Raw genomic sequence first — 57,671 nt, 5'->3', positions numbered from 1 at the left:
GACGCAGATGCAAACCTACGTCATCAAAATCAAAAGCTAAAGCAGTTTGACACACCTCCAAATCCACCCGCTTTCGGCCTTTTTGAAGAGACTTGAAGATAGTTTAGAGAGGACATGAAAAGAGTTTAGGGATTGGTCACAACCGAACTTAGCCTTACATCGTGTCAACAAGTCCTCCCGCTCCATGTGACACCTGTCGGTGTTCCTAGGACTTCTAAAACTTCGTACTTCTGAGGGTGAGATACCTGTTCCCGACATCATCTTTTATAATTTCAGCAGCGCAAATAAGAAAGAAAAACAGGGTAAATACGAAACTAATTGTTCTAAACTTATTCCTCTCCTCTGCGCTTGAAGATATTTTTTAATTTATACAAAACAGCCGCTATACCTGCGAAAATGAAGGCTCCTAGTATTTTTAAAATACCAGTTGCACCTGTAGCATTAGCCATTTCCCCTACGACACTTGCGGCAACAAGACTTGCTACCCCATAACTTGCGATCCTATCCCCTGTTCTATAGTCTTGATGCCTATAGCCAGGATCAAAACTATGAGATCGAAGCATAGCATCGAAATGCCCGTCACCGGACGCATAGGATTCTTTGCTTGCTATACAAATCAGTTTTACAAAACTCTCTCGCCCCAGTCTAATAGCGACCGAGAGGACAACAGCTCCTTCCTCAGAACTTTCAAATTCGATTGACCAATAAACTGTATTTGTGTGCTTATCAAATACAGGTTCTTGCATCCATCCAATAACATGTAACTCCCTACCAACTCTTGTTCTTCCGAGCTCTCTATTTGCCGCTTCAGCTCGCTCGCTTAAACTTTCCAGAAGATTTTTTGCATCAAGATCGCCCCAATCATCTAAAGATATGTAGCCCTCATTCCAAATTTCAAATAACATTACCTTTTTAAAATCGATATCACGAACAACAGCTTCTAATTTTTCATTATCCCGATCACCACACCCAAGCCTCCAAACCTTATTGACATCTTCGCCGATCACCATTTTATATCCTTCAGGCAAAGATAGCGTTGAATTCGATCGGGTAAGCTTGTAAATTCCAGGATTTTTCCACTCTACTGACAAATAAACAAGTGTCCTCCCACTTTCTTCATCAGGAAAATCTTCAAGAATTTCTGGCAAACTTTGAAATGCCTCCCCCCCTTCTCCGAACATATCTACAGGTTCACTTACCACCCCTGGTGATTCCGATGACAACCTTTGGAATGAAGAGAGTACTATTACCAGCGCAGCTAAAAACTTAAACACGTTATATCCCCTTAAAAACAAAGAATAAAAATACAACCATAATTATAATACGTCAATATATTAAAATACTTAATTCACACAACTTTAGCCCTTAACCTACATTTACACATCCTCAAACAAATTACTTAGTCGACGATAACACAAGAAGGTGTAACAAATAAAAACTCAAAGGCAGCATTCTAGTACCCGAAGAAAGCGAAGTTTTTAACTTCAACGAAGCAAACACAAAATCCGACTAAAAACAGATAACTAACCGCTAATCTGTACGAAGATTTGTAAAGAACATATATTGGTTAATCACCTTAATTTTATTTCAAAGGTTGCGATTACAGAAGCCAATCATCATGATCAAAATAGCTTAAGAGTCCTTGTCAATGCTCTTTTAGATGGGAAAGAAGAGTGACACTTGAAATTGTTGAGAGACACCAAGGTTGGTGTAAAACTTAAATACCTGAAAATATTTAGTCTTTTACCTAAGCGATGACTGCTCGACCGAACTTTTGTACGGATTAACAAACAGCAAAGAGAGCAAGGATAATGAATATTATACCGAAAGTGTCGTAAAATTTGGGATTTTTAGACAGTCTCTAAGGCATGGCATTAATTGATAAAGTTCCTATAGGGCGATAGCAAAGAGCAACTTTTCTTGACAGGTGCTGGGTGACCGTCATACCATCTTGCTAAACTATTTGATTCCAGCTAGTATATAAATCTCTTTACGAGCCGATGACCCCAGAGGTCTGCAAGTAATGTTTCTGTATTTTTGAGTGAGAAAAAACGTAGCGCTCAAGCAAGTGTAAATACAAAATTTTACTTATAGACAAAAAAAAAGGGGCGAATCGAATTACATAAAATTCTCTTAAGCATTGAACACTTAGCTACATTGCTTTACAAGAACAATCGGGTGCATACATGAAATTTGTCATTTCCACACAAGAATTTAACTATCTGATCAGCCGCGTACTCAATGTGGTCTCCTCCAAATCCACAATCCCGATCCTGTCCAATATCCTCATCGAGGCCAAAAAAGGGCAGCTTTACCTAACTGCTACAGACCTCACCGTAGGTGTACGCTGCTTCACAGAGGCTAAAATCATCGAAGAAGGGGCAACCACACTCCCGGCAAGACGCCTCGGCCAACTCATACGCGAGCTAACTGCCGTCAACATCGAGTTCGTCACCAACGACAACGATATGACAGAAATCATCGCCGACTCCTCCCGCTTCAAACTCTACGGCATGAACAAGAATGAATACCCCCAGCTCCCCGACCTGCAAGAAGCACATAAGTTCAAAATCAACCAGTCCGACCTGAAAGAGGCTCTCTACATGACCTCCTTTGCGGTATCAAGAGAAGACAATCGATATGTTTTGACAGGCGTCAACCTCTCCATCAAAAACGGCTGGGCAACTCTCGTCGGAACGGACGGCAAAAGACTTGCCAAGACAACTCTCAAGGTACAAGCCGAGCCGCAGGTGGAAGGCAACTACATCGTCCCGCTAAAAGCCGTCGAAGAGATCCAAAAAAACCTAAAAGATGAAGGCGAGGCCATCGTTTTCTTGATGAAAGACAAAATCGCGCTGCAGCTCGAAGAGGCGATCATCATCACAAAGCTTTTGACAGGCGAATATCCGGACGTAGACCGCGTCATCCCACAAAACCCCGAGCTTAAAATCACACTTCACCGTGAAGAGCTCTCCCAACTTCTTAAGCAGGTATCGCTCTTTACCCAGGAAGGGAGCCACTCGGTGAAATTCACCTTTACTCCGGGCGAGCTTAAGCTGGTCGCCAATACATCCGATATCGGAGAGGGCGTCGTCAAAATGCCAGTGAACTACCAGGGAAATAAACTAGACATCGCTTTCAACCCGAACTACTTCATGGACATCTTACGCCATAGCAAGAGCGAAACGGTCGACCTAGGGCTTTCCGATCCGTTCAACCCCGGCATCATCACCGAATCAGCAGAGAAGAAACAGAAAGAAGACAGAGGCGCTATTTTCGTTCTGATGCCTATGAGACTCGGCGAAGAATAATCACTTAAAGGGTTCTTTATCGGTTAAAGCTGATGACCTTGCCAAAGCCTCTGATCGTGTTATACCGAAGCAACTTGAAAAATTGGAATTTGGCCAGGAGGGCCTTAAGAATTTTTGTCCAGAGCGAGCGACCATTGCCGAGAGGCAAGGCGCGAGTGAGGACGAAAATTCTTAAGTAAACCCGACGAAGCCAAAGACCAATTTTTCAAGTTGTTTCGGTATATACTGAAACGGGCTCTAAATTTGGGATTGAGGCCTTAAGAAAGCCTCAGGATACAACGATCGCACGTGACCTGGTTTACAAATATAAGGGCGACCGCGACCACTCGGCAAACCAAATCTGGAATACTTTCGGTATAAAACAGTCTCTAAGATAAAGGCTAAAAAAGCAATGAAGCGACCAGCAACGGCCATATCAAATGCAAGAGGGTTCTTGTTGACTCTTGCTCTGATGCTGGCGCTTCTTACTCCCCTCGTATCATACGCCGCCATTCCCTACGAAGTTAGCTTAACCGGCATCGAATCGGAATGTGTCGAAAGCCTTGTTCGCTCCTCTTCACAACTCGTCAACCTGATTAACACCCCCCCGGCGACGCGGCTGGCTCTTAAAAAAAGGGCCGAATCCGATGTACCCAACATCATAAACGCCCTCCATAGCCAAGGCTACTGGGGATCGGCGGTCGAGCTGGACTATGATTTCGATACGACCCCTGCAAATGTCATCGTGAAGGTCAATCCGGGGCCTCTCTTTCCTCTCGGGGCGCTAGAGGTCATCGATGCAGACACCGACGAGAGACTGGAAGTCAACCCGGCAGACCTAACCCTCTGTCTTGAAGAGCCGCTGCTCCCGATCAAAATCAGGGCAGCCGAAGAGTTTCTTTTAAACCTCTTCGACACCTGGGGGTACCCCTACGCCTCGATCACCGATACAGAGGTAATTGCCTGCCTTAAGACCGAGACCATTGTGCTGCGGCTAAGGATCAAAAGAGGCTCCCTGATGTACTTCGGAGATGTGCGGGTCGTCGGCAACGAAAAGGTGTGCACCGCTTACTTCTTCAAGAAGCTGGCCTGGTCGAGAGGCGAACTCTACTGCCCGCGCAGGATCAAAGCGACTAGGCGAGAACTTGAAGGAAGTGGTCTCTTTACCTTGGTCGACATCTATTACCCGGAAGGTCCGGCCGAAGGACAGGATCTCCCCATCACCATTGAAGTCAAAGAAGGAAAAAACAGAACCATCGGCATAGGCGCTAACTTTGCCACCCAAAGGGGGCTTGGATTTTCCGGAGAGTGGGAGCATCGCAACTTCAAGGGCATGGGAGAAGTGCTGACCGTGAAGACCAATCTGTGGTGGGACACCCAAATGGCCCGGCTCTCCTACCTGCAACCCGATCTCTACTGCAAGGGTGAGGACCTGATCTGGCTCTATGAGTTCAACCGGGAGGTCACCGAAGGTTATACCGCAAAATCGTTAAGCGCCTTCGCCCGCATTGAAAAAGAGATGAACAGCAAGCTGAAGATCTCGTACGGTATCGGATACAAGCACCTTCGTGACACCCATATTCACGAAAAGAAGCGTCACCAAACCCAAAAGGACCGTGACGAGGAATTTAACCTGATCAAGACTCCCTTTTCGGCATTCTACAACGGGACTGACGACCTTCTCGATCCCTCTAAGGGAATGACCTTCCGCTTTTCGACGACCCCGACGGTTTCCATCACCGACCCCGTGATTTTCTACTCTATCAACACGATGACCTACACTTTCTACAAACCCATCTGGAATGATAAAACCATCTTCGCCTTCCGGACTACCCTGGGTTCAATCTTCGGGGCGAGAAAAACGACCATTCCCCGTTCCGAACTATTTGATGCCGGCGGCGACACCCTCCTGCGCGGCTATAAGTATAAAACGGTCTCTCCCCTCGACGATGATTACGATCCTACGGGGGGGCGATCCATGCTGATCTCCTCACTGGAGATACGGCAGCGCTGGTCAAAAGACTTTGGCGGAGTTGTTTTTTTTGATATCGGCAACGTCTACGCTTCTCCTTTACCCAACCTGCAAAACGAGATGCTGAGGTCCGCCGGTTTTGGCATCCGCTATTACACCTTAGTCGCGCCAATCCGCTTAGATGTCGCCTTTCCGCTAACGCCGCGTAAACACGTTGATAAACAACATTACCAAATTTATTTCAGCGTAGGGCAAGCGTTTTAAACAAACTTTCACTATAATAGTTAAAAACGTCATAAATCAAATATGTATCTCAAGAGCGTTCGTATATTTTTCCTGATCGTCATACTGGCGATATTGGCCGCTCTTGCTGCCATGCAGATGCCGCAGGTCAAAGAGCTGGCTATAAGGAAAGGGGTCGAATGGCTCTCAAATAGGATCGGCTACGACCTGCAGGTCGGCGATGTTGAGCTGATGCTGCCCTTTGAAGTGATTATCAAAAAACCTGTGATTCTCACCCCGAAAAAAAAGGCTGTATTTGAATCAGAGAGCGTAACGATACGCGTCAACCCCTATTCCTTCATCACCCGGGAGGTGCACCTCCACTCTCTGGTTATTGAAAAACCCCGCTTCAAAACGGGGGGAGCAGGAGCTCGTATCGGCATCAGGGAATTCGAAAAATACCTTCCTCCCCTCGCTATCAGCATCAATCATTTGCAGTTGACCAATTTTGAGCCTGATAAGGAGCTGAAGAACTACCTTGATGCGGGATTGTACTCTATCGATGCCAAATTTGAATATGAACCCGAAGAGGGTTACGCATTTATCAATGTCAAGGTCTGGAATGAAGAGAGCCCCGATGATTCACTGAACGCAAGTGCAGCCCTCTTTGCCGATGACGAAATCGGATTTGTCGGTTTCGAGGCGTTTAAAACGAGAGGCGTGTTGAAGGGGCCTGCCGGCAATACCATCGCGCGTGTCACAGGCAACTTATCGGGAACCGAAGCAGAGTGGCTTCGCTTCGTCGCCGATCCGGCAGGTTTTGACAACTACACCCTCGATGGTCAAATACGGGCTTCATGGAACTACTTCGGCAAAGATGAGGAAGGAAAGCTGAGCACGATTAAAGGCGGAACCTCGTCTTCGATGCGCATTGGAGGCAAGAAATGGGCGGAGTTTACTGACTTAGAAATCACCACTCCCTTTTTGCACCTGCAATCCAACCTTAGCATTGGACAAGATCTTGCTCTGGAAGGCACTCATGGCACGATCACTTTCAATGACGCAGGAGAGATCCTTCAGCTTTTGGGCGTTCAAAACGATTTAGAAGCCAAAGGGGCGGCAGTAGCCCAGTTTTCGATCGGCGGCTCAAAAGAGGCTCCAAGCGCCAAAGTACGTATCCAGGCAGAGGCATTTGAGATCTTGGCAAAAAAGATCGAGAAGATAGAATCTACGCTGGAATTCGTCACGTCGGATGCTCTATTCACAGGCGACCTTGAAATTAACATTAGCGACCAAAATGAGAAATATTACAGCACCGTCCATTTCAAAACTGATCTGGATACCGTTTTAGAGCTGGAAAAAGCGGCGATCGAGCTTCCCTGGGGCCAGGGCGAGCTGGACTTGCTTGTCGGGAAGAAGGGAGTCATAAGATCCCGGGCGAAAGCGGACATCGCCGACCTGGCGTTTTTGACCACAATTCTGAACAAGAAGGTGGAGGGAAGCGCGAAAGCAGACCTCTTTTTCTTTGTAGATGAGTCGGGCCTTGCGACAATAGCCCTCAAAGTTTCTTCCGACAAAATCACCATGGATAATTTCAACGCCTCCGCGCTAGAGATTATGCTTGATGCCGACGAGTGCCCCGACCGCATATTTTGCGGAGGCGAGGCCAAAATCGGCTCTCTCGACCTATTCAATGAAAAGCTGACAGAGCTCCAGCTTGTGTTCGAGCGCAAGGATATCGGAGACGCAATCCCCTATCTGCTCTCTCTTGAATACAACGACCAGCCCGTCAAAGCCTCCGGATTCCTCTCGGTCGAAAAACTGCAGAAGATGAAGATCGGAGTCAATCAACTAGACACATCTCTTAAAGCGCTTGAGGTTCATTTGAAAGAGCCTTTCGTCGTCTCGGCGGAGTGGGGATCGTTCGAGACGACACCTCTCTTTTTAAATATCGGCAAAGGTTCCCTCTTTGCCTCAGCCGATATGCATGAAGACTCCTGGCACTTTTCACTGAGGTTTAAAGAGATCCCCTGCGGCCTCTTCCCTTTTGAAGAGATTTTCGATCAACACCTTGAAGGAGATGCGGAAGGCGAAGCCTTCCTCTACGGTACATTTGACCAACTTGAAGGGCAGGTCAAACTGGATGTCCATGACCTGTTCGCCACTGAGGATGCTCACAAAAAAATCCCTCTGCTCAAGGGGTCTCTTGCAGCTTCCTTCATAGAAAACCGGATGGAAATGCGTGGTGAGGTCTCCGGTATCGGTGATGCCCCTCTTCACGTGGAGGCAGCCCTTCCCCTTTCACTGGGATTAAAAGCGCCCTATTACCGCCTTGACATGGACGCGCCCATGAAAGCCAGGATAGAAGCGGAGGGAGCCCTGACACCCCTGCTTGAGCTCTTCATTGTCGATGCGGCCTCATTTTCGGGAAACGGTAAGATTGAGATGGAGGCGGAAGGGAGTATCAACTCACCTAAGATACACGGTGCGTTTATCCTCTCCAGCGGACTCTTTGAGATCGCAGAGCTCGGCACCCATCTGACCGGCATCCGCGCGGAGATTAAGGGGGAGGGTGATATGCTCTACTTAAACTCTCTGGAAGCTGGCGATGGAGGCAGCGGAACCATCACCGGATCAGGAAAAATGCGCCTTTCCCTGAAAGACAATTTCCCCTTCCAAGTCGACTTGGCGCTCAGCCGCGCAAAGCCTGTACACGTCAACCTTTTCGACGGAGAGGCCAATGGATTTCTAACCTGTACAGGAACCATCGACAAAGCCCATCTGCAAGGGGCCCTCAGCATTCAAAATGGCCGGCTCCTCCTGCCCAGAAAGATCCCAGAAACCTCAGTCTCGTATCCTGTGCGTTATGTAAATCAGGCAGATGCAAAAATTAAACCTACCGAATTGGCCGCCGATTCCGGAATCGACTTTCCGCTGGATGTCGACATAGAGCTCTCCATACAAGATTCCTTCGCCATCGTGGATGAGGATCTGCAATCGACATGGAGAGGAAAAGTCAACGTCACCGGCCCCGCTTTAAAGCCCAATTTCATCGGAGAGGTAAAACTCATCGGCGGCGACTATCTTCTCAACGGCAAGCAGTTCAGTCTGTCCCAGGGAAGAATCGCCTTCAATGGAGATTTTGAGAAAAAATCGAGTCTATATGTCAGTCTCTCAAGAGATATCCAGAATTACCAAGTCGAAATCATCCTGAAGGGCCCTCTGAAAGATCCGGAGATACTTCTCAGATCGAGGCCGTCTCTGCCCACACAACAGGTGCTGTCGCTGATCCTCTTTGGACGCACAGCTTCCGACATCAACGAGCTGCAAGAGGAGCAACTTGAACAGTCACTGTCCAATTTGACCAACTCCGACAAAAAAGACGATACTTTGACCAAATTCCAAAAAACTCTAGGAATCGATCACATCGAGTTCATGCGCTCAAACGACTCATCGCAGCAGGTTTGCATAAAGGTTGGCAAATACATCTCCCGCAACGTCTATCTCTCCGTCTCGAGAGATTCGGCCGAAGAGGTCAACGCCATTTCGCTAGAGGCGCAAATACAGAAAAACATCAAAGCCCAGATCGAGGCGCAAGATAACGCCCAGGGACAGTTCTCCATCTTCTGGAAGAAGAACTACTGACTCTGAAAAAGGGGCAACACGCTTCCGTAGCTTACACCACAACATTAAGGTTGAAAACGTTAGGAGCCTGCGGCTTTAGAAATTGACCGATGTGGTATGATGAGTGCGTAGTCAAAGCGATGTTTTGACAAAGGAGTATTCATGACTTTTGGAATCATCATTCTTATCGTGGCTGCGGTCGTCCTATTCTGGTTGATCAGCATCTACAACAATCTGGTAAAGCTTAAAAACCAGGTTAAAAATGCCTGGGGGCAAATCGATGTGCAGCTACAGCGCCGCTACGACTTGATACCTAACCTGGTTGAAACAGTGAAGGGATACATGTCCTATGAGAAGAGCACTCTCGAGGCCGTGATTGAAGCGAGAAGCAAAGCCATGGGCGCGATGGAGGCTATCCACAAGCAGGAGATTCCCTCCGGACAGGCTATGAAGGAGCTGATGAGTGCTGAGACTGTTCTCCAAGGTGCGCTACCCAAAATATTTGCGCTGGCGGAAAATTATCCCCAGCTGCGGGCATCGGAAAACATGGCTCAGCTGCAAGAAGAGCTGAGGACAACAGAAAACCAGGTGGCATTTTCAAGGCAGTCCTACAACGATCAGGCGATGCAGTACAACATCACCCAAGAGCAGTTTCCGACGCTCATCTTCGCCAAGATGTTCGGCCATGTGCCCGCCGATATCTACAAAGTCGAGCAGGAAGAAGCAAAAAAAGCGGTAAAAGTTTCATTTAACTAGCGTAATCCAATGGACTTCTGGAAAGCACAGCACAACGCACGAACCAAGACAAAATACTATCTGGCTGCATTTGTCTTGATTACGCTCTTCACAGCCATCGTGGCAGAAGGCGCCATGCGCTATTTTGCGCCCGATGTCTACGATGCGCCCTATCCGCTCATATCCATCCTATTTCTTGCCATCACCTTCATCGTCGCCGGATACAACTACACGATGTACCAGTCGTTTGGAGGAGCCTATGTCGCGCGTTCGGTGGGAGCCGTTGAAGTCCACCCCCTGACGACCGATCCGCAAGAGAAGGTTTTACTCAATATTGTCAAAGAGATGGCGCTGGCATCGAGTCTGCCCATGCCGCGCGTCTTTATCATCCCAGCCAAGCAGATCAACGCTTTCGCGGCAGGTTTAAATCCCGACTCCGCGGCGATCGCGGTTACAGAAGGCGCTATCGAGCGTTTGAGCCGTGATGAACTGCAAGGCGTTGTCGCCCATGAGTTCGGCCACATATACAATGGCGACATGCAGATCAGCTTAAGGCTCGCAGCCATGGTCATGGGCTTTTTCTTTGTGATGTATCTAGGCTTCAGAACTCTGCAGCTGGCCTCCTATCGCCGACGCGACTCAAGGGAAAAAGGGGGGAACCCCGTTCTGATTGCCGCTCTCGTGCTGCTTGTAGCAGGTGTTTTTACCTGGTTTGCGGGCACACTGCTCAAATGTGTTGTGAGCCGTGAGAGGGAATACCTTGCCGATGCCTGCAGCGTCCAGTTTACCAGAAACCCGCGCGGTATTGCGTCTGCCCTAAGAAAAATTGCCGGAGAATCTGTAAATGACATGCCGAAGGCCGGTATGGCATTTTCCCATATGTACTTCGACGAACATCTAGGCTTCAGCAGTCTGTTTGCCACACACCCGCCCCTTGCAAAACGAATCCAGGCCATCGAGGGGAACCTCTATGCTCCTGATCATCCTTTGCCCTAGTCCTCTCAAATCCATTAGCTCCGTCTGTTAATTTATAAAAGCTAAGAGATTTTAATCGGCTCCTCTGGAAACAAGTTTTCAAACAGAGCAATTCGCCCGACAAGTAAAGGCGAATTGCCGTATACCCGCTTTGGTTTTTCGAGAAAGAGTAAACTCCCACGCCAAATTTTGAGATACTTTCTGTATAATTGTCAGGATTTTCACTCTCTGTACAGATCGTTTGCCTTTTAAAATATAAAACAGTAAAAGAAATTTATATTTTAACTCTCACAAAGAGGACCTCATGACTATGCTTCAGAAAACAAAAACCTTCTTCTCGGCGCTCGCATGCACCGGAGATTTTTTCCAGCATTTTGTGCTGCTGGCATTCCGCCTCTACTTTGGCTACAACTTCTTCCTAGCCGGATATCAGAAATTTCATAATATCAAAGAGACGGCCGCCTTCTTTGGCCAGCTTGGGATCCCGCTGGCTGACGCCCAGGCCTACCTGGTCGCTTCGGTCGAAATGGCCTGTGGTATCTTGCTGATCGTGGGACTAGCTTCCCGCCTGGCTGCGATTCCTCTGATCATCACGATGATCGTTGCCTTGCTTACTGCGCACAGCAAAGGCGCGTTTCAAATTTTCAGCAATCCATCCGCCTTTTTATCGGAAATGCCAGTCAGCTACCTGATCGTCTCACTGGTTATCTTTGTCTTTGGCGCCGGGTGGTTTTCGCTCGACTATCTCTTCGGCCGCTTCTGCTGCAAATCCTGCAAAGGGTAAAAAAAATCCCTTGGGAACTGCATTTTGTGCATTCCCCAAGGGATCAATCCTCAAAAGATATCGTTTTGAGCGCTTAGCCTTTCAGTTTGTAGGCGACAGCGCCTTTTTTAGTCTTCACGGGAACACCTTTTTTGGTTGTCAAGGCGACCTCTTTGGACTTCTTTTCTTTTTTGCCACTTAACATCTTAGGCATCAACTCATCGACAGTGGAAGCTAGATTGGGTTTTATAGACAGAGCAGTTTTGACATCTTCCTTTCCTCTGGCTTCATCGCCCATTGCGATATAGGCCAAACCCCTATAGAGGTAGCCTTTGGCGCTTCCGGGTCTTGCGCTTAAATAAGCAGTGAAATCTTCAGCGGCGCTCTGGTAGTCCCCTTGCATAAAATAGACAAAACCTCTTCTGCGGATAGTGTCGACATCCTCAGGATTGTTCTGTATCTCTCTATCGGCAAGCGATCTCGCCTCATCAAGCTTATTCTCAATAATTAACGTTTTGATTTGGCTGCTTGTTGCGGAGGTTTCCGCCGCAAAGCCACATCCTGCGGTAACGGCTAATATGAAGCTAAAAAATGCTATTTTTTTCATTGCAAGTGCCTTATGTGAAGATTCGAATAATAATTATGCACAAATTCCTATTATTTTGCAAGGTTAATAACCATTTTTTTAACTGAAAAGAACTCAGGTAATTGGAAAACCAGCTATACCGAAACAACTTGAAGAATTGGAAATTTGGCCAGGAGGGCCTTAAGAATTTTTGTCCGGAGCGAGCGACCATTGCCGAGAGGCAAGGCGCGAGTGAGAACGAAAATTCTTAAGTATACCGAAATTGTCTCAAAATTTGGATTTGGCTTTGATACCCCCTTTTAAAGACACTTTCTGGATAAACGCCCGTCCGTCAGGAATAAATTTAGAATTTTTGAGACACATACGATATAAAAGAGGTAAATAAAGGAGATCATTCATGACTGAGGGCATAAAAAAAGAGAGCACGGCAAAAGACATCGCCATGGAATACGTTCAGCGGATCTGGGATGAAAAAGATATGACCGCGATCGATACACTTATGGCAGAGGAGATCGTCATTCACAGTTCCTTTGGCTATTATCAGGGAAGAGCCAAAATGCGCGAGGTAGTCTCGGCTTACTACAGCGCCTTTCCGGATCTGAAAGTCAGTAATGATTTTATAATTTCAGAGGGTGATAAGACCATGATCCACTGGCAGGCAAGTGGAACACACCTCGGCAACTTCAAAGAGCTGCCGCCGCGCGGAAAGAAAATCTCGTACACGGGGGTCACCATCTACCGGACTGCTCATGAGAAAATAGTCGAGTATTGGGCTTATGTTGATCTTCACTACCTGATGCAGCAGTTGAAATGAGTACTTTTAATCTGCCAGAAGAAAAAATCCGTAATCGCTCAAGCGCTCAAATCCGAGAGAAAGAAAGGGAAGACTCTCCCTTTCATCATGGGTGATGGCCAGGGAACGAATGCCCATCCGCTTGCAGTGAAGGGCAAGCGCGGCGACAAAACGGGTAGCCAAAGCGGCGTCCTTCTCTTTTTGTCCTAGGCTTAAATGGTGAATTGACGCCCTGTCTCCCTCATAAAGAATAGAAGCGGCAGCCACGATCTCCCCTTCTTGAGAACCGAGAAAATGCCTGACGGAAAAATTTTTGACAGCCCCCTGCATGAAGAGCAGATCGCGCTTTCCTCTTTTTGTCAGAGCCATCCTGCTTGCCAGTACATCGGAAATCCCTCGCAAATCAGAAGGAAATCGGAGCGTCAGAGGGTTTTTCCCCTCCAGCAAAGACTCCGGAGTGGAATTAAGTTCCGCGTGAAGCCCGAGAAGAGTTGTCTCTTTAACAAAACCCTGACTGAGAAGCGCTTCCTGCAAATGCAGGCAGCCTGCTTCATCTTTGACGCGCCAAAAAAAGGGAACCCCTTCGCGGTCAAATCTCTTCTTCATCATCTCGATTCCGCCGGGAATATGCCGGGGATGCAGGCGGCAATTCAATACACCGTTGAGATAAGGGGAATCAATCCGTGTGGAGATGGTAATCAAGTCGCTCGAGAAAGTAAGTTCTACTCCCATGGCCAGCCAAAACCGGATCGGCCCCTCATCGACAAAGGCCTCTTTACGCTCCCTGGCTTTTTGTTCCAAACGTGTCGAATAGGACATAGCAGCACCGAAACAAGCGTTCAAAAATTTGGGCGACTCTATAATCTTTCTTGCAAATTGTAAAATATTTGGCAAAATGAAGTTGAGGTTTGAAAAAAAAAGTATCTATATTACTGAGCTTTGTCAGTTAATGAATTCGAGTTTCCGGCAAAATAAAAGCTCCCTAAGAATGAAACATTGTCATTCTACTACCAAGTGACTTGTAATCTTCCACTCTAGGGAAGCGTTCTCTTTGCCAAAAACCAAATTTTGAGGCACTTTTGGTACAACATCAAGGATCCAGACTATGAGACCTTCTCTGATCGACTACCCCGGAACTATCCTCTCTATCGCAGTATTCATCGCATGCTTTATACTCATCTGGAGCGAGTCGAGGATGCCGATCAACAGCATGATAGCCGCTATGATGGCCGGAGCATTAACCCTGCTCTGCTATGTGGTTACAAAAATGGTCTACCTTGCAATGAAAAGGCCTAAATCATAAACCAATGATTCCTCTTAAATTCGAAGGGAGCGAACAATGATCCTACAAGACATGGAAGCGACGGCAAGCCCTCTCGCGGATTCTGCGAGGCACACAAGAAATGCCGATCCGTGCGTCGTAGTCATCTTCGGAGCGACAGGAGATTTAACTTCAAGGAAGCTGCTGCCCGCTCTTTACAACCTCTCCATTATGGGACTTCTCCCCCAGCACTTTGCCTGTGTCGGGTTCGCCAGAAGACCCAAACCTCATGAAGTGTTCAGGCAGGACATGAGAGAGGCCGTCGATCAGTTTTCGAGAACAAAACCGATTGGAGACGAGGACTGGACACCGTTTTCCGAAAAGATTTTCTACCACCAGTCCGAATTTGACCAAGAAGAGGGATACGAAAAGCTCCGAGAACTGCTCCTGGACATGGACAGAAAATTCGGCACTAAAGGCAACAGGCTATACTACCTCTCCACCCAGCCCAGTTTCTTCCCTGACATTATCGAACGATTAAGCCGACATGACCTTCTCTATGATCAAAACCAGGTGAAAGACCGCTGGAGCCGTGTCATCATTGAAAAGCCCTTCGGCCACGACTTCCATTCTGCCGCCAGCTTGCAAAAAGAGATCACCAAACACCTCTCGGAAGAGCAGATCTACCGCATCGATCACTATCTGGGTAAGGAAACGGTACAAAACCTTCTCAACTTCCGCTTCAGCAACCCCATTTTCGAATCGATCTGGAACAACAGCCACATAGACCACATTCAGATCACCGTAGCTGAGGACATCGGTATAGGCACACGCGGACGCCTCTGGGAAGAGGCCGGGATGCTACGTGACATCGTACAAAACCACATGATGCAACTGCTCACTTTAGTAGCGATGGAACCTCCCGCCAATCTTAAAGCGGATGCCATTCGAGATGAAAAAGTCAAAGTCATGCAGGCTGTGAGGCCCTTTCCCCCACAGGATTTAGAAAGTTGCATTCAGCGGGGACAATACGGCCCCGGCTTCATCAAAGGCCAGCCGGTCAAAGGGTACCGGGAGGAAGAGAATGTTTCTCCTAAATCCAACGTCGAGACATACGTTTCCCTGGAGCTTTTCATCGATAACTGGCGCTGGACAGGGGTTCCCTTCTATCTCAGGGCGGGCAAGCGCCTTCCGAAAAGATCCACCGAGATTGCGATCACCTTCAAGGCGGCTCCCTCATTCCTCTTCCAAAAGAGCCAGGGAAAGATCGAATCGAATGTTTTAGTCATCCGCATCCAGCCAGACGAGGGCATCTCTCTGAAGATGAATTGTAAAGTACCCGGACTTAACAGCCCCATACAGCCTGTTAAAATGGACTTCCACTACGGTTCATACTTCGGTGCCAAACCACCTGAGGCTTACGAAAGACTTCTCTGCGATGCCATGTCCGGCGACAACACCCTCTTTGCCCGCATAGACGAAGTGATGGCATCATGGAAGCTTTTCACACCCGTCCTTAAATACTGGGAAAGCACCGTCGCAGAATCGTTTCCCAACTACCCTTCGGGAACATGGGGGCCGGTCGAATCGGAGATTCTCCTGGCTAAAAGCGGAAGGCGCTGGAGAATCATTTAAGAAGTAGGACAAGGCTGGATCATGGGCAAAGAAAGCAGCGTGCATATCATCGACATTGATGGAGAGCTCAAAAAGCTTTGGGACGAGCAAAAGCATGAAAAAAAGATCAAGGCGTGCCTGCTGACGCTCATCATCTACACCAGGGATGATGTACGCGGAGATTACCTGAGAGAGATCAATCGCTCGATTATCAAAGAGTTTCCCTGCCGCATTATTTCAATTACGGAGCTTGGAGAGGATGTCACAAATGTCCTGACAACGGAAGTGTCGCAGCACACATCTCTTGAAGGGGGAACCCTGATCGCGAGCGACCAGATCACCATCAGAGCGAGCAGTGAGTATATTGAGCGCATCCCGTTTATCGTCCTGCCCGAAATAGTACCCGACCTACCTGTTTATTCAATCTGGGGTGCCCCGGTATCACCAAGCAACGCCCTTCTGACGGAACTCGAGAAAGCTTCGACCAAGGTTATATTCGACGCAGAGTCCTCTCCCCCCTTAAGCGCTTTCAGCAAAGTCCTTTACCAGAAACTAGGAAAAGTCCCCTGCGGGATAGCTGATATCCACTGGGCGATTGCGGCAGGATGGCGCGAGTGCTTTTATCAGGCATTCAATCGTGAAGAGGGCATGCGGTTTTTAGAAACAGTGAACAAGGTGAAAGTCACTTTCAATGATACGGAGGCTAAAACGCTGCCTGCCCGTGACACACTCTCTTGGTATTTCCAGGCCTGGCTGGCTGGCAGAATGCGCTGGACCCTGCTGAAAACCGACCATGCCAAACGGGAAACCAGCTACCAATCAAAGTCAGGAGTTGTCTCGCTGCAAATCGTTCCGGAAAAAAATCCGAAATTCCACAGCAGTTCCATTCTCACGATAGAGCTGACTAACCCCTCGGGCGATTCCTACATCTTCACCAGACACCCTGACTGGGATAAAGTCGTGGTTCATGTGACCAGAAAGAATACGTGCGAGCTGCCTTTTGTCTTCCCCTATCCCGATTTTTCCAGAGGATCGAACTTCATGAGGGAGCTCTTCTTCCAGGCTGAGAGCGACCACTACAAGAGAACTCTGGAAAAGTTGTCCGAGTTATCTTAAACCCTCAAGAGGCTGTATGGCATTTCCAGAAATCGACTCATCCATCAAAGCGTTTGACAAAAGGCGCGATATTGCTGTGTTTAAGACAGCGGATGATGCCATTGTTTTCACGGCAAAATATATCGTCAACGTGGGTCAGGCAGCACAATCTGCCCACAGCCGTTTTTCTATCGCCCTGTCAGGGGGCAACACCCCCAAGGCTGTTTTCATGAAGCTGGCAGAGCCCTCCCTTCAAGATCAACTTGTCTGGGACAAAGCACTCGTTTTTTTCAGCGATGAGAGATCGGTGCCGCCCGATCACAAAGACAGCAACTTCAAAAGCGCGATGGATTCAGGGCTTGGCAAGCTCCCAATTCCTAGAGACCAGATCTTCAGAATGGAAGCGGAAGAGCTGCCCGATATCAAAGCTGAAGCCTATGAACGGTTGATTGAAGATAAGCTTTCTGGAAACGCTCTCGACCTGACGATGCTAGGGATGGGTCCCGACGGGCACACTGCTTCACTCTTTCCCAAAACACATGCCCTGCACTCTCAAGACAGAAAAGTTGTCGCCAATTACGTTCCAAAGCTTGACACATGGCGGATGACCTTCACCTTCCCCATGATCAACGCCTCGAGACACATCATCGTCTTAGCTTTCGGGAAGGATAAAGCGCACATGGTAAAAGAGGTTTTGACAGGAGCGCAAGATCCCGATGCCCTGCCGGCAATCCGCGTCGGCACGGAAACCCACAAAGCACTCTGGATACTCGATGAAGCGGCGGCGGAAGAGTTGACCGCAAAATAAGATTATAAAGAAAGCGCCTCAAATTTTGAGACACTTTCGGTATATACCGAAAGTGTCTCAAAATTTGGTTTTTGGCAAAGAGAAAACTCTCGCGATTGAATGATCGTAAGCCACCTAATATTAGAAATATGAGGTAACTTTGTAATCTTTCAATCCCGAGGCTTTTTCAAAGCCAAAATCTCAATTTTTGAGGCACTTTCGGTATACACCACCCCTTTCACAAACGGAGCTTGACATGGTGCACCTACCGGATAAGAGCATACTCGACACAATCGGAAACACTCCTCTTGTCAAATTGCAGAAAATGTCTCCTAATCCCCTAGTCGATATATTCGTAAAGCTCGAGAGCTTTAGTCCCGGGGCCAGCATCAAAGACCGGATCGTCAAATTCATCATTGAAGATGCCGAAAAGACCGGCAAGCTGAAGAAAGGGGGTGTCATTATCGAGAACACTTCCGGTAATACGGGAGCTGCGGCGGCGATGATCGCCGCGATCAAAGGCTACCGCTGCATCCTGACCATGCCGGACAAAGTCAGCCTGGAAAAGCAAAATGCTCTTCAAGCCTTCGGCGCTGAAATCATCATTTGTCCCACTTCCGCGGCGCCAGGCTCCAAAGAGCACTACGTAGAGAAAGCTAAAGAGATCGCTGCGAAGACGCCATTGAGCTTCCGCATCAATCAATATGACAATCCGCTCAACCCCCTCGCCCACTACCTTTCGACCGGCCCCGAGATCTGGAAGCAGATGGAAGGAAATATCGATTACTTCGTCGCCGCCGCAAGTACCGGAGGCACAATCTCCGGTACATCGCGCTATCTCAAAGAACAAGACCCTACCATCAAAGTGATCATGCCCGATCCGGTCGGCTCTATTTTCGCAGAGTATTTCCGCACAAAAAAAATACCTGAGGGAGGCTCCTGCACCTATTTTGTGGAAGGAATCGGAGAAGACCATCTCACGCAGGCGATGGACTTTGATCTTGTCGACGATGTGATACAAGTCAATGACAGTAAAAGTTTCCAAGCTGCCAGAAGGCTTGCCCGAGAAGAAGGCATATTGGCAGGAGGGTCAAGCGGCTCCAACCTCTTCGCCTGCTTGGAAATCGCCCAAAAAGCAACCGAGAGGACACGGATTGTGACAATCCTGCCCGACTCGGGGCTTAAGTACTTAAGTAAAATATTCGACGACGAATGGATGCTAAAAAATCATCTGATGCAGTAGGACAAGACATGAAATTCGCAACTCGCGCTATCCATGAAGGCATCGAGGCCGATAAATCCACAGGGGCGCTGATGCCCCCAATCTATATGACATCGACTTACCTGCAGGAAGCTCCGGGTGCTACCAAAGGATACGACTACACCCGCGCAGGCAACCCCAACTTCACGGTGGCTGAACGGCAGCTTGCAGCGCTTGAGGAGGGCTCTTTCGCTACGCTTTACTCCTCAGGACTCGGCGCCCTTTCAGCTCTTCTTTCTTCCTTTAACCAAGGCGATACAGTTCTCGCGTTCAACGGCATCTATGGAGGAACATTCCGCCTGCTGGACAAGGTATTCCAAAGGTTCGGCCTCCATTATCGCCTGATCAACGGAGAGGATGAAGGGGCACTCGCCGAGGCGCTCGACAAAAAGCCGGCCCTTCTTCTCTTTGAAACGCCAAACAATCCCCTGCTTGGCATCCACGATATTGAGGTTATTGCAAAACAGGCAAAAGAGAGGGGTGTCACCACCTGTGTTGACAACACCTTCGCCACCCCCTATTTCCAAAAACCGCTTACCCTCGGAGCCGACATCGTGTGGCAAAGCTGCACCAAATACTTAGGGGGGCACTCCGATATTATCGGCGGAGCGCTGATCACAAACAGCCGGGAGTGGAAGAGTAAGTTCGACTTTGCTCGCATGACCGTCGGCCTCAACCCCAGCCCATTCGATGCCTGGCTCCTCTCGCGCAGCATGAAAACTCTTCCCCTACGCATGGAAAAGCATGCACAAAACGCCGGAGAAATCGTCTCCTTTTTAAAAGACCACCCTCTCGTGAAAACCCTCTACTACCCTGGCATGCCATCGCACCCGCGTTATTCGGTCGCCCAAAAGCAAATGAGCGGTTTTTCCGGGATCGTCTCGGCGGAGTTCAACCTAACTCTTGAGCAAACCAAAAAACTCATTTCCAGCTTCAAACTCTTTGCTTTGGCAGAAAGCTTAGGAGGGATCGAGTCTTTAGTGTGTCACCCCTCGACGATGACGCACGCCTCAATTCCTAAAGAAAAAAGAGAGGAGATGAAAATATCGGACGGTCTGGTTCGCTTTTCCGTCGGACTCGAGGATATAGAGGATCTGAAGAAGGATCTCACGAGCGGGCTCGCCAGTTGTTAAAATCCCCATTTTTCCTTTATACTGTTTCCTTTCGAATAGAGAGGCGAGGCAAACATGAATTCGGCATTTATCGAATACTTAAAAAAAAATATTCAAGAGCTGAAAGAGGGCGGACTCTACAAATCGGAGCGGGTCATTGCGTCCAAGCAGAGCGGATCTGTCAAGGTAGCGGACGGCAAAGAGGTGATCAACCTCTGCTCCAATAATTATCTGGGACTTGCCAGCGACCCCGAAGTTGCCGAATCAGCGAAAGCGGGCATCGAAACCTATGGCTTTGGCCTCTCATCGGTACGCTTTATCTGCGGCACACAAACCATTCACAAAGACCTGGAATCAAAACTCTCTCAGTTTCTTGGCACTGACGATACGATCCTCTACTCCTCCTGCTTTGATGCCAACGGCGGCCTGTTTGAGACGCTGCTTTCCCAAGAGGACGCTATCATCAGCGACGAGCTGAACCACGCCAGCATCATTGACGGAATCCGCCTTTGCAAAGCCCAGCGCTTCCGCTACAAAAATAACGACATGCACGATCTGGAAGCTAAATTGAAGGAGGCGTCAGGAGCGCGCTTCAAAATGATTGCGACCGATGGAGTCTTCTCCATGGATGGAACACTTGCCAACCTGCCTGCGATTTGCGATCTGGCAGAAAAATATAACGCCCTCGTGATGGTTGACGACAGCCATGCCCCCCCCCCCAGCCATGCTGTCGGTTTCATGGGAAAGGAAGGACGCGGCACCCATGAGCATTTCAATGTCATGGACCGGATCGACATCATCACGGGAACTCTGGGCAAAGCTCTTGGCGGGGCCAGCGGTGGATATACTTCCGGACGAAAGGAGATCATCGAATGGCTGAGGCAAAGATCAAGGCCCTATCTGTTCTCCAACACTCTGGCGCCACCCATTGCTGCCGCATCAATCAGCGTCTTAAAGATCGTGACTGAAAGAAGCGCGCTTAGAAAAACGCTGCATGACAATACACGTTATTTCAGAGAAAACCTCGAGAAGCTGGGCTTCAGCATCATTCCCGGGGAGCACCCGATCATTCCGGTGATGCTGGGAGATGCCAAATTAGCAAAGGAGTTTGCCGATAAAATGCTCGCCCACGGCATCTATGTGGTTGGTTTCAGCTATCCGGTCGTCCCCATGAATAAAGCGCGTATTCGCACTCAGATGTCCGCAGGTCTCACAAAAGAACATCTGGACAAAGCACTGAGTGCCTTCCGGGATGTGGGACGAGAGCTTCATGTCATCCGCTGAATCACAGGCAATCACCCTGATCCTGATGCGTCACGCCGAACCTCTTCCTGGTTCGGCTCTTGATGATATGTCCATTCCCCTCTCCCCTGTCGGCAAGGAGAGGGAAAAAAAACTGTGCCGGGAGATGGAAAGACAGGGACTTATCCCTGAAATGATCATTGCCTCTCCTTGCTTGCGGACAAAAGAAACAGCGGGGAAAAAAAGAAACAGCCGAGATTGTCGCTTCTTTTTTTCAGATTGACTTTTCATTGAATGACGCTCTCTTAGAACCCTTTCAAAAAGAGCTGCTTCTGAAACTCATTGAGAGCTTAACCTCCATCAAGACCGTAGCGCTTATCGGCCATGGCCCGTCTTTGACGGAGCTCGCCAACACTCTCCTGAAAGAAAGACGCTTTCAGTTCATGCTAGCCAAAAGCTCTGCCGCCGCACTCAAAATAGAGCTTGCCGCCCCTCTAAAAGCTACGGCGCTGATCTCCTACCTGCAGCAAAATTAGACATGTCCTCTCGCGGCAGGGGGGCAAATAACAATTGCCCAGTTGCCCCGGTAAAGGAAGAGGCTGTACCGCTCGCGAAAAATTCCCGGTGTAACAATTTCACGCTGAAAGCATCTGAGTGAAGGAGTTGCCCCTTGAGTTCCGGACAAATAAAACACACCTTCTATTCATTACGATATAGATGTATTCATATCCGTTTCGTTAATTATTGATTTCCTGTATAGATATGGATCTAGTACCCAATCCTTTAAAATTTTACGGATTGGATTCTAGTTTAGGGACATAGGGATGACTAAAACTATACACATTTTATATGCGGGAAACGACACTAAGCTGATTGGGTATGTGTTCAATAAACTCCTTAATGAAAAAATCACTTTTGACATCTGCAAAAGTATCGAGGATGCGCATGAGGCCTGCAAGCGCACTTCGTATGATGTCTATCTCTTTGATGAACAAGGTGGCAGGAAAATTCTTGACTTAACCGAAGAGATCAGAAAAAAGGAAACCACCCCTTCAATCATTGCAATTGTCGCTCAAAGCCTCGAAGAGCTGGATATATTAGAGACAGAGGCCGAGAAAATTGACTACATCTTGGAGGTTAGCGATACCTTTGAGGATCTCGATGAACTCCTGCGCAAGATTCTCCCCCATAAACCCTCTCTCCATGGAAAATTGGCGGACCTCAAGAAGCGCTATGATGAGACAATCGACGACAAAATCACTCTTTTGAAAAACCTCACCCAGCAAACCCAGAAAATCCCTGAAAAGCTATCCGATCTTAGAGTGGAGATCCACAAAATGGCAGGAAGCGCGGGAAATTTCGGCTATGCCGAAGCAGGTGATTTGTGTAAGGCTCTGGAGCGCGAAATCATAGAGCGCCTGGGGAGTGGAACCTATACAGATGCTTCCTGGCTCGCTTCATTGGATAAACACATCAATAAAATTGAAACGGCGTTTCATCAGCATGAAATCCCGACTGCAAAAACTTCGAAAACGCCCCTTGTCTATGTAGTGGATGACGACCCTCTTTTTTTAGACCTTCTGGCAACAGTGAAAGAGGATCTATCAATCGACCTACTGCTCGAAACAAACCCAGAGTCAGCTCTATTCAAAGTAAAACAGCCTGAATTCAATCCCGAAGCCCTTATTGTATCGGAATTTTTCAAAGCATCCACCATTACCGGATATGAGATCGTTGATGCAGAGAGAAAACACTCACGCTCAACCCAATACGTAGTTCTGCTTGAAACCGACACGATCGACAAGCGCATGGAGGCTATGAACAAAGGCGCTCACTACACTTTCACCAAGCCGGTTTCGGCCTACACCCTTTTAAAGACTATTTCCGAAAGGCTCGAAGAACCCTCCGCAAAATTTTTCAAAGCGCTTGTGGTCGATGATGACGTTGACTTCTGCGACTACACAGCCGCTGTGCTGGAAGAGATTGGCGCCCATGTTGACATTTTAAATGATCCCACAGACCTTTTCACAAAATTGCAAAGCTGCACTCCGGATGTTTTGCTCCTAGATGTTTTGCTTCCGAAATATGATGGCTTGAACCTTTTGAAGACCATACGTCAAGACATCACCTACAAAGACCTGATTATTGTGCTTGTGACTGGCGCTGGCAAATCGTTCGCTAAAATAGATGCCTACGCAGAGAACGTTGACGACATCATGTTTAAGCCGATTGATCCTAAAATGCTGCAAAAAAGGATAACAAGCCTGATCGATCGCAATCGCTCTTTGACACCCCGGAAATTCAATCAGGCAACCGGTCTTTATTCCTACCACGAGCTATTACATGCTGTGGATATCTTGTTAAAAAGAACACATACCCGAGTTCCCTATCTTGCTTTATTTGAGATAAATACGGCCAACAAAGGAAAGGACTCTTTACCCGACAAAGAGCTGATGGTATTCATCTCCAACCGGCTTCAGGTCGTGCGCGGGATCATGACCGGGTTCAAGACGGAGTGCTATTTTGTCAAAGAGGGTCAATTCGCCATGGTCTTTGAAGGCGAAGAGATCGATGTTATTGAATCGCGACTAACTAACCTTTTGTATCAGATCATTCAAGACAAGCCCGATTTACAAATTTCCATCAAGGCAAGCATCGTCGGCATCGGAAAGGAGTATAAAAATGCCCAGCATATGATGCAAACGGCAATAGAGGTTCTATCTGAAGCAGAGGAAAAAGAGTTCGCCCCGGTCAGGATTGTTCATCGCCTCCCTAAAGGGGTGCACGTACTCAAGCGGCATGTAATGATCATTGATCCTGATGAGACCGTCCTCAAGATACTCAGACAGTCGTTTGAAGCACGAGGCCTCTTTGTCAGCACTTACTGCGAAGGGGGGGACGCGCTGAAAGCACTCCTTTCCTCTCCCGAAAACACACTTCCTTCTCTGATTATCATGGAGAGAAAACTTCCTGATATGGAGGGTTTGGATCTTTACATCAAAATTAAAAACAGGTTCCGAACCACCATACCTCTCATCATCCTCACCGTCTACTCTTCAGATAAAGACATTAGCGAAGGGATAAAACAAGGCGTATTAGAGTATATCCAGAAACCCTTCAATATTTCACTTCTGGTTCAGAAAAGCTTGCAGGCCATTTTTTAAGTCCAAGCCCCTTCATAAAAGAGGCGCTAGTGCCGCGCGTCCGCTTCTGATATTAGGATAGCTCTCTTTCCCCGTATATTCATCCATATTGATAGACCAGAAGATAATCCCCTTCAGCCGATAGGCACGGGCAAGCTCAGCTTTTAGAGCCGTCGATGCCGGCGAATCGAAGCTCACCCAGAGTTTAGTTTGCGGATTGAATCCGTACACAGTGCTCGTCAAGGCATCGGGCCGAGAAATCAAACTCTTTTCCAAGATCATGTCGCTGATTTCAAAGTAGGCCAACAGTCCAGGTTGCCGGGTAGCGGGCCCTGGAAGCCCTGGCTTTTCAAAAGGTTTGCCTGGCCCTGCACTCTCGGGAGTGAGATCGGACACATCGCCAAAAGAGCGGCCAAAGGTCGGGATTCCCAAAAGAATTTTTTCGGACTGAACGCCCCCCTGCAAATAGTTATCCAATGTCGCCCGAATGAAAAATGGGCTAAGGGGATCAGTATCCCGATTCAAGGGAGCGTTGACTCCGGTCAGTTTAGAGTTTTCAAAAGGGCCATGATAATCATAGGCCATGACCGTAAGGTGATCTAAGTATTTTGAGCATTCAGCGGCAAATCGATAGAATTGCTTTTGCTCACTCTCTTTCAGTCCAAAAGGGGGATGCGCCGGAAACGCGCACGAGAGAGAAAGCGTCGGAGAAGATGACGCAAATGAATCGCGGCACTCCTTGAGAAATTGAATGAAATTCTCGAAGTCGAGAGAGCTGCCCCCTCTTGCTGGATCTCCGGGATATTCCCAGTCGATATCAATCCCGTTAAAGTCAAAACGGTGTGCGTAATCGATGCAGGAGGCTATAAATTCCCGACGACTCTCCGGCCTGGATACCATCTCACTAAACAAAGATTTGGTGGGAGCATCCGGGTTGTTGAAACTCCAACCCCCTATTGTCAAATAGAGTTTAAGTTGCGGTGCTTGCTGTTTCAACTTAGATAATGAAGGATAAAGGACCCCTATATCGTCCGGTTCAGTCGGTTGGATTTTGAAGTTTCCTGTTAGGCCGGCCTTTTCCGGATTCGCTGATGGGGTCGCATAGCCGAAATAGGCAAATGCAATGTGAAGCTCATCCAGTATTTTCGGATCGACAAGGGCGGCTGAAAACATAGGCCGCTGGCCGGAAGGCCTATAGTGTGCATAATTTTCATAGTAAGCAGCTACGATAGGCTCGGCAGAAACCGAAAGAGGCATCAAAAGAAACAGAGCGCTAAAAAAAAACACCACCTTCTCCTTGTAATCGAGAATCTATTCCTTTATATATTAAAAATTTAATTAAGTAAGTGATATTCTGCTATGGATGCGCTTTTACGCTACACACTTTACGGAATCACAATTTCAATCCTGCTCCTTGAAGTAGGCTTGATGGTGACCTGCTGCCTTTTGATCATCCTCATCAAATCCGTTACAAGAAGAAAGCAGCAAAAAAGGGATAAGAACGCAGCTGCGATCCGAGCTCTCATCGATAAACACCTTCTGAATGATCTCCCGCTGACCACCCTATCCATTCCCAACGACTTAAACGACTTTCAGAATGTATTGGAGTGTGCTGAAACATACGATCACCTTTTCACAGATGAGCGTTGGCAGAATATCAAGGAAAAAATTTTCGCTGAAAATTTGACGCCCTTCCTTTCAGCCTACGCGACAAGCTTCTCATGGGTTAAAAGACAGCTTGCAGCCCGGGCCATGCTCCTCTGCCCCCACAAGGCACAGAGAGAACTGCTGGAAAAACTGCTCGACGACAATCGTTTTTTAGTGCGGGTAACAGCTGCTACTTGCATCACACGCATATCCGATCAGCTGCTCTTTGAAAAAGTCATCAAAAAAATGAGCATGGAATCGCCTCATTCACAATTCCCCTATCGCGATGCGCTCATTCAGGTAGATGAAGAAAAATTTAGATGGATTGAAAAAGTTTTAAGAGAAACAAACAATATAAAGACCCAGGCGATCTGCCTCGACATCTTGTCTGAGCGCTACTCGAACAACGCGTTCGATCTCGTGCAGCCGTTTTTACACTGTTCTGATATCACCTGCCGCACTCTTGCCATCAAAGTCCTTGGAAGCATTCCCCTGCCAGAGTCTAAGAAAATCTTGCTTCATCGTCTCGAAGACTCCGATTGGAATATCCGCGCCGAAGCCATCATGAGTCTGGAAAAACTACACGCATTGGAAGCTATACCTCAACTCAGAGAAGCCTTAAACGATCCGGTCTGGTGGGTACGTTTAAAAGCCGCCATGGCGTTAAAATCGATTGGAAAAGACGGCCTTGATGTTTTAAATGCAAAATTGTCCGAAAAAGGTTCCAAAGCCTGTGAAATTGCCCAATACGCCTTAGCGCTACCTTGAGATATCAATGAAAAAAATCATCTTTTTATCTTTAATTTGTTCAGTGCCTCTCATAGGTGCAACACCCTCAGAGAGTGAAGAATCGCAGAAGAGGTTCAATGCGATCGTTAAAAGCTATGAAGAAAAAATTGAGAAAGATCCCAACAACTTCAGGCTCATTTTAGCTGTCGCCGATGTTTATTACTCGCTCCAGGAGTACGCGAAAGCTGTTAAATTCTATAGAATGGCCCTAAAACTGCGCCCTGACGATGTCAAAATCCAGACATCTCTTGCTCAAGCCTACTTAAACAACGATGATAGAAAGCGCAGCCAGCTCATCATTAACGAAGTGTTAAAAAAACATCCCGATAATGTCGAGGCGCTTTCAGGCTTAGCCCGCCTCCAGACGTTAAATTACCAATTTGCGGAAGCAGACAAAACTCTGGAAACGGCCTTAAAGCTGGATCCAAAGCACTTCACATCGCTCTTCTATCTTGCAAGCCTTAGGATCGCTGAAGGCCGGTACGATACCGCAAAAAAAATTCTGGAACAACTTGTTCGTCAAAACCCCTCTACTGTCTGGGTTCAGCAAGCATTGAAAAACGCCGAGCTCGGGCCTGCACTCGAACAGGTGGAGGAACTGGAACAGAAAGGAAATTACCAGCAGGCCCTCTTCGTTTTGTCGGAGTTGCAAAAAAAGGATCCTGACAGCGTCCAGCTATACAAATATCTGGCCCAAGTCAACAACCAAATGAAGCGCTACTCGCAATCGATCGAGCTGCTTAATGAGGGAATCGGCCGCTTTCCAAAAAACATGTCGCTAAGGATGGCGCTTGGATTTACCTATCTCGCCAAAAACGACCTGGATATGGCCGATTACATTTTTAAAAAAGCAATCGAGCAGGGTGTTTCCCTATCGGACGCGCAAGCTGGTCTTGGCCGGATCGCGCTTTTGCGGGGCAACAAAAACCAGGCGCTCAAACTCTATCAAATATCACTAGAGCTTAACCCGACCAACATTCTAACTCTCTCATACATCGCAGACTTACTTCTTGCGGATAAGAACTACCAGGAGGCGATAGAGGTCTATAACCAGATTCTCAAGATCAACCCCAAAGCTGTCTTCGCTAAGCAAAAAATTGAAGAAGCCCTGATGGATCCTTACTTCGAAAAGATCAAGAAGGAGATAGATCTCTCCCGTATAGAGACTATTTACGAGGAGCTTCTCAGAAAATTCCCCCACAATCCCACCGGTTATCTTCAATTTGCCGAATTTTTAAGATCGCGCGAAAACTACGCCAAAGCGATCCTGGTTACCGATCAAGGCATCTTAATTAATCACGACAACATTCCGCTCATACAGGAAAGAGCTCTGAACTACCTCCTGAAAAAGGAATTCGCAAAGGCATTGAGCGACTACAACACCATTTTAGCGATTCAACCCCAGAACGTCGAAGCGCTCTCCGGTGTTGGACGCATACTGTCAAATACGGGAGACATCGAAGGGGCAGAAAAGCTCTATTTGGAGTCGCTCAAAATCGATCCGAACAATCAAACGGCTCTGAACTATCTGCTCGATCTAAAATTGAAGCAAAAGGCTTATCTCGAAGCTGCGGAATTGGCCCAAAGTGTGATGATCACAAACCCTCAGGCCGATTGGGCCAGGGAGCAGTACATCAACGCTAGATGGGGCACTCTTTTCGATGAGGCAGAATCCCTGCAAAAAGAGGGACGATTACAAGAGGCTCTAAAGGTTTTGGAGACTATCCAAAAACAGGCGCCCAGCAGTGAGAGGGTCTACATCGATATCGGTTCTATCCTGACTAAAGAGAAACGCTACAAAGAAGCTATCAAAATCTATCGAGAAGGAATCGATGCAAATCCCCAGTCAGACCAGCTCTACATCAACTTAGGACTTATCTACCTTGAGCTAAATCAAACCGAGGAGGCCCGCTTCCTCTTCAATCAGGCGCTACGTAAAAACCCTCGAAATGCCGACGCGATCGCGGGACTTGGTAAAACAGTGCAGGCTGAGGGGAATGAAGAGAAGGCCAAACTTCTTTATCTCTCAGCCCTTGATGTCAACCCCAATAACTTGCTTGCCCTTTCCTATCTGGCCTCTTACTATATGCTAGAGCACGACTATGAAAGTGCCGAACAAATCTACAAAAAAATCACAACTCTCGATCCTAAGGCCGTTTGGGCACGTCTTGCGCTCCTCGAATCGAGAGTACAATCTTCACTTGTCAAGGGAGAAAAAGGGCGCTTTTCCGCTTACGCTTCAATCTACCTGAAATTGATAGAGGAATACCCGAACGAGCCTGAAGCCTATGTACTGCTGGCTAAGCTCGCGATAAAAATGAATCAGCCTGAGGATGCCATCAAGATTCTGAATCAGGGATTAAAAGTTCTGCCCGATTCAAACGAACTCAAAAACACCATGGGCCTTGCCTATATTGCTCAAGGGAATCTCACTAGAGCAAGAACCCTCTTCGAGGACATTTTAAAAATTGACCCCGAAAATATTGAAGCGCTCAACGGACGAGGTCGAATAGAAGAACTAAGCGGAGGTAAGTCTGCCGCCATCGCATGGTATGAAAAAGCGCTGAAAATCAACCCCTCCAATTTCCAGGCCGGGACAAACCTCGCCAATCTCTACTATGACCGTGGGCAGTACGCAGAGGCCGAAGAGCTCTACAAAAACATGCAAAAACTGCAGCCGCAGGCCAGGTGGCTTGAAATAGCGCGACTCGATGCAAAGCACGGCAAGATCCTCCGCGAAATAGAAGTGAAGGAGCAAGATAACGATATCATCAGGGCTGCAGCCCTCTATGATCAGCTCTTGCAGGAAGAGCCTAAAGTGGGTGAGTACTACTTAAGGGCGGCCCTTTTCTTTGCCCGGCATAAAGAGTATCAACGAGCGATCGACACCTATATTCAAGGAATCAAGGTAGAGCCGGGTAGCGCCGAGCTCCATGCAGGCCTTGGACTTTCCTATCTCTCACTTAAAAAAACCGACCTTGCCACAGCCGCCTTTGAACAGGCGCTTGTGCTAGACCCGCAGAATGTCGACTCCCTGGCAGGACTAGGTGTCGTCAAAATGCTTCAGGATCAATACGGTGAGTCTGAAAAGTTGATCCGAACCGCCATGAATCTCGATCCGAAAGGGATCGCTCCCCTCTCGGCATTCGGCGATCTGATGATGAAAAAAAAGAACTATAAAGAAGCTGAGAGGGCCTATCGAAAATTGCTGAAATTACGCCCGGATGAGAAGTGGGTCAAGCTTTCACTCGACACAGCCATCTATGGCCCTGAAATCGAACAGATCAAATCATTGATAAAGAAGGAGCAGTTTTCAGAGGCCGCCGATATTTATAGCAAGCTCTTGCAACAATCTCCTGACAACCCACAATTCTATTATGGACTTGGGCAAATGCTCATGCGTCTTCGCGATTATGGAAAGTCCATGGAGATCAACCAGGAGGGGCTTGATAAAAATCCCGAAAGCAACGAATTGCGCATAGCTTTGGCCTTTGCCCAGCTTTTTTCCGGCATGCTTCAGGAGGCAAAAGTAAATCTGAGTCAAGCTCTGGATGCCGACAGAAAAAATCCCGAAGCGTTAGCGGGCCTTGGCAGAGTGTATGCCTTAGAGGGCAATCCAGCACAAGCTGAGTCCCTCTATCGGACAGCCCTCACAATTGATCCCAGGAATATATCTGCCTTGTCATTTTACAGTCAGCTCCTGATGAAACAGAGGCGTTATGGAGAAGCTGAGGAAATATACACGACGTTGCTCCAAGATTTACCGAACGATGAATGGGTACTGCATGGCCGGCAAGACGCCATCGACGGCCCGGTGAAAGATATTGCCAATCGTCTAGCCAACTTCGAAGAGTTTGAGCTCGCCGCAAGACTTTATGCCGGCCTTCTGGAAGCATCTCCGGATGATCCTACCCGGTACTTGGCTCTGGGGCAGATGTATGTCGATTTAGATTGTTATTGCAAGGGGTTGGAAGTTTTTTACAGGGGACTTCAAATCGACAACAACGCTCCCTACCTTTGGCACGCTATCGCGGAGACCTATATCGAGCTTGAAGAATACGAAAAAGCTCGGTGCATTTTGTCGCGTCTTTTGTGGCGCAACCCTGAAGATGCCGAAGCGTGGGCAGGACTTGGAAGGATAGAGGCGATGAACGGCAGCTACTGCGCAGCGGAGTGCTACTATGGTGAAGCGCTGACTCTTTCACCCTCCAACCTAAATGCTTTGTCCTTCTACGCCGATTTGAAAGAGGATGAGCACTACTACTTCTCATCCCGCTGGACTTGGAAGCAGATATACACCCTCTTCAAAAAAGAAATGCAGCAGTTCTGTGAACCGATTCCTAAGTGGGTAAAAAGAGGCTATAACAACACGCTGAACTTGAGCCGGCCGGTAATGACATGGGGTGGTTGGTATCACGAGGAAGATGAATGGAGCCGCATAGACCACCGCTGGTCTGCTAAATACCAAGTCTATGGAGGACGCTTTCTCCTTAATTATCCGGTCAACGACAACTTTTCTTTCTTCGGCCGCTATATCGACCAGCTGTATGTTTTAAGGGATCTTTTGGAACACACCAGAATCTATTCCTTTGATGTGCAAAGGCTCCACCTGGGTGCTAAACAGGTCTTCAGCCCCTGTTTGTATGCCTTTGGCCAAATTGGCTTTTCGCGCTACTCTCCTTATCAATCAACGACCTTCAAATGCCAAACCCACACTCTGATCGAACCATCCATCACACTTGTCTACCACACTCCGATACAGAAGGCTACCCTAAGCTATTTGGCCGAATCGGACCTCGTCGCGCGCAACTTTAGCGATAACCACGCCAAGTTAGTCGGCTACGATATCATCGCCGGAACCTATGAAAGAAAGGTCATGAAGCGCGGATGGGCGGGACTCGAGGCCAACGCAACTTGGTATCGCGACTATGTCAACAACAAGTCGCAAAAAGTACTGGGGTGGTTCCAGTGGCGCCCCCCATGCTACTCAGACAACATTTTATTTCGGTATTTTGCCAAATATCAGAGCTTCAGCCAGAACATACCGGATTATTACACTTATAAACCCCAGATAGTAAACCAGCTGCAAGTCACCCTCGAAAAAGACTGGCGTATTCGCTGCGCGGATAAATTCTACACGAGCCTGTCCTACGGCCACGGCTGGCAAAACACACGCACACGTTTTTCAGAAATTATTGTGGTGGCTCCCACTGTTGCCAACCCGCCAATACGCTGGGATAACCGCCAGTACGATATCGTATTTGGCAGCCTCATCTACAAATATAACTGCCTGCAGGTTGCCCTTGCAGGAGACTTGTATCGTGATTCAGAAAAATATACGATCGGGACGATAGGTCTTGATGTGAGCTGGAGGTTTTGATGTCTCTTTTTGAAGATCTGTCAAACTTTTTTAGCATGCTCTCCCTGATCGGGGTCCAGCAACTCAGCTGGGGCTGGAAAGCATTTATCATCTATGGACTCATCTTTTTGCTCTTCGCCCTGCTGTCATTAATTCAGAGCGTTGTCGGCTGCGCAACAATACTGTGGCGATTCCGGGAAGTCCCCGCAGAGGATATATATAGAATTATCCGCTCCAACTCACTCCCAGAGATTACCTTTGTGGTACCGGCGTACAACGAACGAAAGGACATCGTGCATACAGTCAAAAATATGCTGTCGCTCTCGTACCGCTACAAAAAAATCATCATCATCAACGACGGATCGACCGATAACACGTTTGAGCTTCTCAAAACCAATTTTTACCTCTATCCTGTTCCGCCGTCTTGCCCCGGCCACTTTGAGACAAGTCACATCAAGAGCTATTACGCAAGCAAGCATCACCCGGCGCTTCTTGTGATCGATAAAGTCAACGGCGGGAAAGCAGACGCGTTAAATGCCGGGCTCAATGCCACAACTTCGGAATTTGTTGTGTGCGCTGATGCCGACACTTTAGTTGACGATTTAGCCCTGAACCGCCTCATCAGGCCGTTTTTACTCCACCCAGAAACAGTAGCGGCACACGCATCGATTGGCAACGTCAACGGCTGCACCATCAAAGACAACAGGATCGTCGAGGTCAAATTTCCGCAAAAATTGCTGCTCGGTTTCCAGGTCATAGACTTCATGAAAGGGTTTTTGGTCGAACGTCTGGGTGTGAGCTGGACAAAAGGAACCCTTGTTATTCCCGGCAATTTCGGGATGTTTCGCCTATCCGCCCTAATTGAAATCGGAGGCTATGATCGCACTTCGATCATTGAGGACACCGAAATCATCACCCGGATGCACAAATACTATCTGGATCGAAAACGTCCTTACAGAATCACCTACATTCCGGACATCGTTGCCTGGACAGAAGCCCCCAACACCATAAAAACACTGGGGAAGCAGCGCCTGCGCTGGTACAAAGGGACGACTCAAAATATTTGGGAATACCGTTCAATGTGGTTCAACCCGCGTTACCGATCTATCGGCCTGTACATCATTCCGATGACTCTTCTGGAAAAAGCGGCTCCCCTAATTGAGATGTCAGGATTTGTCATCCTCGGCATGGCTCTGTTTGATTCACAGGTCGATCCAATCCTGGTTTTATCAATCGCCTCCATCAGCTGGGGCTTTTTGACTTTACTCGTCATGCTCACCCTTGTAATCGAGTACATCGCTTACGAAACCTACAAAACCTGGACGGATTTTGGGCGGATGATGAAGTGCGTTGCCTGCTACACATGCTATCACTACCTATTGATGTGGTGGCGTATCAGGGGTCTTTATGCTCCCAAGCCTAAAAAACCCGGCTGGACGCCCATCCGCGAAGGCTACGAAGAGACGCAGCACCATTAAAGCACAGCCTTTGAGCCCATCCACAGCACCAAATCCTGCCGAATTGGGTTCTGTACCGAAAGTGCCTCAAAATTTGGCATTACGGCTTTGAGAATGCCTAATTTTGCGACGCTTTCGTCACATATCAATTAACGAAGCGTATCCAGTTGGTCCCTTCCCCAATCATAACGATAGCTTCCATCATTGGATAAAAAATGATGGGATCGTTACTATGTTCCCTAATCGTAAAAAACCGAATAAAATAACTTACATTTTCAATATTATGTCATACACTCAAGCAATCTCTTACCAAACAAACACGCACTCATCTTATAAAAGCGACTCCTTCTCGTCGCAGACGATTCAATTTGTCGAAACAGCTGCGGAAGAAGACGCTGCGCCCTCTGTCACAGAGTCTCATAGCCAAGTCTACACCTCATATCAATCCAGGCTGTCTCCGGATTCATATGCCGAGTACTTGCGATTCGCGCTCATGGAGCAAACAGCCAAAAGGGAGAAGGAGTGGGCTAAGCTCCCCATCACTTTCGAATCATTGAGGCTTTGGGATCTTTTTATTCAAACCCTTCCGCTTTCCCTTGACTGTCAGCTTAGCCTGATGACGCTGATCAAAGAGCTGAAGCAAGACTGTGAAGAGCACAGAACCTGTTGGAGTAAAAAAAGAGACGTGGAACTGCGCGCACAGGATTGCTTCAAAGAAAAACTGCTTAGCGCCGGAATGAAGGCATCCCCGCTTCGTAAGCTTCTACGTGAAGTGCATGTCACATGCATGATTCTCCTGCTGGATAAGAATGAGATGAAAACCCTCTCAGAAACACATGACCTCCTATTTTTAAGGACAGGGGTGGAGGAGCTGCTGCTTTCGTTAAACAGCGAAACTAGCAAAGAAGCGCTCAAAAAAATCCAACAAACGCGCCACTATGATGGCAAGGTAATCGCTAACAACTTGTGGGTAGCAAAGAAAATCTTGATGCAGGAGGGATACAACCTGCCGGAATCTGTCCGGAAGCTCTTGCTAGCCATTTCAACCGAGCAATCCGAAAGTTTTGAAGTTGTTATCCATCAACTGGAGAAATGGGGCAGCATTCTCTATGATGTCTACTACCGGGAGCGGTTTAACGAGCATCTGAACACTTCATTTTTCTCTGAGGACGAAGGAATACTGAAAGCGACCTGGAATAGATAGGCCTCTCCATATGGCCGGGTTATACAGCTCTTTTTGACATCTCATAGCAATTTTCCAGGGGGGGGGCTACCCCTCCCCGTTCGCTCCCTGTACAGTAAGCTTAGCGGCCCACTCCCCTCTTGTGACTACACCCCAGCACCAAAAACCTCATGCCACTCAATATTAACAACCTAAGCTAACTGTCAATCACTCGGCTAGGGGAGATTTCTCAGCGCCGAAGGCCCCGTTTTGGGAACCATTCGACATAGTAAAAAAAGTGGCCAAAAGGGAATCTTAGAGAACGAATTGTGAAAAAGTCATATAGATGAAGCATAGGCTCGCCTCCGGTGGGCAAAAATTCGCTACGTTATTGTTTACCGAAAGTGCCTCATAATTTGGCTTTTGGCTAAGAGAGAGCTCTGCAAAATCGAAAGACCGCACGTCACCCCATATGAAAATTACGGCGCAACTTGCACTCTTTCGTTCATGAGAGCGCCCTCTCGAAGCCCCGATGCCCAGTTTTGAGGCCCTTCGGTCTAAATCAAAGAGGAACTCTATGAAGTCCATTCTCATCTCCTGCCTTTTTTTTACTTTATCCCTTTTTTCCCCCTTGGCAGCTGGCCAGGTGATCCGCTTTGATGGCTACAATAAAAATTTCACTTTCTCGGGCCGGGCAAAGACAGGCGAATTTACGTTCGTGCCGGAAAAAGAGACCTCGACGAACTGGCAAGAAGCCCTGATACTCCACTATGTAGCCCAGGAGAAGGTACCTCTGGAGATCTATTATCACAACTTCATGGTACTGCTTAACAAAAAATCAGGGGGGCTCTTCAAATCAAAAATCGTCAAATCCACGAGCGACTCGCTAATTTTCGAGTGGTGGATTGACACCGATATCCCCGACGCCCAGCATGGCTGGGTTAAAATTTTCTACAGTGGCGACGGCCTGGGATTCATACGCTATACGACTAAAAATGTGGATCTTGTTGAAAAAATCAGACCGATTTGGGAAAATATTCTCGCAACTTACCACATTGATCTCGTTCCATCGGCAATCGATGTGCGCATTAATTGGATGCAAGACACAAAAGAATGGGTCAGGGAAGATCGTCAGGGAATAGAGAGATATCATCCGGTCGGCGGTGAAAATCAGATCGACGAACAGGTAACTGTCGAGATGCTGAAGCGGACTCCCGAAAACCTGAGAAGCTTTTACGAGGAGGAGATGGCCAAAGTAAAGGCAACTGTGCCCAAAGCGCAATCGCAGCTGGTGTTCGATACGGGAACACGTATGCTCTATGAATGGTGGTATAAGGAAGGCAACATGGAGCACCACGAATGGGTGCTTGTCTCCAAAGAAACCCCCGGAGTTCCAGTGGTTGTCAGGCACGATATCCATTCACCCACAAGGATAGTGGAAAGAAAAAAAATATGGGAACGCATCCTGAAAATGACAACTATCGACGCTGAATATGAATTTAAACCAGTAAAAGACGAGACTGATCAAACACCCAAGACGTCCAGTAAAGGAACTTTATGAAAGCACTAGTGAAGGCAAAAGGCGAAGAAGGACTGTGGTTGCAGGAGGTGCCCGAGCCAAAGATCAAGCCCCACGAAGTATTGGTAAAAATCAAAAAAAGTGCCATCTGCGGCACAGACGTCCATATCTACAAATGGGATGAGTGGGCAAAAAAAACAATACCGGTGCCGATGATTGTCGGTCATGAGTTCATGGGAGAGATCATCGAGGTCGGAGAGTCCGTTCAAGGCCTTTCTCCCGGCGATCGCGTCTGCGCCGAAGGCCATTTAACCTGCGGCCAGTGCATCTCCTGCAAGACAGGAAAACGCTACCTCTGCACCTCCAGAAAAGGAATAGGCGTCAACACGACCGGAACCTTTGCCGAATACGCTGCCCTCCCTGCGGAAAACATTTTTAAATTACCCTCTTTTGTCAGCGATGACGTAGCTTCCATCTTCGACCCCTTTGGCAATGCAGTTCACACAGCGCTCACCTTTAACCTGACGGCTGAAGATGTGCTGATCACGGGTGCCGGTCCCATCGGCTGCATGGTGACGGCCATCGCAAAAATGGCAGGAGCACGCCACATCATCGTGACCGACATCAACGAAGGACGACTCCAGCTGGCAAAACAAATGGGTGCCACGCACACGGTCGACGTATCGAAGACATCCCTTCAGGAAGCCGTCAAGACGCTTGGCATCTCAACAGGTTTCACAGTTGGTCTCGAAATGTCAGGCAGTCCGGTAGCTTTCAACGACATGCTTAAAGCGATGCGCCATGGAGGACAGATTGCCCTTCTTGGTATTTTGCCTCCAGGAACGGTCATCGACTGGGATCTTGTCATCTTCAAACTTCTTGCCATCAAAGGGATTTATGGACGGGAGGGTTTCTCGACCTGGTTCCAAATGACCAATTTGCTTGAAAGCGGCCTCAACATCGATCCGGTGATCACCCACCGTTTCCCCATCGAAGAGTTCGACCACGGCTTCCGCCTGATGAAAGACGGAAAGTCGGGAAAGGTGATACTCAACTGGGAGTGATCTTCCCTTGTTTCCTGCGGCACCCATCCAGGGTGCCGCTCATTATTGAACGATTGCAATTATACCGTCGGTGTATCCCGAAAGTGTCTCAAAATTTGGTTTTTGGCAAAGAGAAAGCTCTCGGGATTGAATGATCGTAAGCCACCTCATATTTCTAATATTAGGTGGCTTACGATCATTCAATCCCGAGAGCTTTCTCTTTGCCAAAAACCAAATTTTGAGACACTTTCGGTATACACCGAAAGTGTCTCAAAATTGTGCTTAAATCCGCTTAGCGTTTAGCACACACATCAGAGACGAAATTGCCATTGCGAAGGCGGCATATAAAGGGTTTAAAAGACCAAACAGAGCCAAAAGCATCCCGATGGCGTTATAGAAAAAGGCCCAGAACAGGTTTTGGCGCATGATCTTTTGTGCAGAAAGCGCAAGATGCCGCATGAAAGAGAGCGCTTCGCTCTTCTCTGTTGTCACCAATATATCAGAGACCGAGATGGCGATATCTGAGGCTGAAGCAACTGAAATTCCTATGTGGGCCGATGTCAGGGCCGGCGCATCGTTGATGCCATCACCCATCATCGCTACCACATCCCCTCCCTCCTTGAGCTCTTCGACAAGCATACGTTTTTCGAGTGGATTAAAGCGGCTTTTCCAGGAGCTAAATCCGCACTCTTGGGCAACACTTTTAACCGTCTCTTCCGCATCGCCGGAGACCAAGACGGTTGTCAATCCCTTGAGCCCGCAAATAAACTCCCTCATGCCCTTTTTAACCTTGTCCCCCAAAAGGACTCGCCGGACCGTTCGCTGCCCCTCCTTCTCGATGGCGATCCACACTGTAGTTGCAAGTCCATTTTCCTGTTGCATATCCTCAGTGTAAACGCCTTTCAGTCTCAAAAGCTCCGAAGACCCCATGAGAATTCTCGCGCCCTCATAATGGCCGGCAAGCCCCAAACCCGGTAGCTCTTCGGCTGTCACGTTGGTCGCAGGCAAGGTGTTAATTGAGCGGTAGATCGCGAGCGAAAGAGGGTGGAGGGAGAGCGAAGCAAGCGCTTTAATGACCTCAAGCTCCTTGGTGCTAAACTGCTCCAAGCCGTTTACCGCTTCGAACTTACCCTCCGTGACAGTACCGGTTTTGTCGAATAGAAAAACCGATTCCCTTCCGATCAGGTGCAGCGCACGGCGGTTCCTGACTAAAACTCCTGCCGCTGAAAGCGCATTGAGAAGGGCGGATTCCACTATAGGTATCGCGATGCCGATAGCGCAGGGACAAGATATCAAGACAACCGATAGAAACCTTTCAAGCCCCTCCTCAAATGAGTAAAGGGACCCCATGGCAAAGGCTGCTAGAGAAACGGCGAATGCGAAAGGGACAAAGAGCTCAGATATTCTATCGATCAACTTTACCTCCGAGAGCTTCTTCCCAAGATCATCTTCAATGGTATCGATCAACTTCTGCAATGTCCCTCTGCTGGCAACCTCGAGAACGCGGTATTCAAAATTGCCTGCCTGCAAAAAGGTTCCTCCCACAAGGCGGCTCCCCTCTTTTTTAGACACTGGTCTTGCCTCACCGGTCATCAGCGATTCGTCAACGGCGCCGGAGCCTGTCAAAACGAGTCCGTCGAGGGCAATTTTCTCTCCGACATGAGCCACCAAAATATCTCCGACAGCAACCTCTTTGATTGAGACAAAACGCACCTCTCCCTCGGCAAATTTTTTCCGCGCTCTTTTGGGGGTTGCGCGCATAAGACGCATCATCGACTCTTTTGCCGAAAATTTAGCTTCGCTTTCGATCGCCTTGCCGACAAGCACAAGCGCCACCACCACTGCCATCGAATCGAAATAAATATGATAGCTTCCTTTGATCAGGTTGATGCAAGAGAGAATGAACGCTGTCGAGACACCGACCGTGACAAGTGCCTCCATGCCGACAATTCCGAAGCGAAGCTGGTGGTAGCATCTTAGAAAAAGGGGAAGGGCCAACACGACCGCCGGAGCGGCAAAAACAAGCGAAAGCAGGGCGAAGAGGTAGCCGAAGCCTTCGATATCGCTGACAAAGTAGGAAACGTAGATCGGTGACGAAAGCATCATTAGATTGATTGCTAAAAAACTGGCAAGAGCCATGCGGATCTTCAGAGCTGGTGAAGCCTTTTTGCGAGCGCTGTCTTCGATAACATGTGGAGTGTAGCCAAGCTCTTTGATCTTGCCAAACAGCGTCTCCTTGGACGTCAAGAGAGGGTTGTATTCGATGAATGCCAGATCGGTGGCGAAGTCCACCACGCATTTACTCACTCCTGGACCATTAAAGAGAGTTAGCCGGATGATCTCTCCGCAGGATGGACACCAAAGCCCCTCCAGATCGATATAGAGTTTAAGCCGCTCCTCAGCAGAGGAGTCAGACTCTTCACTCTCCTTCTCTCCAAATAAACTGTGATTTGAAAGGATGCCGAAACGAAGTGCAGCCTTAGTCAGCGGGTGATCCTGCGCCGCTGCCAACTCTCCTTTAGCTTTGAGAATGTTGTAAACCGCAAGACATCCCGGGCAGCAAAAGGATCTTCCCTCTTCTTGAAGCTCTGAAACCGATTCCGCTTTGCACAGTGCACATCGGGAGCCGGCCGCTGATGGAGTTTGTTGTAAAACAGAAGTTTGCATGGGAGTTTATACCGAAAGTGTCTCAGAATTTGATTGTTAGCAAAGAGAAAGCTCTCCAGGATTGAAAGATTACATGTCAGCTAAGAGACTGTTCCAGGACTTGGTTTATTTCGATTTTCCAAAATTAACCACTTCCAAATTCGCGGGTAGTCCCTACGGGGATAAAGACCGGTAATTTAAAGGGGATAATTATCCATACAATGCCCTAAAGAGAGCTTTAAAGCCAAAGGGATTTGAATTCGATCCAACGGAAGTCTTTTTCAACTTAATCAAAATGATGTAAGATGTGCTCATTAGAGACTGCCCACAAAATGATCTCATGCGATTTTAGTTTGTGAACAGTCCCTTAGAGGATATTATGGGATTCGCTTTCTTTCGTTTTGGGAGCTTTTTGAACCAGGATGGAATAAAAAATCTTCAGACACACACCAGAATTCCAATCCGGCAGCAGCCTTAAGAAACAAACCTCATCAATAGATAGCAACGATGCGCCTGAAAATCACCTACTACGGAAATCCCCTTTTAAGAAAGAAAGCACAACCGGTGGGCTCGCTCACGCCGGAAGTCAAACAGCTTGCTCAAGATATGGTGGAAACCATGTTTTTGGAAAACGGCATCGGACTTGCGGCAAATCAAGTAGGAAGCTTGCTGCGTATTTTTGTGACTGCGGTGCCTAAAAAAGACGATGAAGGCAGACTTCAGCCAGGCCAGGTCAAAGTCTACATCAATCCCGAGATTATTGAATTCAGCGACGACAAGGTTGTCTATAATGAAGGATGCCTTTCCATCCCCGGCTTAAGAGGCGAGGTTTCCCGCCCCTTTCGGGTCAAAATTAGAGCCCTTGATATCGATGGCAACGCTTTTGAAGAGGAATTGGAAGGACTGGATTCCGTCTGTGTCTGCCATGAGAACGACCATCTGAACGGAGTGCTCTTTATCGACCGGATCAAGGGAAAAGAACGGGACGAAATGGAAAAAAAGCTCAAACAGATCAAAAAAGATTATCACCTCGGACAATAGCCGACCTGCCCACACAAAAAAACCCGCTCTTTTGGAGCGGGCTTATATACCGAAAGCGACTCAAAATTTAGGATACTTTCGGTATTGTCAATTCAGGAGTGAAGCAGCTACTTGAATGCTACTGACAGGCGATTATCCCGTAGTGCAAGCCACTAAATTTGCTATTCAGCCTGAATCTCTTCAATAACAGACTCGTCAGCGATATTCTGCGATCTTCCCATGGATGAAGTCCAGAGAGAGAGAAGCACGCAAAGCACTAAAAACACGGCTGCCATGTAACCTGTGATTGTTTTCAGGATGTCTGCTGTCGATGTTCCGAAAAGGGAATCCTGCGCCTCGCCTCCAAATGCAGCCCCCAGTCCGCCTCCCTTGCCTTCCTGGATGTAGATCATCGCGCTCAGGAGGACTGCTAAAATCAGAAAGAAGGTCAGTGCTGTGAAATAAAAAAATGAGACCATTGTCGAACCTTTATGTGTTTGCGTGGTGTTGGTAATTGACTATTTGATCAAATGTATCGAGATCAAGGGAAGCGCCGCCAACTAAGAGCCCATCGATATTCGGCTCGTCGATATAAGCCTGGGCGTTTGCCGGTTTTACAGAGCCTCCGTAAATGATAGATACCTTTTTAACCACCTCTTCGCTGTAAAGCGTGGCTAAAATTTGTCGGATGACAAGATGAGTCTCCTCAACGACTGGCGCTGTTGCATTCAGACCGGTGCCAATCGCCCACACGGGCTCGTAGGCGATAATCAAATGCTTAATGTCATTTTCTGAAACGCCATCGAGGCAGGCTTTTAGCTGATTTTGGAGAATTTCTTCAGTCTTCTCCGCCTCCCGCTCGCTTAGTGACTCGCCAACGCACAAGATAACTTTAAGCCCTTCCTTTAGAGCTCTTTTTACCTTGCGGTTGATGAAGGCGTCATCTTCATTGAAATAGCGTCTTCTTTCGGAGTGGCCGAGAATGACAAATTTCGCTCCGGCGTCGATCAGCATCTTGGCCGCCACTTCGCCTGTAAATGCCCCTTCGGAGGCATCGTTCATATTCTGCGCCCCGATTTCTATCAGGGATCCTTCCGCCTCTTTCGCGGCGGGCGCGATAGCGGTAAAAGGAACGGCGAGAAGAACTTGCGCCTTGGTGGGGGCGATTTTCTCTCCGAGTTTCCTGATGAAATCGACAGCTTCGATGTTGGTTTTGTACATCTTCCAGTTGCCGGCGATGATGACGCTTGCTTCCGACTCCATACGCTACTTTTCTCTTTATTGATGAAATACAGGATTATATAAACCCGTGAAATAAACTTCAAACTTTGCTCTTAGACTCCCTTAAAAATTAAGAAGACTGCACGCCTCCCACCCGTCCTCACCGCAAACACCTCGCAACCGTACAGCTCAATAGTCAGGAGCGACCCACAAAGAAATGAACGAACGATCAATTTACTTGTTGACCGATTAATCAATTAATAATATAATGCTTTTTCTCGCTAAAAATAAAAGGAGTACTCTATGATTTACGATTTTAATGGTCCGTACACCATTGGCAATATCCACCCGCTACTCCGAGATGCACAGACTCTTTGCTACTCTGTTGAAGGGCCCCGGGGTGTAGGCTTTTTAACGCGCGCCGAACTCGCAGCCACTCACCTGCTACACATCCCCGAGCGACTCTTCAATATTGTCACTAATATCGTAAAATTAGCGCTAACAACCAAGGCGCTCGCATGGACTGCCAAACCGCGCCTGCTTATACCGAAAGCGTCTCATTTTTTTGCGACACTGCGAGAATATCAAAAATCATAAAACATTGACCACAATGCCAACTGCACATTTCGGTTTGCTGTTTAATTAAAAACAGGTTAAAATACCCAGAAACAATTATTTATATTATCTTAAAAAACAGGAGATTAACATGATTCCTAACTACTCTACCCCTCATTCATTTGACTACAACCCAGAATTTCACGGTGAGTTCGCCTACAAGTCGAAATATCAGGGTGAAGCAAACTTCAATCCAAGATATGCCGATGATCAAGACTACAACCCAGCAACTCAGACGAGAGAACCCACGAAAGAAGAGATTGAACTCTGGGAATTAGCTGGAGGCAATCGCGAAGGCGTCAGCTTCGGAAGACGCGTGGCCCTAGCTGCAACGCACTTCTGCCATATCCCGGAAAGCATCTTAAACCTGATTACCAACGTTGTAAAACTTGTTTTTACAGCCATTGCTTGCGCTTTTTCGTTCGGACAAGTCGACCTTCTGAACAATGAATTCAGACTGGCGCTCGGAAGAACGATGATCAACTTCGCCGGTATCGGGATCCACACCGTAGGTGTTGTCGCACCGGTCACCGCCTTGAAGTGGCAAATGAACATCGTCATAAAAACGACAGAAAATCTCAAGGGCAACTCATTCGAAGAGGGTGACAACCCGAACGTACTCGTCCCTATGATGATGAGCATCTAAGGTCCTATGAGGGCAGCATCTTAGCAGATGCTGCCTCCTTTATTGAGGTTCTCGTCCAAATGCTTTAGGAGAATTCTCTCAAATTGGTCAATTTCCACCGGCTTACTGAGATAGTCATCCATGCCGGCATTTAAGCACTTCTCTTTATCTCCCGGCATTGCATAAGCCGTAAAAGCCACAATCTTAATCTCTTTCTTCACTTTTCTAATCTCTTCAGTCAGCTGATAGCCGTCCATACCTGGCATCTCAATATCCATCAATACAAGATCATAGTGATATTTAAGAAAGAGCGTCATCGCCTCCGAGGAAGTTGCTGCGGCATCGACGGAAAATCCCAGCATTTTAACCAGATCGACCGCAAGCTCGCGGTTCAAAAAATAATCGTCAATCACCAAAACGCGTTTTAAACTTTTAGGGACCGATCCCTGCATCGATTGCCTCTTCGATATGTATACCGAAAGTATCTCAAAACTTGGGATTTTGGCTTTGAGAAAGCCTCGGGATTGAATGATCGTAAGCCACCTCATATTTTCTAATATTAGGTGGCTTACGATCATTCAATCGCGAGAGCTTTCTCTTTGCCAAAAACCAAATTTTGAGACACTTTCGGTATAGAAATTTCAAAACCAATACCGCCCCATAATCGGGGATCTTGAGACAATACCTTTCCCAAAGGCCCACAATGAATTAGCTGTACTGGAGTGGGGCCTAAGCATTCAAAGACTCTCCGACTCGCTTTTCCCCCTTGCAAAAGTGAACGGGCTCGCTTACTCTTCAAGGAGTTTTTCACCAATAACAATAAAACTTCCACGATGGCGCAAGACGAAATCATTTTATCTGTATCCGAGATCTCCAATGCTGTCAAATTTTGTCTCGAAAAAACATTTCCCGCTGTGTCAGTGCGCGGGGAAATCAGCAATTTTAAAAAGCAGTCCTCGGGTCACCTCTACTTTTCCCTAAAAGATGAATCCGCACAAATAGCTTGCGTCATGTTCAGAGGGGATGCCGCATCGCTGGAAAAGCCGTTTAAAGACGGCGACAGCGTCATCATAAAAGGCGCCATGAATGTCTATCCAGCCGGCGGCCGCTACCAAATTGTCGTGAAAGAGCTCAAGTTGGCCGGCCTCGGTGAGCTGCTACTTCGTCTTGAGGAGCTGAAAGCAAAAATCCACAAAAAAGGCTGGTTTGACAAATCCAGAAAAAAAGCGCTGCCAAAAAACCCCAAACGGATTGGCGTGGTCACAAGCCCCACCGGTGCCGTCATTCAGGATATCTGCAATGTACTGAGCAGACGCTACCCTGGAGTTCACATCCTCTTGAACCCTGTCAAAGTGCAAGGAGCCGGAGCTGCCGAGGAGATCGCGGCAGCGATCAAACAATTCAACGCGCACGATCTCGCCGATGTCCTAATCGTTGGACGCGGCGGTGGCAGCATGGAAGATCTTTTTGCGTTCAATGAAGAGATTGTCGCCGAAGCGATTTTCTTCAGTAGAATTCCTGTTGTCTGTGCTGTCGGCCACGAAACCGACCACTGCATCGCGGAATATGTCGCCGACTTAAGGGCGCCGACGCCATCGGCGGCAGCTGAAATGGTGGTGCCGGATAAAAGCGCTTTGTCGGCCACTGTCGGCAAAATGCAACGCGGCTTGAGTTCAGCTCTCCGAAAGCACGTTGCTACTTTAAAAATCCACCTGATGCAGATTGCAAAGTCTCAGGTTTTTAAAGATCCTTACCGACTAATCGGTGCTAAAGCGCAGGCTCTCGATGATGAAAAAGAGGTGCTCGATCTTAAGATGCGCTCATTGCTTGAAACTTTGAAACTGCGCCGGGCGCACCTCGCCAAAAGACTGGACAGTGAAAAGCCGACCGCGAAACTGCTTTTGCGAAAACAAAAGCTTAAACACGTCAATGACAGACTCAATCAGTTAATCCGCTTAAAAACCCTCTCGTTTAGATCGTTGATCCAAAAAAGCAAAGAGCTGCTGCAAGCATCGGCAGTGGGGCAAGTGCGGCGCCTGAAAGACCGCGTCCGCTCCACTCATTGGCGAAAAAATCTGGATGACGCCATCAAACGTCTGATAATTTTCAAAACACGCAGACTGCACCACATTCAGGAGTTGATGCAGGCTCAAGATCCCAAGAATCTCCTCGGAAGAGGCTATAGTATTCTCTTTTCCGAAAAGGGAAATTCCGTTATAAAATCGCTTGACCAATTGGAAAATGAGCAAAATTTCACGGTGATGCTATCGGATGGCAAAGCCGCTGCTCGCTTCACTCACCGCCTGAAAGAAAAATAGCACTCCTTATGACCCAGCACACCTTTGAAAGCGCCTTTGCGAGACTGGAAGAGATCGTTGAGAAAATGAATCAGGACGCCATCGCGCTCGACGACTCACTGAAACTCTATGAAGAGGGAGATTCTCTCATACAGTTCTGCGCCAAAAAACTGCAGGATGCTGAAACCAAGATTGAAACACTGATCAAAAACCGAGACGGAGAGTTGGTCATGGGTGACGATAAAAGGCCCGCAACACAAGAGTTCTCACCGCCTAAAAACGGAGCGGCGCAATAATGAAAGAATACCCGCTTTTAAACGCAATCGCCCAGCCCGAAGACCTCAAGCAGCTCTCGCTAACCGAACTGGAAAATTTGCGTGATGAAATCAGAGAACGCATCATCTCCGTGCTGTCCACAACAGGCGGACATTTGGCTTCAAACCTCGGCATCATCGAGCTGACCATCGGCCTCCATAAGGTTTTCAACTCCCCTCACGACAAAATTATTTTTGATGTCAGCCACCAAAGTTATGTTCATAAATTACTGACGGGAAGAAACAGTCGCTTCACTACAATCAGGCAGACAAACGGCCTGTCCGGCTTTAGCCATCCCAAAGAATCGGAGCACGACCACTTTTATGCCGGGCACGCCGGGACAGCCCTCTCGCTGGCGCTCGGTGTCGCCAAGCGACGCGACCTCCTCCATGGGGATGAATATGTTCTTCCGATCATCGGCGACGCTACACTGACCTGCGGCCTTTCGCTCGAGGCACTGAACAACATCTCCCGCGATCTAAAGAAATTCATCGTGATCTTAAATGACAATGAGATGTCTATCTCCAAGAACGTTGGGGCTATCACACAAATCCTAAGCCGCATGGTCAACAGCCCCACGACAAACTGGCTGAGCCAGGAGCTGGATGCGCTGGTTAAGAGAGTGCCCGGCTATGGAACGAAGCTCTCCCATCAAGGTCAAAAAATCACCGAATCGATAAAAAACCTCTTCAGCCCCGCTGCTTTTTTTGAACATTTTGGCCTCTCCTACATCGGCCCTATCGATGGACACGATCTTAAGCAAGTCATCGATGCGCTGGAAGGCGTTAAAAACTCCTCCTGGCCGGTGATCCTCCACTTCTTGACCAGGAAGGGCCAGGGGATGCAAGAGGCAATAAAAAATCCAGTCACTTGGCATGGAGCGAAACCGTTCTGTGTGAACACGCAAAAATTCCTTCCGACCGCCTCCAACAAACCGACATTCCCCAAAATTTTCGGCAGACACATCCTGGAAATGGCTGATCGCGATGAAACGATCGTGACTGTAACCCCGGCCATGTCCTGCGGCTCATGCCTCGATCCTTTCGTCCAAAAATATCCAGAACGCTGTCTAGATGTGGGAATTGCCGAGTCGCACTCTGTTACCTTCTGCGGAGGGTTGGCACACGGCGGAAGCTTAAAAGTGGTCTCTTCAGTCTATTCCACCTTTCTACAAAGAGCCTTCGACAACCTTTTCCACGACGTCTGCCTGCAAGAGCTTAGAGTGGTTTTTGCAATTGACCGGGCAGGCATTGCCGGCGGAGACGGCCAAACTCACAACGGGATCTACGACATCAGCTTCCTGAATGCGATGCCTAACATGGTCATTGCGCAGCCACGGGACGGCGATCTGCTCAAAGACTTGCTTGAAAGCGCGTTTGCCTGGAATCGTCCGGTAGCTATCCGCTATCCGAACATAGAAACAATAGAGACAGGGCGTCCGATAGAAACGAGAATTTTAGGAAGAGGCGAGATCCTCTCCTCTGGAAAAGGAATTGTTCTGATCGGACTTGGAGCTATGGTCTATACAGCCCTTGCAGTCAAAGAAGAGCTTAAAGAGTATGGCATTGACGCCACGGTTGTCGATCCTGTTTTTGTAAAGCCCCTCGATACCGACCTATTGACAGATCTGCTGCTCACCCATTCAACCATCGTGACGATCGAAGAGCATTCGGTCATGACGGGCCTTGGCTCCATTGTCAACCACCACCTTCTCACCAACGGCTTCTCCAACGTCCAGTCCATCAATTATGGCGTTCCCGAGACGTTCATTGAGCAAGGTAAACTCAGCGACCTGTTAGACTCGATTGGCTTGACCAAAGACAAGATTGTCGCCAACTTAGTCCAACGACTGAATTTGAAGCAGGACTCGGGCCAAAAAAACATGACGCAAACAGAAGCTCGTTAAATCTTGCTGGTACCAAAAGTGTCTCAAAATTTGGCATGAGTGCTTTGAGACACTTTCGGTACAATGCGGCTATCGACAAACTCAAATCAGTATCTTTCCCGCTAAATTGAATGATTTGAAATCATCGCTGCTATGCTTTTGCAACAACGCTGCATGTCACACAGCGCAAAAGGGATATCCCGCAAAGTCCATTCCAAGGGATATATCCCCTACATTTCTCTCCATCAGCAACATAAACTGATAGAAGAGCTGTTTCGCTTCGCAATGGGTAGATCCCTGATAGAACAAGGTGACGTGGATACCTGCTAAATTCAATGCTGCATCGATTCGATTCAAAGAGACTTCATCTACCAACAGCTTCTTTTTACCGATATTCTTGAAGTTATACCGAAAGAGTCTCAAAATCCAAAATTTCACGACACTTTCGTTCTATCCGAGCCTTTTGGATAAAAAACAAAGAACCTATCAAACATAAATTTTTGGCACTACTTAATGAAAATTTCCATGCGACAAATGCGCATGAACATCAACCAATACCAGCTGACTGTGGAGCTTTTGTGGAAAAAAAACCAACGACTATCGCCCTCTTTCCAAACATACAAAAACAGCACTCGACGAGCATTGCCATCGGCATCAAAGAGTTTTTGCTACAAAGAAAAATCCGGGTCGTGGCTGAAGACCAAGAGGCCAGCCATATCGGTGCCCTACCACTTTCGTCCGTTAATCCCAAAGAGATCGATATCGTAATCTCGCTGGGTGGCGATGGCACAATATTACGCCTTGTGCAGCGGCATCCCGAAATCACCGCGCCAATTGTCGGCATCAACCTTGGGAGTTTAGGGTTTATGGCCGATGTTCCTGTGACAGAGATCTATCCGACACTGGAAGATTTGATTCAGGGCAACTATAAAGTACAAAACCGCCTGATGATGGAGGGCACTACCACCTCATTGCAATCGTGCATTGCCCTAAACGAAATTGTCATTCACAGAGCACAAAACCCATGCCTGGTAGACCTTGCCATCCATGTCGACGGCATCTATCTGAATACTTTCTCTGCCGACGGCATCATCATTTCAACTCCCTCCGGATCAACAGCCTATTCGCTTGCTGCCGGCGGACCGATCGTGACCCCGGAACTGGAAGCCTTTGTTATCACACCTATCAGTCCCCACACCATATCCAACAGGCCGATTGTCTTGATGCCAAAAACGGAAATCCAAATTCAGTACATCAGCGACTATGAGCCCGTGGAAGTGACCTATGACGGGTTCGCTCATTTCACAGTGGCGACCGGAGAAGTCTTTCACGTCAGTGCCTCAAAGCGCTATTTCAGGCTAATCAGTCTGCCGCACCATGACTACTTCTCGACTTTGAGAAAAAAATTAGGGTGGACAGGGAAGCTAAAAGCTTGAACCAACATTCAAGACTGCATCGCAAAAGACTGAAGAACAGACCGTTGCCAAAAACTGTCAACGAATTATTAAGAATGTGCTGGCGCAATTTTAAATTTAGGAGTATCTACTTGAAATAAGTCATTTGGCCAAAAGCCCCTTAACGACAAGGCTAAAAGGCCAAAGAAAAATTTTCACCAAACGAAACCCTAAAATTAGGAGTATAGTATGTACAAGAAACTAGCTTCGATGGCAGCCCTGGCTGTCACAGCTTTTGTATTAGTAGGCTGCTGCTGCGACACAGATCCTTGTTGTGATCCATGTCCAAGACCATGCCCACCAAAACCATGCTGTGAAAAACCATGCCCACCAAAGCCCTGCTGCCCAAAACCTTGTGATCCTTGCTGCTACTAATAACAGCACGGCTGTTCACGGGGTTGCAAAACCCCGTGACCCCTCCCCCGACTAAACCTCCCCGAGTAATTCACCAAAACAAAATCCCCGCAAAGACAACAACAAGTACAGCTCTTTTAAGGATCCTTCATACCATTGCTCCAACGAATCTAAAATGAGCGGTAGTTGATTTGGAATTTTCTGCGTCGTAGGGCGTAAGCGGACGCCACTCTACGATAGATAGTGAACGAGAAGATCCACTGAAATAGTTGAGCTACACGAAAAATATATCAAAACTAACGGCTTCACAAAGAGAAAGCTCTTGATGCCAAATTGTACGCTATATCGTTAAAAGCCCTTCATTTAAAGCCTGCTGAAGCACTTGAGGCCTCACAAACCACCATGAGGCAGGATATTCCCAACGAGACAGGTTTCCGAATCGATTTCCTTCTTTACCGAATGTCAATCTTAGGCTTATGAGAGTGCATCCTCAGGCCGGTAACGTATGATGTTTGGTGTAACGCAGGTGTCTAAATGGCTACTACTAAGAAGCTCCTATTCGGACAGATAGAAAAATCAGCCCCTACAAAAAAAGCACGCTTTTAGGGATTGTCCACTAATTCAAATCAATACGCTTCGCGCTCGATAGGGTAAAACGTTTAAAAAAATCACAAAATTTTCTGAGTGCAATTTCAAATTTTATCGCCCACATGAACAAAGAGGAGATTTCGCGCGGAGAGATCGTTCAAAGAGATATTGGCACGGAATAGGCAGATATACAAAAAACGTTTTAAATCATTTGCTTGAAACTGAAAAATTTGGCAAAAGAGAGTTGATTGAAAAATCAGCCCTTTCAGGCCCAGTCAAAGAAAGGGCAAAAAAAATTCAACTACTCCAAACAAACAAAGGAGACATTCTCATGAGAAATAAAACGCGAGTACTTTCCTCGTTGTTTCTCCTGTGCGCGGCAGCTCTGTTGTGGGTAGGTTGTTCAAGAGGAAGCTACTACTCTTCCTCCTGTTACGACCCCTGCAACCCATGTGGTCCGGTTTGCGTGGAGACTTGCGAACCAGTATGCGATCCCTGCGATCCATGCGGTCCCGAGCCTCTTTGCAAGCCGTTACCCAGATGCTGTCATCCGCACTCAAACGAGTTGTGCTGCTTAGACGGAATCACCGTTTCAGCCCGCAACCCGGAAATGTGCATGCTTGGCGATCAATATCCTCTGGAATTTGACGTGAAAGCTTGCGATGACGTCTGTGATGTAGAAGTCACAACGACTCTTCCAGACGGCGTCAGCTATGTACGAAGCCAGCCAGAAGCGACTGTTCAAGGTAAAAAAGTTACCTGGAACTTTGGCGGAATGAGCAAAGGCCAGTGCATCTCAGCCAAAATCTGGGTACGATGCGAGTGTGAAGGCGAACTCTGTGCATGCTTCTGCGCTAGCGCGAAGCCTGTCAGATTCTGCTCCCTCCTTTGCGCCAAGCCTGTTCTGGTTTGCTCCAAGTGCGGACCTGAAGAGTGCACTCCCGGCGATCCAATCAACTACACTGTAACAGTAACCAACAGAGGAAGCTGCACAGCGACTGGCGTAGTTGTAACGGACAACGTACCTGAAGGACTTGAGCACTCCAGCGGCTTGAGAACCCTGACATTCAACCTGGGCAACTTAGAGCCCTGCCAGACAAAGAAGATCAATATGTGCTTCACAGCTTGCAAGCGCGGCGAAATCTGCAACACAGTGACCGCCACTGCCTGCAACGCAGAACCATCCTCTTGCTCTTCCAAGTGCATCGTCTGCGCAGAATGTGCTGAGTGCGTAAAAACTGGTCCTAAAGAAGTGGCAATCGGCAAAAACGCCGACTACACGATCACTGTGACCAACACAGGCGACAAACCTTTAACAGAGGTTGTAGTAACTGACCATGCGCCCAACGCGACATCCATCGTAGCGGCTCCTGGAGCAAAAATCAGCGGCAACCAAGCCCAGTGGAAAGTTAAGCAATTAAATGCTGGCGAAAAAGCAACTTTCAACATCACGTTGACAACTTGCACACCAGGCTGCTTCACCAACCGCGTTAGCATGACTAACTGCCAAGGCTGCAACCGCTGCTGCGAATTCACAACACGTTGGAGAGGACGTCCTGCTCTGACAATGTGCATCAATGATACAGCAGACCCGATCTGCATTGGCGAACCGACAAGCTATTGCGTCGAAGTCACCAACCAAGGATCCGAATCTGACCAGAACGTAGTTCTCGTCGTGCGCTTCCCACCGGAAATCACTCCGGAGAGCCTCGGTGGAGAAGTTCCTGGCGCGATCAACGGTCAAACTGTAACATTCGAGCCACACAACAACTTCGCCCCAAGACAGACATTGGTATATCGTATCAATGCTAGAGGTAAATCCTCGGGCGATGCACGCGTTGTTGCTGAAGTAAGTTCGGAATCCATCAAGAAACCGATCGTACAACAAGAAAGCACCATCGTTAACTAATCTTGATATAAGTTAAGATTAGTCGAACAGGGCGGCCACAAGCCGCCCTGTTTTTTTTGGATCTCTTCTCTGGAAATTTCTAATGGAAAAACGATCCTTATCCCAGCCTATTGAAAACAATGATCAAAAAGATCCTGTCGCCACAACGATTTTCGTTGGCTTTCCCCTCACAGCCGATTTAGCCTATGACCTCTCTAAAAGCTCTAAATGGAAAGAAGCCCGCATTGTCAGCGCTTCAAATCCCGGGGAAGTTCAAGAAATTGTATTTCAAGACAAAAAATATGTTGGAAGGTATATTCAGAAAGACCGTACTACGATATCTGAGCTGGAGTTAGAAGGCAAAGCTGTCCGTGCACGGCTTAAGGAATTCTTAGAAACCCCATCTGTCGACAATTTACATTACGTCGCTATCGCCCAATTAATGCTATTTTAGACATGACAAAAATTATACTCGGATCCAGCTCACCCAGACGAAAAGAGATCATCAGCTATTTTAAGCTGCCTTTCGAACAAGCCTCCCCCGACTTTGACGAGGAGTCCGTCCCCTTTACAGGATCTCCTGCCGAATATGTCATCACCATCGCTGAAGGGAAGATGCAAATGCTGCTACCCCGGCATGAAACAAAAGTCGTCATCACAGCAGATACAACCGTCTACCGTGAAGGCCGTGTATTTGGCAAACCCACCACAAAAGAAGAAGCGTTCGAATACGTAAACGAACTGCAAGGGAAGTGGCACTCAGTCTTTTCAGGTGTCTCCGTTGCCTCCGCATTGGGAATTGACTCCGATTATGAAGAGACCCAAGTCCTCTTCAACCCTCTCACCAAGGAACAAATCCTTCACTACCACTCGCACATCGATTGGAAGGATAAAGCCGGTGGCTATGCCATTCAGGGATCGGGCTCTTTGCTGATACGGAGAATAGAAGGGTGTTTCTTCAACGTCATGGGACTCCCGGTCAATACCATGGGCCGGCTTTTGCAAAAGCACGGTGTGAACTTGTGGAACAACCTGTAGGAGCTACAAAATTAAGAGAAGGAACGCGCCCCTCATGAGGTATGCAAACGCCCTCCTAATTTTCGCCGCTCTTGCTTTTGCAGGGCAGCTCCACGCCGAAAATACACTCTCGTCAAAACCTGAGGTGGCTGTTAAAAACAGCTTTAACCCCAACGCCGCTAGCCAGCTGCAATATCTTTCCGGATCAGGAAGGGTCCGCAAAGCCATCGAACTATATCGTCAGATGCAGCAAGAGGAGGGTAAACACAAAACCGAGCTCTTGCGCGCGATAGGAGTAGGTCTGCTCGAAAGCGGAGCTAACGCAAAAGACCCTGAAATCCAGCTTCTCACCCTCTTCGGAGCCGGGATATCGCTCGACGAAAGAACATCACACATCCTCTCAAATGCCTTAGAAAGCGAAATTCCCGAATTCAACTTGATAGCGCTGAACTTCATCTCGTCGTTCTCCCAGGAAGACTCCGAACAGATGCTTCTGAAGGCCCTCCGCTCTAACTGGCTGCCGATACGCCTGGAGGCCATCCACAAGCTTTCGATCGCCAGACACCCCATGGCCCTTATACAGGCGGAAGCCCTGCTCTTCAAGCTTGATGGGGACATTCTAGGTCTCTTTTCCGATTTTTTTCTCTTGATGGACGACCCTAAAGCCAACCGCCAGATCAAAAAGCTGCTCATGCACAAGCAGTCTGAAGTGAGAGTGCCGACCATCCTAAATGTCGCCCGGCACCGAAGAGACGATTTTCTCCCGATGGTAAGAAGCCTATCCCTCCAACTCGACATAGCTCAGCTGGAGGCGTGCGCTTTTGCTTTCGGCGCCTTCAAAGACGAAACCTCCATAAGAAGACTCGAAACGCTCGCAAAGCATCCCTCAGACCAAGTGAGATTAGCCGCCCTCAAGGCACTTTACCTTTGCGGCGAGGAGGACAGAAAAGAGGATATAATCGCCCTGGCAAAAGGAAAGAACCTCTTTGCCATCGCCTCCCTCGCAGAAATCCCGGGAACCGAAGAGGTGCTCGCTCGCCTCGCGCAAGATTCTGATCTCTTGGTGCGCCTCAACGCATCGATCGCACTGCTCGAGATGAAAGACGCAAGATCCCTCCGCGGCGTGGCAGAGATATTAATGCGAGACTCAAGAGATTTGGCCATCAGCAAATCCTATTCCTACGGCAAAACGCTCTTCTTCTATAAAACAATTCCTTCGGCCAAGGAAAATCTCGCGGATGCCCCCCTGCTGGCAGAACTCTCCCTAAAACACAAAGAGAGCCTTCTTGGCAAAGCCTCTTTGCTGAAGGAAAAGGAATTCTTGCTGCTTGCCAAAACACTCTTTGAACAAAGACAAGACGATCTAGCTCCCGAGCTTGCCGCAATCCTGGAACGGATGCAAACCGAACAGGCCATAGCACTTCTCAAACAGGCCTCCCAACTCGTGGGCGCCCCCTTAGTGAGAAGCTACGCCAATCTGGCTCTCTACAGACTGGGTGTCGAAGGTCCCTATTTCGACAACCTGCGGGACTGGATCCAGTCGGAAATGAACATTCCCATGATCCAGCTGCGCCCCCTGTTGCCATTTCAACTGCGTGAAGAGACCAGCCGCTTCGATCTGTCCTGGGAAGAGCGCTCCCGCCTCCTGGTGGAGTCTTTTGAGAGCTTCGCAAGAACGCAAGATGAGCGCGGACTGGATATCCTTCTGAACATGATCGCCTATGGCAACTCCAAAAACCGCTACGCCCTGGCGGGTATCCTACTCAGATCCTCCCTCTGACCCCTTATACACATCTCTTTAAAAACCGGAGACAGCAAGGGATTGCTACTCAAGAAACGGCAAAAAGGATATCCTTATCCTGAATCATAAATAACCTATTTACCCGAGCAAAAGAGTTAGCTCTTCATGTCTGGCTATTCCAAAAAAGATGTAATCCGACTGAAATTGCTGCTCTTGAATATCCTCTTTTTTTTCGTTGTTCCGCTTACGCCCCCGGCACTTGGGGCCGAAGCGCCGAAAGTGAACCTTGAAGATTTCATCGAACAAGGGGTCTACGTCGACCTGAAAGAGCCTGAATTTTCCGATGGCACCCTGAAGTCTTGCAAAGGGGGCGTTATCTCCGCTCCCAATATACGTATACAGGGCACATGCATCAGCTACACGAAAACTGAGGAGGGAACGCAAATCACAGCGGAGGGAAACCTTCTTGTGCAGTTCTTTAACTGGGCTTTTACAGGAGACCGGCTGGTTTTCAACCTGGAAACAAACACGGGGACAATTGAGGAAGGCCGCTGCTCGACAGAGCCGTGGTTTCTTGGGGGCAAGATCATCCGCCTCGAAAGCGATGGAAGCTACACCCTTTTTGATGGCTATGTGACAACTTCGCAAACAGCGTGCCATGAATGGGAAATCCTGATCGATTCAGCGCGGCTGGATCAGTGCAAAGACTTGTCTTGCCGGGATGTCACCTTCAAGATCATGCGCGTGCCGATGCTGTGGATCCCCAAATTTAAAATAAATCTCGACACGATCTTCGACTCCCCCATCAAATACACTGTCCGCTTTGGAGGACAGGAGGGAGCCAAACTCGGACTTTCCTATGAGATATTTTCCTGGAAGCGCTTAAAAACTTTTCTTCGACTTGACTGGAGGTTAAATCGCGGGCTCGGCGGGGGCATCGAAACGGATTGGTCGACAAAAGACAGGAGACACTCCTTTCAGTCCATCAGCTATATAGCCAACGACAATTCCATCTCCAATCCACATGAAAAAACACGCTACAGGCTAAAAGGGGTATACCTCGGCGATCTGCCCGATGATAAGACAAGCGTCAAGTTTTCCTATGATAAGCTTTCCGACAAGGACATGGCGGAAGACTATTACGATGAATCATTTAAGATTGACGAACCCGGAAGAACCGAGCTTTATATCCACCATGAAGAGTACGACTGGGTCTCCAATTTTCTGACGCGTGTCCAGATCAACGATTTCCAAAGCTTAAAGCAGGAGCTACCCACCTTTTCCGCCGCTCTTCGCCCCTTCAATATTTTCAATACCGGACTGATTTCAAACTACTCCTTTAAGCTCTCTTATCTCGACTATGACTACGCACGCAGCCTGCAAAACGTCAGCGACTATCACTCCACACGCTATGAACTCAACCAAGAATTTTATCGCCCCATCACCCTTAACTCCGCCGGCACGATAACCCCCTCTGCTGCCCTGAATGCCATCTACTACGGCGACAGCCCCACAGGAACACCGAAGGAGCTTCTTTCAGGGATATTCGGTCTGAACTGGAACATGCAGATGTGGAAAAGATACAACAATCTGAAGCATGTCGTCTCGCCCTACCTGGATTATACCTACATCACCTTTCCCACAACCGATCCGGCACGCCACTACATCTTCGATATCGATGACGGATGGTACCGACTGAACACCCTCAAGTTCGGGGTTCAAAACGCCCTCTACTTTAAAAACCGGGAGCAATGCATCAAAAAAGCATTCGATTTAGACATCTATTCGTATGCATTTTTTAACACGGAGACAATACCCGATCCCATACCAAGGCTTTATTTCAAAGCCGCCACGCGCCTTTTCGAAAATGTGAACCACTTTTACACCCTTGTACTAAACTTAGAAAGAAAACAGATCGACTCCTTCGACTGGAGGATTGAATGGACTATATCCTCTGATCTGGCCTTTGCGACCGAGTGGAGAACAAGAGGTCCGGCTTCATGGCGTAAAGTCGACAGCGAAAATTTCATTTTAGAATCTTACCGTCCCTATGAAGAGCTGATCCACTCCTCGCTCTCGGATGAAAGAGACACCCTTCTCTACCACATTTACTACCGCTTCTCCGATAATCTGGCCGTTGATATCCAATCAAGGACCGGCTGGCGGCGAAAGCATGAGCCATCCTATAACGAGTACCAGATCGATCTGCATACCTCCTTAGGGTCTTTCTGGAATTTAAAAATCTCTTATCAACACAGAGAGGATGACCAACGGCTCGCGTTTTACTTCAAGCTTTCCGCAGACCGCCCCTCCAAGCGCGACTGCCGCCCCGTCCCTTGCATTGAGTTTTAACAAAGAGAGCGAAGTGTCTCAAAATTGGGATTTCGGCAGAGAAGGCGCATTGAAGCGCCGTGTTTACTTTTCTCATACGAAAAGCTATAGTATACCGAAAGTGTCTCAAAACTTGGTTTTTGACAAAGAGAAAGCTCTCGCGATTGAATGATCGTAAACCACCTAATATTAGAAATATGAGGTGGTTTACGATCATTCAATC

The 57,671-nt window shown here is 48.0% G+C and carries 45 protein-coding genes (1 of these 45 running past the window's edge); 36 read left to right on the top strand and 9 right to left on the bottom strand.

The window, feature by feature from the left end; genetic code table 11:
- On the top strand, positions 1-40 hold the final stretch of the coding sequence (locus ELAC_RS03955) for a methyl-accepting chemotaxis protein (protein ID WP_098037978.1). 2,084 nt of this gene lie to the left of the window's left edge; 40 of the gene's 2,124 nt are visible here — the last part of the coding sequence; its start codon lies beyond the left edge, outside the window; its stop codon occupies positions 38-40.
- A 289-nt stretch (positions 41-329) separates the two neighbouring features.
- On the opposite strand, the gene ELAC_RS03950 is transcribed toward ELAC_RS03955, so the two are convergent.
- The gene (locus ELAC_RS03950) at positions 330-1,274 is read right to left on the bottom strand and encodes a DUF2167 domain-containing protein (protein WP_098037977.1); all 945 of its coding nucleotides are present in this window, start codon (positions 1,272-1,274) and stop codon (positions 330-332) included.
- Between the two features lie 912 nt (positions 1,275-2,186).
- On the opposite strand from ELAC_RS03950, the gene dnaN reads away from it, so the two are divergent.
- From dnaN to ELAC_RS03920, 6 genes are all read left to right on the top strand, one after another.
- On the top strand, positions 2,187-3,311 hold the full coding sequence (gene dnaN, locus ELAC_RS03945) for a DNA polymerase III subunit beta (protein ID WP_098037976.1): 1,125 nt from the start codon (positions 2,187-2,189) through the stop codon (positions 3,309-3,311).
- A gap of 391 nt (positions 3,312-3,702) precedes the next feature.
- Positions 3,703-5,526: an autotransporter assembly complex protein TamA gene (locus ELAC_RS03940; protein WP_098037975.1), complete on the top strand. Its 1,824-nt coding sequence runs from the start codon at positions 3,703-3,705 to the stop codon at positions 5,524-5,526.
- A gap of 42 nt (positions 5,527-5,568) precedes the next feature.
- Positions 5,569-9,129: a translocation/assembly module TamB domain-containing protein gene (locus tag ELAC_RS03935; RefSeq protein WP_098037974.1), complete on the top strand. Its 3,561-nt coding sequence runs from the start codon at positions 5,569-5,571 to the stop codon at positions 9,127-9,129.
- Between the two features lie 141 nt (positions 9,130-9,270).
- Entirely contained in the window at positions 9,271-9,864 is a 594-nt protein-coding gene (locus tag ELAC_RS03930) for a LemA family protein (protein WP_098037973.1), read from the top strand.
- A 9-nt stretch (positions 9,865-9,873) separates the two neighbouring features.
- Complete coding sequence (locus tag ELAC_RS03925) at positions 9,874-10,839, top strand: M48 family metallopeptidase (RefSeq protein WP_098037972.1); 966 nt, start codon at positions 9,874-9,876, stop codon at positions 10,837-10,839.
- Positions 10,840-11,122: 283 nt separating this feature from the next.
- On the top strand, positions 11,123-11,602 hold the full coding sequence (locus tag ELAC_RS03920) for a DoxX family protein (protein WP_239414357.1): 480 nt from the start codon (positions 11,123-11,125) through the stop codon (positions 11,600-11,602).
- Positions 11,603-11,675: 73 nt separating this feature from the next.
- Here ELAC_RS03920 and ELAC_RS03915 read toward each other — a convergent pair whose 3' ends face one another.
- On the bottom strand, positions 11,676-12,188 hold the full coding sequence (locus ELAC_RS03915) for a tetratricopeptide repeat protein (protein ID WP_098037971.1): 513 nt from the start codon (positions 12,186-12,188) through the stop codon (positions 11,676-11,678).
- Positions 12,189-12,564: 376 nt separating this feature from the next.
- Here ELAC_RS03915 and ELAC_RS03910 point away from each other — a divergent pair, with 376 nt between their 5' ends.
- On the top strand, positions 12,565-12,981 hold the full coding sequence (locus ELAC_RS03910) for an ester cyclase (RefSeq protein WP_098037970.1): 417 nt from the start codon (positions 12,565-12,567) through the stop codon (positions 12,979-12,981).
- A gap of 6 nt (positions 12,982-12,987) precedes the next feature.
- On the opposite strand, the gene ELAC_RS03905 is transcribed toward ELAC_RS03910, so the two are convergent.
- Positions 12,988-13,779: a hypothetical protein gene (locus tag ELAC_RS03905; RefSeq protein ID WP_098037969.1), complete on the bottom strand. Its 792-nt coding sequence runs from the start codon at positions 13,777-13,779 to the stop codon at positions 12,988-12,990.
- A 286-nt stretch (positions 13,780-14,065) separates the two neighbouring features.
- On the opposite strand from ELAC_RS03905, the gene ELAC_RS03900 reads away from it, so the two are divergent.
- From ELAC_RS03900 to ELAC_RS03860, 10 genes are all read left to right on the top strand, one after another.
- Positions 14,066-14,263: a hypothetical protein gene (locus tag ELAC_RS03900; protein WP_098037968.1), complete on the top strand. Its 198-nt coding sequence runs from the start codon at positions 14,066-14,068 to the stop codon at positions 14,261-14,263.
- Between the two features lie 51 nt (positions 14,264-14,314).
- Positions 14,315-15,856: a glucose-6-phosphate dehydrogenase gene (gene zwf, locus ELAC_RS03895; protein ID WP_098038194.1), complete on the top strand. Its 1,542-nt coding sequence runs from the start codon at positions 14,315-14,317 to the stop codon at positions 15,854-15,856.
- 21 nt (positions 15,857-15,877) lie between these two features.
- Complete coding sequence (locus ELAC_RS03890; protein WP_098037967.1) at positions 15,878-16,951, top strand: glucose-6-phosphate dehydrogenase assembly protein OpcA; 1,074 nt, start codon at positions 15,878-15,880, stop codon at positions 16,949-16,951.
- Between the two features lie 16 nt (positions 16,952-16,967).
- Positions 16,968-17,738, top strand: coding sequence for a 6-phosphogluconolactonase (gene pgl / locus ELAC_RS03885; RefSeq protein WP_098037966.1), 771 nt, complete (start codon positions 16,968-16,970; stop codon positions 17,736-17,738).
- Between the two features lie 235 nt (positions 17,739-17,973).
- Positions 17,974-18,960, top strand: a complete 987-nt coding sequence (locus tag ELAC_RS03880; RefSeq protein ID WP_098037965.1) for a PLP-dependent cysteine synthase family protein — start codon at positions 17,974-17,976, stop codon at positions 18,958-18,960.
- Between the two features lie 8 nt (positions 18,961-18,968).
- Positions 18,969-20,111 carry a trans-sulfuration enzyme family protein gene (locus ELAC_RS03875; protein WP_098037964.1) on the top strand — a complete coding sequence of 381 codons (1,143 nt, stop codon included), beginning with the start codon at positions 18,969-18,971 and terminating at the stop codon, positions 20,109-20,111.
- 54 nt (positions 20,112-20,165) lie between these two features.
- Positions 20,166-21,374, top strand: a complete 1,209-nt coding sequence (locus ELAC_RS03870; RefSeq protein ID WP_098037963.1) for a glycine C-acetyltransferase — start codon at positions 20,166-20,168, stop codon at positions 21,372-21,374.
- Positions 21,361-21,615 (top strand): SixA phosphatase family protein, encoded by a 255-nt coding sequence (locus tag ELAC_RS11605; protein WP_143406432.1) that lies wholly within the window; start codon positions 21,361-21,363, stop codon positions 21,613-21,615. The genes ELAC_RS03870 and ELAC_RS11605 overlap by 14 nt, the downstream gene beginning before the upstream one ends.
- 7 nt (positions 21,616-21,622) lie before the next feature.
- The gene (locus ELAC_RS03865; RefSeq protein ID WP_143406431.1) at positions 21,623-21,868 is read left to right on the top strand and encodes a hypothetical protein; all 246 of its coding nucleotides are present in this window, start codon (positions 21,623-21,625) and stop codon (positions 21,866-21,868) included.
- A gap of 288 nt (positions 21,869-22,156) precedes the next feature.
- Positions 22,157-24,496 (top strand): response regulator, encoded by a 2,340-nt coding sequence (locus ELAC_RS03860; RefSeq protein WP_098037961.1) that lies wholly within the window; start codon positions 22,157-22,159, stop codon positions 24,494-24,496.
- Between the two features lie 12 nt (positions 24,497-24,508).
- On the opposite strand, the gene ELAC_RS03855 is transcribed toward ELAC_RS03860, so the two are convergent.
- A complete protein-coding gene (locus ELAC_RS03855) occupies positions 24,509-25,762 on the bottom strand; it encodes a glycosyl hydrolase family 18 protein (protein ID WP_098037960.1) in 1,254 nt (417 codons plus the stop codon).
- A gap of 72 nt (positions 25,763-25,834) precedes the next feature.
- Between ELAC_RS03855 and ELAC_RS03850 the strand changes: the two genes are divergently transcribed.
- The 6 genes from ELAC_RS03850 to tdh all read left to right on the top strand — a co-directional run bounded on the left by ELAC_RS03850 (position 25,835) and on the right by tdh (position 37,472).
- Positions 25,835-26,890: a HEAT repeat domain-containing protein gene (locus tag ELAC_RS03850; protein WP_098037959.1), complete on the top strand. Its 1,056-nt coding sequence runs from the start codon at positions 25,835-25,837 to the stop codon at positions 26,888-26,890.
- Between the two features lie 7 nt (positions 26,891-26,897).
- Positions 26,898-32,291 carry a tetratricopeptide repeat protein gene (locus ELAC_RS03845; protein ID WP_098037958.1) on the top strand — a complete coding sequence of 1,798 codons (5,394 nt, stop codon included), beginning with the start codon at positions 26,898-26,900 and terminating at the stop codon, positions 32,289-32,291.
- On the top strand, positions 32,291-33,748 hold the full coding sequence (locus ELAC_RS03840) for a glycosyltransferase family 2 protein (protein ID WP_098037957.1): 1,458 nt from the start codon (positions 32,291-32,293) through the stop codon (positions 33,746-33,748). Before ELAC_RS03845 ends, ELAC_RS03840 begins: the two co-directional genes overlap by 1 nt.
- Before the next feature lie 211 nt (positions 33,749-33,959).
- Positions 33,960-34,931 carry a hypothetical protein gene (locus tag ELAC_RS03835; RefSeq protein WP_158227800.1) on the top strand — a complete coding sequence of 324 codons (972 nt, stop codon included), beginning with the start codon at positions 33,960-33,962 and terminating at the stop codon, positions 34,929-34,931.
- A gap of 535 nt (positions 34,932-35,466) precedes the next feature.
- Positions 35,467-36,450: a hypothetical protein gene (locus ELAC_RS03825; RefSeq protein WP_098037954.1), complete on the top strand. Its 984-nt coding sequence runs from the start codon at positions 35,467-35,469 to the stop codon at positions 36,448-36,450.
- Positions 36,447-37,472 carry an L-threonine 3-dehydrogenase gene (tdh, locus tag ELAC_RS03820; protein WP_098037953.1) on the top strand — a complete coding sequence of 342 codons (1,026 nt, stop codon included), beginning with the start codon at positions 36,447-36,449 and terminating at the stop codon, positions 37,470-37,472. Before ELAC_RS03825 ends, tdh begins: the two co-directional genes overlap by 4 nt.
- Before the next feature lie 261 nt (positions 37,473-37,733).
- On the opposite strand, the gene ELAC_RS03815 is transcribed toward tdh, so the two are convergent.
- On the bottom strand, positions 37,734-40,118 hold the full coding sequence (locus tag ELAC_RS03815; RefSeq protein ID WP_098037952.1) for a heavy metal translocating P-type ATPase: 2,385 nt from the start codon (positions 40,116-40,118) through the stop codon (positions 37,734-37,736).
- A 486-nt stretch (positions 40,119-40,604) separates the two neighbouring features.
- Between ELAC_RS03815 and def the strand changes: the two genes are divergently transcribed.
- Entirely contained in the window at positions 40,605-41,138 is a 534-nt protein-coding gene (gene def, locus ELAC_RS03810; protein ID WP_098037951.1) for a peptide deformylase, read from the top strand.
- Positions 41,139-41,299: 161 nt separating this feature from the next.
- On the opposite strand, the gene secG is transcribed toward def, so the two are convergent.
- Both secG and tpiA read right to left on the bottom strand, forming a co-directional pair.
- The gene (gene secG / locus ELAC_RS03805; RefSeq protein ID WP_098037950.1) at positions 41,300-41,596 is read right to left on the bottom strand and encodes a preprotein translocase subunit SecG; all 297 of its coding nucleotides are present in this window, start codon (positions 41,594-41,596) and stop codon (positions 41,300-41,302) included.
- Positions 41,597-41,606: 10 nt separating this feature from the next.
- Positions 41,607-42,380 carry a triose-phosphate isomerase gene (tpiA, locus tag ELAC_RS03800; protein ID WP_098037949.1) on the bottom strand — a complete coding sequence of 258 codons (774 nt, stop codon included), beginning with the start codon at positions 42,378-42,380 and terminating at the stop codon, positions 41,607-41,609.
- Positions 42,381-42,641: 261 nt separating this feature from the next.
- On the opposite strand from tpiA, the gene ELAC_RS03795 reads away from it, so the two are divergent.
- A complete protein-coding gene (locus ELAC_RS03795) occupies positions 42,642-42,935 on the top strand; it encodes a hypothetical protein (RefSeq protein ID WP_098037948.1) in 294 nt (97 codons plus the stop codon).
- A gap of 109 nt (positions 42,936-43,044) precedes the next feature.
- Entirely contained in the window at positions 43,045-43,599 is a 555-nt protein-coding gene (locus ELAC_RS03790) for a hypothetical protein (RefSeq protein ID WP_098037947.1), read from the top strand.
- Positions 43,600-43,619: 20 nt separating this feature from the next.
- Here the strand turns inward: ELAC_RS03790 and ELAC_RS03785 are convergent, their stop codons facing one another.
- Entirely contained in the window at positions 43,620-44,030 is a 411-nt protein-coding gene (locus ELAC_RS03785) for a response regulator (protein ID WP_098038193.1), read from the bottom strand.
- 381 nt (positions 44,031-44,411) lie between these two features.
- Between ELAC_RS03785 and xseA the strand changes: the two genes are divergently transcribed.
- Genes xseA through ELAC_RS03770 form a run of 3 tightly spaced genes read left to right on the top strand, consistent with a single transcriptional unit; the run spans position 44,412 to position 48,096 of the window.
- Positions 44,412-45,896, top strand: a complete 1,485-nt coding sequence (gene xseA / locus ELAC_RS03780; RefSeq protein WP_098037946.1) for an exodeoxyribonuclease VII large subunit — start codon at positions 44,412-44,414, stop codon at positions 45,894-45,896.
- 8 nt (positions 45,897-45,904) lie between these two features.
- Positions 45,905-46,171 carry an exodeoxyribonuclease VII small subunit gene (locus ELAC_RS03775; RefSeq protein WP_098037945.1) on the top strand — a complete coding sequence of 89 codons (267 nt, stop codon included), beginning with the start codon at positions 45,905-45,907 and terminating at the stop codon, positions 46,169-46,171.
- Entirely contained in the window at positions 46,171-48,096 is a 1,926-nt protein-coding gene (locus ELAC_RS03770) for a 1-deoxy-D-xylulose-5-phosphate synthase (RefSeq protein WP_098037944.1), read from the top strand. The genes ELAC_RS03775 and ELAC_RS03770 overlap by 1 nt, the downstream gene beginning before the upstream one ends.
- Positions 48,097-48,252: 156 nt before the next feature.
- Here the strand turns inward: ELAC_RS03770 and ELAC_RS03765 are convergent, their stop codons facing one another.
- Positions 48,253-48,513, bottom strand: coding sequence for a hypothetical protein (locus ELAC_RS03765; protein WP_098037943.1), 261 nt, complete (start codon positions 48,511-48,513; stop codon positions 48,253-48,255).
- Between the two features lie 140 nt (positions 48,514-48,653).
- On the opposite strand from ELAC_RS03765, the gene ELAC_RS03760 reads away from it, so the two are divergent.
- The 6 genes from ELAC_RS03760 (at position 48,654) to ELAC_RS03735 (ending at position 57,469) form a co-directional block, all read left to right on the top strand.
- Entirely contained in the window at positions 48,654-49,511 is an 858-nt protein-coding gene (locus ELAC_RS03760; RefSeq protein ID WP_239414353.1) for an NAD(+)/NADH kinase, read from the top strand.
- A gap of 1,291 nt (positions 49,512-50,802) precedes the next feature.
- Positions 50,803-52,380 carry a DUF11 domain-containing protein gene (locus tag ELAC_RS03755; protein ID WP_098038191.1) on the top strand — a complete coding sequence of 526 codons (1,578 nt, stop codon included), beginning with the start codon at positions 50,803-50,805 and terminating at the stop codon, positions 52,378-52,380.
- Positions 52,381-52,462: 82 nt separating this feature from the next.
- Complete coding sequence (locus tag ELAC_RS03750) at positions 52,463-52,813, top strand: hypothetical protein (RefSeq protein ID WP_098037942.1); 351 nt, start codon at positions 52,463-52,465, stop codon at positions 52,811-52,813.
- Between the two features lie 2 nt (positions 52,814-52,815).
- Positions 52,816-53,397 carry a Maf family protein gene (locus tag ELAC_RS03745; protein ID WP_098037941.1) on the top strand — a complete coding sequence of 194 codons (582 nt, stop codon included), beginning with the start codon at positions 52,816-52,818 and terminating at the stop codon, positions 53,395-53,397.
- Positions 53,398-53,431: 34 nt separating this feature from the next.
- Positions 53,432-55,156 (top strand): HEAT repeat domain-containing protein, encoded by a 1,725-nt coding sequence (locus tag ELAC_RS03740; protein ID WP_098037940.1) that lies wholly within the window; start codon positions 53,432-53,434, stop codon positions 55,154-55,156.
- 126 nt (positions 55,157-55,282) lie between these two features.
- Positions 55,283-57,469, top strand: a complete 2,187-nt coding sequence (locus ELAC_RS03735) for an LPS-assembly protein LptD (RefSeq protein ID WP_098037939.1) — start codon at positions 55,283-55,285, stop codon at positions 57,467-57,469.
- Positions 57,470-57,671 lie beyond the last annotated feature (202 nt).

The sequence above is a fragment of the Estrella lausannensis genome (genome assembly GCF_900000175.1).
GTDB lineage: Bacteria > Chlamydiota > Chlamydiia > Chlamydiales > Criblamydiaceae > Estrella > Estrella lausannensis.
Note: the sequence above shows the minus strand (reverse complement) of the source record. Positions and strands in the feature narration are given on the sequence as shown.

Coding starts and splice junctions, on each gene's coding strand:
- ELAC_RS03915 (WP_098037971.1), bottom strand. CDS start 12,188: ATGAAAAAAATAGCATTTTTTAGCTTCATATTAGCCGTTACCGCAGGA.
- pgl (WP_098037966.1), top strand. CDS start 16,968: ATGGCATTTCCAGAAATCGACTCATCCATCAAAGCGTTTGACAAAAGG.
- secG (WP_098037950.1), bottom strand. CDS start 41,596: ATGGTCTCATTTTTTTATTTCACAGCACTGACCTTCTTTCTGATTTTA.
- ELAC_RS03745 (WP_098037941.1), top strand. CDS start 52,816: ATGACAAAAATTATACTCGGATCCAGCTCACCCAGACGAAAAGAGATC.
- dnaN (WP_098037976.1), top strand. CDS start 2,187: ATGAAATTTGTCATTTCCACACAAGAATTTAACTATCTGATCAGCCGC.
- ELAC_RS03845 (WP_098037958.1), top strand. CDS start 26,898: ATGAAAAAAATCATCTTTTTATCTTTAATTTGTTCAGTGCCTCTCATA.
- ELAC_RS03930 (WP_098037973.1), top strand. CDS start 9,271: ATGACTTTTGGAATCATCATTCTTATCGTGGCTGCGGTCGTCCTATTC.
- ELAC_RS03935 (WP_098037974.1), top strand. CDS start 5,569: ATGTATCTCAAGAGCGTTCGTATATTTTTCCTGATCGTCATACTGGCG.
- zwf (WP_098038194.1), top strand. CDS start 14,315: ATGGAAGCGACGGCAAGCCCTCTCGCGGATTCTGCGAGGCACACAAGA.
- ELAC_RS03875 (WP_098037964.1), top strand. CDS start 18,969: ATGAAATTCGCAACTCGCGCTATCCATGAAGGCATCGAGGCCGATAAA.
- tpiA (WP_098037949.1), bottom strand. CDS start 42,380: ATGGAGTCGGAAGCAAGCGTCATCATCGCCGGCAACTGGAAGATGTAC.
- ELAC_RS03815 (WP_098037952.1), bottom strand. CDS start 40,118: ATGCAAACTTCTGTTTTACAACAAACTCCATCAGCGGCCGGCTCCCGA.
- ELAC_RS03835 (WP_158227800.1), top strand. CDS start 33,960: ATGTTCCCTAATCGTAAAAAACCGAATAAAATAACTTACATTTTCAAT.
- ELAC_RS11605 (WP_143406432.1), top strand. CDS start 21,361: ATGTCATCCGCTGAATCACAGGCAATCACCCTGATCCTGATGCGTCAC.
- ELAC_RS03850 (WP_098037959.1), top strand. CDS start 25,835: ATGGATGCGCTTTTACGCTACACACTTTACGGAATCACAATTTCAATC.
- xseA (WP_098037946.1), top strand. CDS start 44,412: ATGGCGCAAGACGAAATCATTTTATCTGTATCCGAGATCTCCAATGCT.
- ELAC_RS03775 (WP_098037945.1), top strand. CDS start 45,905: ATGACCCAGCACACCTTTGAAAGCGCCTTTGCGAGACTGGAAGAGATC.
- ELAC_RS03755 (WP_098038191.1), top strand. CDS start 50,803: ATGAGAAATAAAACGCGAGTACTTTCCTCGTTGTTTCTCCTGTGCGCG.
- ELAC_RS03840 (WP_098037957.1), top strand. CDS start 32,291: ATGTCTCTTTTTGAAGATCTGTCAAACTTTTTTAGCATGCTCTCCCTG.
- ELAC_RS03870 (WP_098037963.1), top strand. CDS start 20,166: ATGAATTCGGCATTTATCGAATACTTAAAAAAAAATATTCAAGAGCTG.
- ELAC_RS03910 (WP_098037970.1), top strand. CDS start 12,565: ATGACTGAGGGCATAAAAAAAGAGAGCACGGCAAAAGACATCGCCATG.
- ELAC_RS03770 (WP_098037944.1), top strand. CDS start 46,171: ATGAAAGAATACCCGCTTTTAAACGCAATCGCCCAGCCCGAAGACCTC.
- ELAC_RS03890 (WP_098037967.1), top strand. CDS start 15,878: ATGGGCAAAGAAAGCAGCGTGCATATCATCGACATTGATGGAGAGCTC.
- ELAC_RS03940 (WP_098037975.1), top strand. CDS start 3,703: ATGAAGCGACCAGCAACGGCCATATCAAATGCAAGAGGGTTCTTGTTG.
- tdh (WP_098037953.1), top strand. CDS start 36,447: ATGAAAGCACTAGTGAAGGCAAAAGGCGAAGAAGGACTGTGGTTGCAG.
- ELAC_RS03900 (WP_098037968.1), top strand. CDS start 14,066: ATGAGACCTTCTCTGATCGACTACCCCGGAACTATCCTCTCTATCGCA.
- ELAC_RS03740 (WP_098037940.1), top strand. CDS start 53,432: ATGAGGTATGCAAACGCCCTCCTAATTTTCGCCGCTCTTGCTTTTGCA.
- ELAC_RS03735 (WP_098037939.1), top strand. CDS start 55,283: ATGTCTGGCTATTCCAAAAAAGATGTAATCCGACTGAAATTGCTGCTC.
- ELAC_RS03925 (WP_098037972.1), top strand. CDS start 9,874: ATGGACTTCTGGAAAGCACAGCACAACGCACGAACCAAGACAAAATAC.
- ELAC_RS03905 (WP_098037969.1), bottom strand. CDS start 13,779: ATGTCCTATTCGACACGTTTGGAACAAAAAGCCAGGGAGCGTAAAGAG.
- def (WP_098037951.1), top strand. CDS start 40,605: ATGCGCCTGAAAATCACCTACTACGGAAATCCCCTTTTAAGAAAGAAA.
- ELAC_RS03880 (WP_098037965.1), top strand. CDS start 17,974: ATGGTGCACCTACCGGATAAGAGCATACTCGACACAATCGGAAACACT.
- ELAC_RS03750 (WP_098037942.1), top strand. CDS start 52,463: ATGGAAAAACGATCCTTATCCCAGCCTATTGAAAACAATGATCAAAAA.
- ELAC_RS03860 (WP_098037961.1), top strand. CDS start 22,157: ATGACTAAAACTATACACATTTTATATGCGGGAAACGACACTAAGCTG.
- ELAC_RS03795 (WP_098037948.1), top strand. CDS start 42,642: ATGATTTACGATTTTAATGGTCCGTACACCATTGGCAATATCCACCCG.
- ELAC_RS03825 (WP_098037954.1), top strand. CDS start 35,467: ATGAAGTCCATTCTCATCTCCTGCCTTTTTTTTACTTTATCCCTTTTT.
- ELAC_RS03790 (WP_098037947.1), top strand. CDS start 43,045: ATGATTCCTAACTACTCTACCCCTCATTCATTTGACTACAACCCAGAA.
- ELAC_RS03785 (WP_098038193.1), bottom strand. CDS start 44,030: ATGCAGGGATCGGTCCCTAAAAGTTTAAAACGCGTTTTGGTGATTGAC.
- ELAC_RS03920 (WP_239414357.1), top strand. CDS start 11,123: ATGACTATGCTTCAGAAAACAAAAACCTTCTTCTCGGCGCTCGCATGC.